Source organism: Streptomyces sp. yr375 (assembly GCF_900110755.1).
Lineage (GTDB): Bacteria > Actinomycetota > Actinomycetes > Streptomycetales > Streptomycetaceae > Streptomyces.
The window spans coordinates 1-55,949 of sequence record NZ_FOFF01000002.1; the positions used below are offsets into that span (position 1 = coordinate 1).

Annotated in this window: 56 protein-coding genes, 2 rRNA genes and 1 riboswitch (1 of these 59 running past the window's edge); of the genes, 41 read left to right on the plus strand and 17 right to left on the minus strand. The window is 70.8% G+C overall.

The window, feature by feature from the left end:
* From BMZ82_RS02425 to BMZ82_RS02485, 13 genes are all read left to right on the plus strand, one after another.
* A 23S ribosomal RNA gene (locus BMZ82_RS02425) occupies positions 1–137 on the plus strand; the annotation flags it as partial.
* A gap of 92 nt (positions 138–229) precedes the next feature.
* Positions 230–346, plus strand: a 5S ribosomal RNA gene (gene rrf, locus BMZ82_RS02430).
* A 109-nt stretch (positions 347–455) separates the two neighbouring features.
* Positions 456–1,064, plus strand: a complete 609-nt coding sequence (locus BMZ82_RS02435; protein WP_093771161.1) for a cardiolipin synthase ClsA — start codon at positions 456–458, stop codon at positions 1,062–1,064.
* Between the two features lie 115 nt (positions 1,065–1,179).
* Positions 1,180–3,675 carry a mannose-1-phosphate guanyltransferase gene (locus BMZ82_RS02440; RefSeq protein ID WP_093771163.1) on the plus strand — a complete coding sequence of 832 codons (2,496 nt, stop codon included), beginning with the start codon at positions 1,180–1,182 and terminating at the stop codon, positions 3,673–3,675.
* Between the two features lie 106 nt (positions 3,676–3,781).
* Positions 3,782–4,678, plus strand: a complete 897-nt coding sequence (locus BMZ82_RS02445) for a DUF881 domain-containing protein (RefSeq protein WP_371270945.1) — start codon at positions 3,782–3,784, stop codon at positions 4,676–4,678.
* Positions 4,675–5,007, plus strand: coding sequence for a small basic family protein (locus BMZ82_RS02450; protein ID WP_030798533.1), 333 nt, complete (start codon positions 4,675–4,677; stop codon positions 5,005–5,007). Before BMZ82_RS02445 ends, BMZ82_RS02450 begins: the two co-directional genes overlap by 4 nt.
* A 5-nt stretch (positions 5,008–5,012) precedes the next feature.
* Positions 5,013–5,846, plus strand: a complete 834-nt coding sequence (locus BMZ82_RS02455) for a DUF881 domain-containing protein (protein WP_093771167.1) — start codon at positions 5,013–5,015, stop codon at positions 5,844–5,846.
* Positions 5,847–5,928: 82 nt separating this feature from the next.
* Entirely contained in the window at positions 5,929–6,813 is an 885-nt protein-coding gene (locus BMZ82_RS02460; protein WP_093771169.1) for an FHA domain-containing protein, read from the plus strand.
* A 43-nt stretch (positions 6,814–6,856) separates the two neighbouring features.
* Complete coding sequence (locus BMZ82_RS02465; RefSeq protein WP_093771171.1) at positions 6,857–7,594, plus strand: transcriptional regulator FtsR; 738 nt, start codon at positions 6,857–6,859, stop codon at positions 7,592–7,594.
* An 84-nt stretch (positions 7,595–7,678) separates the two neighbouring features.
* Positions 7,679–8,152: a bifunctional nuclease family protein gene (locus BMZ82_RS02470; RefSeq protein ID WP_093771173.1), complete on the plus strand. Its 474-nt coding sequence runs from the start codon at positions 7,679–7,681 to the stop codon at positions 8,150–8,152.
* Positions 8,153–8,412: 260 nt separating this feature from the next.
* Positions 8,413–9,096 carry a MerR family transcriptional regulator gene (locus tag BMZ82_RS02475; RefSeq protein WP_177244349.1) on the plus strand — a complete coding sequence of 228 codons (684 nt, stop codon included), beginning with the start codon at positions 8,413–8,415 and terminating at the stop codon, positions 9,094–9,096.
* Between the two features lie 67 nt (positions 9,097–9,163).
* Positions 9,164–10,579, plus strand: a complete 1,416-nt coding sequence (locus tag BMZ82_RS02480; RefSeq protein ID WP_177244350.1) for a DNA polymerase IV — start codon at positions 9,164–9,166, stop codon at positions 10,577–10,579.
* Positions 10,580–10,679: 100 nt separating this feature from the next.
* Positions 10,680–11,141: a nucleotidyltransferase domain-containing protein gene (locus tag BMZ82_RS02485; protein ID WP_093771177.1), complete on the plus strand. Its 462-nt coding sequence runs from the start codon at positions 10,680–10,682 to the stop codon at positions 11,139–11,141.
* A gap of 24 nt (positions 11,142–11,165) precedes the next feature.
* Here the strand turns inward: BMZ82_RS02485 and BMZ82_RS02490 are convergent, their stop codons facing one another.
* Positions 11,166–11,537, minus strand: coding sequence for a PRC-barrel domain-containing protein (locus tag BMZ82_RS02490; protein ID WP_093771179.1), 372 nt, complete (start codon positions 11,535–11,537; stop codon positions 11,166–11,168).
* Positions 11,538–11,650: 113 nt separating this feature from the next.
* A riboswitch (glycine riboswitch) is annotated at positions 11,651–11,746 on the plus strand.
* Between the two features lie 185 nt (positions 11,747–11,931).
* Between BMZ82_RS02490 and gcvP the strand changes: the two genes are divergently transcribed.
* Positions 11,932–14,820: an aminomethyl-transferring glycine dehydrogenase gene (gene gcvP / locus BMZ82_RS02495; protein ID WP_093771181.1), complete on the plus strand. Its 2,889-nt coding sequence runs from the start codon at positions 11,932–11,934 to the stop codon at positions 14,818–14,820.
* Positions 14,821–14,876: 56 nt separating this feature from the next.
* Here the strand turns inward: gcvP and BMZ82_RS02500 are convergent, their stop codons facing one another.
* The 3 genes from BMZ82_RS02500 to BMZ82_RS02510 all read right to left on the minus strand — a co-directional run bounded on the left by BMZ82_RS02500 (position 14,877) and on the right by BMZ82_RS02510 (position 18,019).
* A complete protein-coding gene (locus tag BMZ82_RS02500) occupies positions 14,877–15,296 on the minus strand; it encodes a TOBE domain-containing protein (protein ID WP_093771183.1) in 420 nt (139 codons plus the stop codon).
* A gap of 77 nt (positions 15,297–15,373) precedes the next feature.
* Positions 15,374–15,934, minus strand: coding sequence for a hypothetical protein (locus BMZ82_RS02505; protein WP_093771185.1), 561 nt, complete (start codon positions 15,932–15,934; stop codon positions 15,374–15,376).
* A 120-nt stretch (positions 15,935–16,054) separates the two neighbouring features.
* Positions 16,055–18,019, minus strand: coding sequence for an APC family permease (locus tag BMZ82_RS02510; protein WP_093771187.1), 1,965 nt, complete (start codon positions 18,017–18,019; stop codon positions 16,055–16,057).
* A 478-nt stretch (positions 18,020–18,497) separates the two neighbouring features.
* On the opposite strand from BMZ82_RS02510, the gene BMZ82_RS02515 reads away from it, so the two are divergent.
* The 4 genes from BMZ82_RS02515 to BMZ82_RS02530 all read left to right on the plus strand — a co-directional run bounded on the left by BMZ82_RS02515 (position 18,498) and on the right by BMZ82_RS02530 (position 22,826).
* Positions 18,498–19,790: an extracellular solute-binding protein gene (locus BMZ82_RS02515; protein WP_093771812.1), complete on the plus strand. Its 1,293-nt coding sequence runs from the start codon at positions 18,498–18,500 to the stop codon at positions 19,788–19,790.
* Positions 19,791–19,796: 6 nt separating this feature from the next.
* Complete coding sequence (locus BMZ82_RS02520) at positions 19,797–20,798, plus strand: carbohydrate ABC transporter permease (RefSeq protein ID WP_093771189.1); 1,002 nt, start codon at positions 19,797–19,799, stop codon at positions 20,796–20,798.
* Between the two features lie 155 nt (positions 20,799–20,953).
* Positions 20,954–21,718 carry a carbohydrate ABC transporter permease gene (locus tag BMZ82_RS02525; RefSeq protein ID WP_256251754.1) on the plus strand — a complete coding sequence of 255 codons (765 nt, stop codon included), beginning with the start codon at positions 20,954–20,956 and terminating at the stop codon, positions 21,716–21,718.
* 55 nt (positions 21,719–21,773) lie between these two features.
* Positions 21,774–22,826: an endo-1,4-beta-xylanase gene (locus BMZ82_RS02530; RefSeq protein WP_093771191.1), complete on the plus strand. Its 1,053-nt coding sequence runs from the start codon at positions 21,774–21,776 to the stop codon at positions 22,824–22,826.
* Positions 22,827–22,866: 40 nt separating this feature from the next.
* On the opposite strand, the gene BMZ82_RS02535 is transcribed toward BMZ82_RS02530, so the two are convergent.
* The 3 genes from BMZ82_RS02535 to BMZ82_RS02545 all read right to left on the minus strand — a co-directional run bounded on the left by BMZ82_RS02535 (position 22,867) and on the right by BMZ82_RS02545 (position 25,361).
* Positions 22,867–23,919, minus strand: a complete 1,053-nt coding sequence (locus BMZ82_RS02535; protein ID WP_093771193.1) for a LacI family DNA-binding transcriptional regulator — start codon at positions 23,917–23,919, stop codon at positions 22,867–22,869.
* Between the two features lie 284 nt (positions 23,920–24,203).
* Positions 24,204–24,392 (minus strand): DUF5999 family protein, encoded by a 189-nt coding sequence (locus BMZ82_RS02540; RefSeq protein WP_093771195.1) that lies wholly within the window; start codon positions 24,390–24,392, stop codon positions 24,204–24,206.
* Between the two features lie 375 nt (positions 24,393–24,767).
* Complete coding sequence (locus BMZ82_RS02545; RefSeq protein WP_093771197.1) at positions 24,768–25,361, minus strand: hypothetical protein; 594 nt, start codon at positions 25,359–25,361, stop codon at positions 24,768–24,770.
* A gap of 633 nt (positions 25,362–25,994) precedes the next feature.
* Here BMZ82_RS02545 and BMZ82_RS02550 point away from each other — a divergent pair.
* Together BMZ82_RS02550 and BMZ82_RS02555 are read left to right on the plus strand one after the other, a co-directional pair.
* The gene (locus tag BMZ82_RS02550) at positions 25,995–27,512 is read left to right on the plus strand and encodes a glutamate-cysteine ligase family protein (protein ID WP_093771199.1); all 1,518 of its coding nucleotides are present in this window, start codon (positions 25,995–25,997) and stop codon (positions 27,510–27,512) included.
* Positions 27,513–27,826: 314 nt separating this feature from the next.
* Complete coding sequence (locus tag BMZ82_RS02555; RefSeq protein ID WP_093771816.1) at positions 27,827–28,627, plus strand: CPBP family intramembrane glutamic endopeptidase; 801 nt, start codon at positions 27,827–27,829, stop codon at positions 28,625–28,627.
* 28 nt (positions 28,628–28,655) lie between these two features.
* Here BMZ82_RS02555 and BMZ82_RS02560 read toward each other — a convergent pair whose 3' ends face one another.
* Positions 28,656–29,465, minus strand: coding sequence for a PhzF family phenazine biosynthesis protein (locus BMZ82_RS02560; protein WP_093771201.1), 810 nt, complete (start codon positions 29,463–29,465; stop codon positions 28,656–28,658).
* 899 nt (positions 29,466–30,364) lie between these two features.
* Between BMZ82_RS02560 and BMZ82_RS02565 the strand changes: the two genes are divergently transcribed.
* The 7 genes from BMZ82_RS02565 to BMZ82_RS02595 all read left to right on the plus strand — a co-directional run bounded on the left by BMZ82_RS02565 (position 30,365) and on the right by BMZ82_RS02595 (position 36,938).
* Complete coding sequence (locus BMZ82_RS02565) at positions 30,365–33,121, plus strand: winged helix-turn-helix domain-containing protein (protein ID WP_093771203.1); 2,757 nt, start codon at positions 30,365–30,367, stop codon at positions 33,119–33,121.
* Positions 33,118–33,642 carry a hypothetical protein gene (locus BMZ82_RS02570; RefSeq protein WP_093771205.1) on the plus strand — a complete coding sequence of 175 codons (525 nt, stop codon included), beginning with the start codon at positions 33,118–33,120 and terminating at the stop codon, positions 33,640–33,642. Before BMZ82_RS02565 ends, BMZ82_RS02570 begins: the two co-directional genes overlap by 4 nt.
* Positions 33,643–33,817: 175 nt before the next feature.
* On the plus strand, positions 33,818–34,015 hold the full coding sequence (locus BMZ82_RS02575) for a hypothetical protein (RefSeq protein ID WP_093771207.1): 198 nt from the start codon (positions 33,818–33,820) through the stop codon (positions 34,013–34,015).
* A gap of 67 nt (positions 34,016–34,082) precedes the next feature.
* On the plus strand, positions 34,083–34,805 hold the full coding sequence (locus BMZ82_RS02580) for an HdeD family acid-resistance protein (RefSeq protein WP_256251721.1): 723 nt from the start codon (positions 34,083–34,085) through the stop codon (positions 34,803–34,805).
* 284 nt (positions 34,806–35,089) lie between these two features.
* The gene (locus tag BMZ82_RS02585) at positions 35,090–35,530 is read left to right on the plus strand and encodes an SHOCT domain-containing protein (RefSeq protein WP_093771209.1); all 441 of its coding nucleotides are present in this window, start codon (positions 35,090–35,092) and stop codon (positions 35,528–35,530) included.
* A gap of 52 nt (positions 35,531–35,582) precedes the next feature.
* On the plus strand, positions 35,583–36,017 hold the full coding sequence (locus BMZ82_RS02590) for a DUF7144 family membrane protein (RefSeq protein WP_093771211.1): 435 nt from the start codon (positions 35,583–35,585) through the stop codon (positions 36,015–36,017).
* 87 nt (positions 36,018–36,104) lie between these two features.
* Positions 36,105–36,938, plus strand: coding sequence for a class II glutamine amidotransferase (locus BMZ82_RS02595; protein WP_093771213.1), 834 nt, complete (start codon positions 36,105–36,107; stop codon positions 36,936–36,938).
* Positions 36,939–36,962: 24 nt separating this feature from the next.
* Here BMZ82_RS02595 and BMZ82_RS02600 read toward each other — a convergent pair whose 3' ends face one another.
* Positions 36,963–37,754 (minus strand): SDR family NAD(P)-dependent oxidoreductase, encoded by a 792-nt coding sequence (locus tag BMZ82_RS02600; protein ID WP_093771214.1) that lies wholly within the window; start codon positions 37,752–37,754, stop codon positions 36,963–36,965.
* A gap of 103 nt (positions 37,755–37,857) precedes the next feature.
* Here BMZ82_RS02600 and BMZ82_RS02605 point away from each other — a divergent pair, with 103 nt between their 5' ends.
* Positions 37,858–38,478 (plus strand): PadR family transcriptional regulator, encoded by a 621-nt coding sequence (locus BMZ82_RS02605; RefSeq protein WP_093771818.1) that lies wholly within the window; start codon positions 37,858–37,860, stop codon positions 38,476–38,478.
* A gap of 55 nt (positions 38,479–38,533) precedes the next feature.
* On the opposite strand, the gene BMZ82_RS02610 is transcribed toward BMZ82_RS02605, so the two are convergent.
* The gene (locus BMZ82_RS02610; protein ID WP_093771216.1) at positions 38,534–38,962 is read right to left on the minus strand and encodes a type II toxin-antitoxin system Rv0910 family toxin; all 429 of its coding nucleotides are present in this window, start codon (positions 38,960–38,962) and stop codon (positions 38,534–38,536) included.
* Between the two features lie 146 nt (positions 38,963–39,108).
* A complete protein-coding gene (locus BMZ82_RS02615; protein ID WP_177244352.1) occupies positions 39,109–39,297 on the minus strand; it encodes a hypothetical protein in 189 nt (62 codons plus the stop codon).
* Positions 39,298–39,496: 199 nt separating this feature from the next.
* Between BMZ82_RS02615 and BMZ82_RS02620 the strand changes: the two genes are divergently transcribed.
* The 3 genes from BMZ82_RS02620 (at position 39,497) to BMZ82_RS02630 (ending at position 42,491) form a co-directional block, all read left to right on the plus strand.
* Positions 39,497–40,108, plus strand: coding sequence for a Clp protease N-terminal domain-containing protein (locus BMZ82_RS02620; RefSeq protein ID WP_256251722.1), 612 nt, complete (start codon positions 39,497–39,499; stop codon positions 40,106–40,108).
* A gap of 151 nt (positions 40,109–40,259) precedes the next feature.
* Positions 40,260–41,264 carry an EamA family transporter gene (locus BMZ82_RS02625; protein WP_093771220.1) on the plus strand — a complete coding sequence of 335 codons (1,005 nt, stop codon included), beginning with the start codon at positions 40,260–40,262 and terminating at the stop codon, positions 41,262–41,264.
* Positions 41,265–41,495: 231 nt separating this feature from the next.
* Positions 41,496–42,491, plus strand: a complete 996-nt coding sequence (locus BMZ82_RS02630; RefSeq protein ID WP_093771822.1) for a DMT family transporter — start codon at positions 41,496–41,498, stop codon at positions 42,489–42,491.
* Positions 42,492–42,519: 28 nt separating this feature from the next.
* Here BMZ82_RS02630 and BMZ82_RS02635 read toward each other — a convergent pair whose 3' ends face one another.
* Complete coding sequence (locus BMZ82_RS02635; protein ID WP_093771222.1) at positions 42,520–43,164, minus strand: FMN-binding negative transcriptional regulator; 645 nt, start codon at positions 43,162–43,164, stop codon at positions 42,520–42,522.
* Entirely contained in the window at positions 43,164–43,847 is a 684-nt protein-coding gene (locus BMZ82_RS02640; protein WP_093771224.1) for a pyridoxamine 5'-phosphate oxidase family protein, read from the minus strand. The genes BMZ82_RS02635 and BMZ82_RS02640 overlap by 1 nt, the downstream gene beginning before the upstream one ends.
* 35 nt (positions 43,848–43,882) lie before the next feature.
* Here BMZ82_RS02640 and BMZ82_RS02645 point away from each other — a divergent pair, with 35 nt between their 5' ends.
* Positions 43,883–45,214 (plus strand): aminotransferase class I/II-fold pyridoxal phosphate-dependent enzyme, encoded by a 1,332-nt coding sequence (locus tag BMZ82_RS02645; RefSeq protein ID WP_093771226.1) that lies wholly within the window; start codon positions 43,883–43,885, stop codon positions 45,212–45,214.
* Between the two features lie 29 nt (positions 45,215–45,243).
* Here BMZ82_RS02645 and BMZ82_RS02650 read toward each other — a convergent pair whose 3' ends face one another.
* Entirely contained in the window at positions 45,244–45,711 is a 468-nt protein-coding gene (locus BMZ82_RS02650; protein ID WP_093771228.1) for a pyridoxamine 5'-phosphate oxidase family protein, read from the minus strand.
* A 146-nt stretch (positions 45,712–45,857) separates the two neighbouring features.
* On the opposite strand from BMZ82_RS02650, the gene BMZ82_RS02655 reads away from it, so the two are divergent.
* Positions 45,858–46,523, plus strand: coding sequence for a cysteine hydrolase family protein (locus BMZ82_RS02655; RefSeq protein WP_093771230.1), 666 nt, complete (start codon positions 45,858–45,860; stop codon positions 46,521–46,523).
* On the opposite strand, the gene BMZ82_RS02660 is transcribed toward BMZ82_RS02655, so the two are convergent.
* Positions 46,510–47,025, minus strand: a complete 516-nt coding sequence (locus BMZ82_RS02660; protein WP_093771232.1) for a Rieske (2Fe-2S) protein — start codon at positions 47,023–47,025, stop codon at positions 46,510–46,512. The two genes, BMZ82_RS02655 and BMZ82_RS02660, sit on opposite strands and share 14 nt — an antisense overlap.
* 193 nt (positions 47,026–47,218) lie before the next feature.
* Here BMZ82_RS02660 and BMZ82_RS02665 point away from each other — a divergent pair, with 193 nt between their 5' ends.
* The 7 genes from BMZ82_RS02665 (at position 47,219) to BMZ82_RS02695 (ending at position 53,365) form a co-directional block, all read left to right on the plus strand.
* The gene (locus BMZ82_RS02665) at positions 47,219–47,989 is read left to right on the plus strand and encodes a HipA family kinase (protein WP_093771234.1); all 771 of its coding nucleotides are present in this window, start codon (positions 47,219–47,221) and stop codon (positions 47,987–47,989) included.
* On the plus strand, positions 47,986–48,402 hold the full coding sequence (locus tag BMZ82_RS02670) for a DUF3037 domain-containing protein (RefSeq protein ID WP_093771236.1): 417 nt from the start codon (positions 47,986–47,988) through the stop codon (positions 48,400–48,402). Before BMZ82_RS02665 ends, BMZ82_RS02670 begins: the two co-directional genes overlap by 4 nt.
* A gap of 155 nt (positions 48,403–48,557) precedes the next feature.
* Entirely contained in the window at positions 48,558–49,319 is a 762-nt protein-coding gene (gene fabG, locus BMZ82_RS02675; RefSeq protein WP_093771238.1) for a 3-oxoacyl-ACP reductase FabG, read from the plus strand.
* 81 nt (positions 49,320–49,400) lie between these two features.
* Positions 49,401–50,162, plus strand: a complete 762-nt coding sequence (locus BMZ82_RS02680; protein ID WP_093771240.1) for an SDR family oxidoreductase — start codon at positions 49,401–49,403, stop codon at positions 50,160–50,162.
* 224 nt (positions 50,163–50,386) lie between these two features.
* Entirely contained in the window at positions 50,387–51,967 is a 1,581-nt protein-coding gene (locus tag BMZ82_RS02685; RefSeq protein WP_093771242.1) for an ABC transporter substrate-binding protein, read from the plus strand.
* Between the two features lie 79 nt (positions 51,968–52,046).
* Positions 52,047–52,730, plus strand: coding sequence for a uracil-DNA glycosylase (gene ung / locus BMZ82_RS02690; protein WP_093771244.1), 684 nt, complete (start codon positions 52,047–52,049; stop codon positions 52,728–52,730).
* A 155-nt stretch (positions 52,731–52,885) separates the two neighbouring features.
* Entirely contained in the window at positions 52,886–53,365 is a 480-nt protein-coding gene (locus BMZ82_RS02695; RefSeq protein ID WP_093771246.1) for a hypothetical protein, read from the plus strand.
* An 89-nt stretch (positions 53,366–53,454) separates the two neighbouring features.
* Here BMZ82_RS02695 and BMZ82_RS02700 read toward each other — a convergent pair whose 3' ends face one another.
* The gene (locus tag BMZ82_RS02700; protein WP_177244353.1) at positions 53,455–53,931 is read right to left on the minus strand and encodes a hypothetical protein; all 477 of its coding nucleotides are present in this window, start codon (positions 53,929–53,931) and stop codon (positions 53,455–53,457) included.
* A gap of 285 nt (positions 53,932–54,216) precedes the next feature.
* Here BMZ82_RS02700 and BMZ82_RS02705 point away from each other — a divergent pair, with 285 nt between their 5' ends.
* Positions 54,217–55,128: a Gfo/Idh/MocA family protein gene (locus BMZ82_RS02705; protein ID WP_093771824.1), complete on the plus strand. Its 912-nt coding sequence runs from the start codon at positions 54,217–54,219 to the stop codon at positions 55,126–55,128.
* Here the strand turns inward: BMZ82_RS02705 and lnt are convergent.
* Positions 55,046–55,949: the 3' portion of an apolipoprotein N-acyltransferase gene (lnt, locus tag BMZ82_RS02710; RefSeq protein WP_093771250.1), read on the minus strand. It continues 695 nt past the right edge of the window; the window shows 904 of its 1,599 coding nt (coding positions 696–1,599); the start codon falls outside the window, past its right edge; it ends in the stop codon at positions 55,046–55,048. The two genes, BMZ82_RS02705 and lnt, sit on opposite strands and share 83 nt — an antisense overlap.

Here is a 55,949-nt window from a genome sequence, read left to right on the forward strand (position 1 = left end):
AGCCTGCTTCGAGATGAGTATTCCCACCCCCTTTGAGGGGTTAAGGCTCCCAGTAGACGACTGGGTTGATAGGCCGGATGTGGAAGCCCAGTAATGGGTGAAGCTGACTGGTACTAATAGGCCGAGGGCTTGTCCTCAGTTGCTCGCGTCCACTGTGTTGGTTCTGAAACCACGAACGGCCCCACACCTATTGGTCACGGTGTGGTGCGGCTGGACAGTTTCATAGTGTTTCGGTGGTCATAGCGTGAGGGAAACGCCCGGTTACATTCCGAACCCGGAAGCTAAGCCTTACAGCGCCGATGGTACTGCAGGGGGGACCCTGTGGGAGAGTAGGACACCGCCGAACTCCTTTTAGAGCTCTGGCTCTTGGGCATACAGCCCGAGAGCCAGAGCTTTTTTGCGTTGGGGTATGGTCAGGGGGCATCGTTGGCTCATTTCCTACTGGAGGCCCCCGGGTGGAGGTCCAAGAGACCCGTGTCCAGACAAACCGGGTCCTCACCATCCCGAACATCCTCAGCATGGCGCGTCTCGTCGGCGTGCCCCTGTTCCTGTGGCTGATTCTCCGGCCCGAGTTCGGAGGCCCGCAGAGTGACGGCTGGGCTCTTCTCGTGCTGGCTTTCAGCGGGGTCAGTGACTATCTGGACGGCATGCTCGCGCGGCGCTGGAACCAGATCAGCAGCCTCGGCCGGCTCCTCGACCCGGCTGCCGACCGGCTCTACATTCTCTCGACATTGGTCGGTCTCACCTGGCGGGAGATTCTGCCTATCTGGTTGACCGCTGTACTTCTTGCGCGTGAGCTGGTTCTGCTGGTGATGGTGGGCATCCTCAGGCGACACGGCTATCCGCCGCCGCAGGTGAACTTCCTGGGGAAGGCGGCCACCTTCAACCTCATGTACGCCTTCCCGCTGCTTCTGCTCAGTGACGGGAGTGGCTGGCTGGCGTCACTCGCTGCGATTTTCGGATGGGCGTTCGCCGGATGGGGTACAACGCTCTACTGGTGGGCAGGAGTCCTCTACGTGGTACAGGTCCGCCGTATCGTTCGTGCGGACGCCATGGCCGACTGAGCTCGCCGATTGGCAGTAGTAGCAGTGGCTCGATGGCCCGCGGCAGAAAAGTGCGGGACAATCTGGACGGGTGAAGTCGGCTAGACCGTCGTCTCTTTAGGAGGACGCTTCCGACATGAAGGCCGTCGTGATGGCCGGAGGCGAAGGCACACGCCTTCGCCCCATGACCTCAAGTATGCCCAAGCCGCTCCTGCCGGTGGTCAACCGGCCGATCATGGAGCACGTGCTGAGGCTGCTCAAAAGGCATGGGCTCAACGAGACCGTCGTAACTGTCCAGTTCCTGGCGTCGTTGGTCAAGAACTACTTTGGCGACGGCGAAGAGCTCGGAATGGAGCTCAGCTATGCCAATGAGGAGAAGCCGCTAGGTACCGCCGGGAGTGTGAAGAACGCTGAGGAGGCGTTGAAGGACGACACCTTCCTCGTCATCTCCGGTGATGCCCTCACCGACTTCGACCTCACCGAGCTGATCAGCTTCCACAAGGAAAAAGGCGCGCTGGTCACCGTCTGCTTGACGCGGGTGCCCAATCCCTTGGAATTCGGCATCACCATCGTCGACGAAGAGGGCAAGGTCGAGCGTTTCCTGGAGAAACCCACCTGGGGCCAGGTGTTCTCCGACACCGTGAACACGGGCATCTACGTCATGGAGCCCGAGGTCTTCGACTACGTCGAGGCCGATGTGTCCGTCGACTGGTCGGGCGATGTCTTCCCGCAGTTGATGAAGGAAGGCAAGCCGATCTACGGGTTCATCGCCGAGGGCTACTGGGAGGACGTCGGCACGCACGAGAGCTACGTGAAGGCCCAGGCCGACGTGCTGGAGGGCAAGGTCGACGTCGAGATCGACGGCTTCGAGATCTCCCCGGGCGTCTGGGTGGCCGAAGGCGCCGAAGTGCATCCCGATGCCGTACTGCGCGGGCCCCTGTACATCGGGGACTACGCGAAGGTCGAGGCCGGCGCCGAAATCCGCGAGCACACCGTCGTCGGATCCAACGTCGTCGTGAAGAGCGGGGCCTTTCTGCACAAGGCCGTCGTGCACGACAACGTGTACGTCGGGCAGCACAGCAATCTGCGGGGCTGTGTCGTCGGAAAGAACACCGACATCATGCGGGCTGCCCGGATCGAGGACGGCGCCGTCATCGGGGACGAATGCCTGATCGGTGAAGAATCGATCGTGCAGGGGAATGTGCGGGTCTATCCCTTCAAGACCATCGAAGCCGGCGCGTTCGTCAATACGTCGGTGATCTGGGAGTCGAGGGGACAGGCGCACCTCTTCGGCGCTCGCGGGGTGTCCGGAATCCTGAACGTCGAGATCACGCCCGAGCTGGCCGTGCGTCTCGCCGGGGCCTACGCCACGACGCTCAAGAAGGGGGCCACCGTCACCACGGCCCGGGACCACTCCCGTGGCGCCCGTGCGCTGAAGCGGGCCGTCATCTCCGCGCTCCAGGCCAGTGCGATCGACGTACGCGACCTGGAGAACGTACCGCTGCCCGTGGCGCGGCAGCAGACCGCGCGGGGGAGTGCCGGCGGGATCATGATCCGGACCTCGCCCGGGGTGCCGGACTCCGTGGACATCATGTTCTTCGACGGGCAGGGCGCGGACCTGTCGCAGGGCAGTCAGCGCAAGCTGGACCGGGTGTTCGCGCGGCAGGAGTACCGGCGGGCGTTCCCGGGAGAGATCGGGGACCTGCATTTCCCGGCCAGCGTCTTCGACTCGTACACCGGGTCGCTGCTGCGGAACGTGGACACGACCGGGATCTCCGAGTCCGGGCTCAAGGTCGTGGTGGACGCCTCGAACGGCAGCGCCGGACTGGTGTTGCCGAGTCTCCTCGGGAAGCTCGGGGTGGACTCGCTGACCATCAACCCCGGTCTGAACGAGGCCAGACCCACGGAGACGGGTGATCAGCGGCGCTCCGGGCTCGTACGGCTCGGGGAGATCGTGGCCTCGTCGCGGGCCGCGTTCGGTGTGCGGTTCGACCCGGTGGGTGAACGGCTCTCCCTCGTTGACGAGAAGGGCCGGATCATCGAGGACGACCGGGCGCTCCTCGTGCTGCTCGACCTGGTGGCCGCCGAGCGGCGCAGCGGGCGGGTGGCGCTGCCGGTGACCACGACGAGGATCGCCGAGCAGGTGGCGGCGTATCACGGGACGCAGGTCGAGTGGACGACGACCTCGCCCGACGACCTCACGCGGGTCGGGCGGGACGAGACGACCATCTTCGGCGGCGACGGCAAGGGCGGGTTCATCGTCCCGGAGTTCAGCAGTGTCTTCGACGGTACGGCGGCCTTCGTGCGGCTGATCGGGCTGGTGGCGCGGACGCAGCTCACCCTCAGCCAGATCGACGCGCGGATTCCGCGGGCGCACGTCCTGAAGCGGGATCTGGCGACCCCGTGGGCCGTCAAGGGACTCGTGATGCGGCGGGTCGTCGAGGCGGCCGGAGACCGCTTCGTGGACACCACCGACGGTGTTCGGGTGGTGGAGACGGATGGGCGTTGGGTGATGGTGCTGCCCGACCCGGCCGAGGCCGTCACCCATCTGTGGGCGGAGGGGCCGGACGACGCGTCCGCGCAGGCTCTGCTCGACGAGTGGTCGTCGGTCGTGGACAGCGCCGGACGCTGAACCACGCGCACGCGCGCGTGCCGGACAGGTGTCCCCCAGGGGGCCTGTCCGGCACGCCGGTGGGGCCATTCGGAGGTACTGGGCGCGACGTGCGACGATGAGCGGCATGCCGCAGCCGCCCCCCGTTCGGAGCACACCCGCGCGCGCGTCGCGCCCGGACGCGTCCATGTCGCTGCTCACCAACGTCATGGACCACAGCCTCGACGACGGGTATGCCGAGGCCGCCGCCCGTAAGCGGGCCGAAGGCGCGGGCGGGCTGCCCAGGACGGTGCGGGCGAAGCTCGGTCTCGCCGGCGGGCTGGTGCTCGCGGCCCTCGTGGTCACCGTGGGTGCGGCGCAGGCGCGGGTGGCGGCTCCGGTCGTCGCCAAGGAGCGTGAGGAGCTGATCGACCGCATCGACAGCGAGACCAAGGCGGCCGACGCGCTCGAGAGCACCGTCGACAAGCTGCGCGACGACGTGAGCGCCCGGCAGCAGCAGGCGCTCAAGCAGAGCGGCGGCAGCGACCAGGCGGACCTGGTGGGCATCCTGTCGGGTGCCGTCGAGGTGCACGGCCCAGGCGTCAAACTGGTGGTGGACGACGCCAAGGAGGCCACCACGGGCGGTGACGGCGACCCGCGTGAGACCTCCGGTTTCTCCGACACCGGGCGGGTCCGGGACCGTGACATGCAGCGCGTGGTCAACGGACTGTGGGCGTCGGGTGCCGAGGCCGTCTCGATCAACGGACAGCGGCTGACGGCGCTGTCGGCGATCAGGGCCGCGGGGGACGCGATACTGGTCGACAACAAGCCGCTGGTGCCGCCGTACACGGTGCTCGCGGTGGGGGACGGGAAAAACCTCAGCACCCGGTTCCAGAACAGTGCCGACGGGCTGTATCTCAACGCCCTACAGGAGAACTACGGCATCCGGACGGCCATCTCCGTGGTGGACGACGTCCGGCTGCCCGCCGCACCGAGTGTGATCGTACGTACAGCACAGCCGAGAACTGAGAAGGACGCATCGTGATCGCCGTACTGGGCCTCGTCGTGGGAGTCGTGGCGGGCCTGTTGGTCCAGCCGGAGATTCCGGCAGCCGTCGTGCCTTATCTGCCGATCGCCGTGGTGGCGGCGCTGGACGCCGTGTTCGGCGGGCTGCGGGCCATGCTCGACGGGATCTTCGACGACAAGGTGTTCGTGGTGTCGTTCCTGTCGAACGTGGTCGTGGCCGCCCTGATCGTGTTCCTGGGCGACGAGTTGGGCGTGGGGTCGCAACTGTCCACGGGTGTGGTGGTCGTCCTCGGTATCCGGATCTTCTCCAACGCCGCGGCGATCCGTCGGCACGTCTTCCGGGCGTGAGGCCGATGAGCAATCAGGATGAGGCGCCCGAGAACAGGCTGCGCAAGGAGCTGCCCGAGGAGGTGCCCGTGACGCCGTCCGTGGGCGACGGGGCCGAGGAGTCGGCCGCGCCCGTGCTGACCGGTCGGCAGCGGCTGGTGCAGGGGCTCTGGCCGCCGCGCGTGTCGCGGGCCCAACTCATCGTGGCCCTGCTGCTGTTCGGTCTCGGCTTCGGCCTGGCCGTCCAGGTCGCCTCCAACAGCGACAGCGGAAACGCCCTGCGCGGCGCACGTCAGGAGGATCTTGTGCGCATCCTCGATGAACTGGACGACCGCAGTCAGCGTCTTGAGGACGAGAAGCAGGGCCTCGAGAAGCAGCAGCAGGAGCTGGAGAACAGCTCCGACCAGGCCGAGGAGGCCCGTAAGCAGACGGTCGAGAAGGAGAAGCAACTCGGCATTCTGGCGGGCACGGTGGCCGCGCAGGGGCCCGGCATCACGATGACCATCGAGGACACGAAGGGGACGGTCAAGGCGGACATGCTGCTCGACGCCATCCAGGAGCTGCGCGCGGCCGGGGCCGAGGCGATCCAGGTGAACGGTGTGCGGGTGGTCGCCGGCACGTACCTGACGGATTCCGGCAAGAGCGTGAGCGTCGACGGGAACAAGATCAACGCGCCCTTTCGTTTCAAGGTCATCGGTAACCCGCAGGACCTCGAGCCGGCTCTGAACATCCCTGGAGGCGTGGTGCAGAATCTCGAGAAGGAGCAGGCCACCGTGACCGTCGAGCGGTCGGACAAGATCGTTGTGGACGCCTTGCGAGCGGCGAAGCAGCCTGACTACGCTCGGTCGTCGGCGCAGTGAACCGGGGGTGCATGGGGGGCGTCAGGCAGGGGCATGAGGTTGCGGGGGGTCGACGCACCGATCGGGTGGTGCGTGGTGGAAACTGTCTGGTGGACATGGACGTTGTGAAGGTGTCCGGGTCGGCCGGTGTAATCAGTCAGGGTTCGTCCTGCCCCACGGGCGGGTCTGTTTCGGTCAAGGGGAATCGCCCGTGAAGTTGTTTGCGAAGTTGTTCGGCAAGAGCGCGCGAGAGGGCAGCGACAACGCGACCGCTCGTCATCGCGCACAGCCCGACGCAGAGGGTCAGCGGCCGCTGTTCAGGGACCAGGTGGACGGTCCGGGCGGCGATGTCTCCGGAGGTCAGGGTGGAGCGTCGGTTGACCCTGCGCAGTCCGGCGGCATAGGTTTCGGCCAACCGTCAACCTCAAGTACGGGTGGAGGGTTTTCCCCTATGTCGGCCCTGGTGTGCACGAGGTGCGGCAACCGCAATGCGGAGAACAGCCGCTTCTGCTCCAACTGCGGCGCGCCGCTGCGTCCCGGGCTGACGCCCGAGCGGGCGTCGGAGACGACCTCCACGATCTCCATCTCCGGTCTCGAGGCGTACGACGCCGAGGTCACCGGCCAGACGCAGTTGCCCGCGCTCTCGCCCGAGGCGCAGGCCGCGGTCGACGCGCTGCCGCTGGGTTCGGCGCTGCTGGTCGTGCGCCGCGGTCCGAACTCGGGCAGCCGCTTCCTGCTGGACGGCGACCTGACCACGGCCGGCCGGCACCCGCAGAGCGACATCTTCCTCGACGACGTGACGGTCTCGCGTCGCCATGTGGAGTTCCGGCGCAACCCGGACGGCACGTTCAGGGTGGCGGACGTCGGCAGTCTGAACGGCACGTACGTCAACCGGGAGCGGATCGACGAGGTCGCTCTGTCGAACGGTGACGAGGTGCAGATCGGCAAGTACCGGCTGGTTTTCTACGCGAGCCAGCGGGGCTACTGACCCTCCCCCGGGCGCCGTCCGGGGGGACCCCCAGGGAAGGTCCATGCTTCGAACACCGAGGGGCGGTGCCGGACAGGGCACCGCCGCCGCGGACGGTGGTCCGATGAGCATCGGCACCGTGCTGAACGCGCTGCGTGACGAGTTCCCCGAAGTCACCATCTCCAAGATCCGTTTCCTGGAGTCGGAGGGGCTCATCGAGCCGCAGCGGACCCCTTCGGGGTACCGCAAGTTCAGCGCGGAGGACGTCGAGCGCCTCGGTCACGTACTGAGGATGCAGCGGGACCACTACCTGCCGCTCAAGGTCATCCGCGAGCACTTGGACGCCATGGAGCGCGGCGAGGCCGCGCCGTTGCCGACCGTGGGCCGACAGCGGGACGGTGAGGCGGTGCTGGAGGTCTCGGACACGCCCACCGTCGCCCGGATCGGCCGGTCCGAGCTGCTGGCGGCCGCGGGGATCGGTGAGCCCGAGCTCGTGGAGTGGGAGTCGTACGGGCTCGTCGTGCCGCTGGAGGACGGGGTCTATGACGCCGAGGCGGCCACGGTGGCCGCCCTGGTGGCCGAGCTGGGCAGGTTCGGGATCGAGCCCCGGCATCTGCGGGTGATGAAGGCCGCGGCCGACCGTGAGGCCGGGCTCGTGGACCAGGTGGTGGCCCCGCTCAGGCGGCACCGCAATCCGCAGACCAGGGCCCATGCGGAGGCCCGTACGAAGGAGCTCGCGGGGCTCACGGTCGCGCTGCACGCGGCCTTGGTGCAGACGGCGCTCGGGGTACGGCTGCCCTGAGCGGGGTGGTTCGCCCTTGGCGGATCGGTCGCCCGTTCCCGGCCCGACTACCCAAACGTCCCGGGCACGGCCTAGGGTTGCTGTGTGAACGAGCTCGATGTCGTAGGTGTCCGGGTCGAGATGCCCTCCAACCAACCGATCGTGCTGCTGCGCGAGGTGGGAGGCGACCGTTACCTCCCCATCTGGATCGGACCGGGGGAGGCGACGGCGATCGCCTTCGCCCAGCAGGGCATGGCCCCCGCGCGGCCGCTGACTCACGACCTGTTCAAGGACGTGCTGGAGGCCGTCGGCCAGGAGCTCAGCGAGGTGCGCATCACGGATCTGCGGGAGGGCGTCTTCTACGCGGAGCTGGTCTTCGCCAGCGGGGTCGAGGTGAGCGCGCGGCCGTCCGACGCCATAGCGCTGGCGCTGCGCACGGGGACGCCGATCTACGGCAGTGACACGGTGCTCGACGACGCGGGGATCGCCATCCCGGACGAGCAGGAGGACGAGGTGGAGAAGTTCCGCGAGTTCCTCGACCAGATCTCGCCCGAGGACTTCGGCACCAGCAACCAGTAGCCGGCACAGTCGCGTGCTGTGGGCGCGTGACGTGGGCGTCCTGTCGGCGGGGGCGCCCGCCCAGGTCACGGCAAATGCCAGCGGCGAGTGAGAGCGTCCTACGGCTACTTCTCAGCGCATTCGGCTAGCCTTTCCCCGCGGTGGGGTGCGGGAAACCACTCCTAGGGTGATTATCACTCGGCGTGCCGAGTGTGGCGATCGTTGACGCACCCCTGGTGACTGCCTACCGTCGAGAAGGCAGGTCAAGGACGGAGGTCGGCGTGAGAACCAGCGGCGACGGTACGGCTGGGGGTGCCCCCGGATTCGGTGTCGGGGGGAGCGGTCCGTACCCTCCCTCAAGCTCTCAGCTCCGGTCGGGCCGGGGGTGTTCCCCGCAGGGCGGCGCGGCCGATCAGGCTCCGCATCGACCGGCGGCCGTGCCGAGCAGCGGAGGGGCGACGTCCATGGCGTCCGAGCAGATCGGCTATCGCGGCCCGACGGCCTGTGCGGCCGCGGGCATCACCTATCGGCAACTGGACTACTGGGCGCGCACCGGGCTCGTCGAGCCGAGCGTGCGGCCCGCCCACGGGTCGGGTACGCAGCGGCTGTACAGCTTCCGGGACGTCGTCGTACTGAAGATCGTCAAGCGGTTCCTCGACACTGGGGTGTCGCTGCAGAACATCCGCACCGCCGTGCAGCATCTGCGGGAGCGCGGGTTCAGCGACCTGGAGCGCATGACGCTGATGAGCGACGGCGCCACGGTCTACGAGTGCAGCTCGCCGGACGAGGTCCACGCGCTGCTCCAGGGTGGTCAGGGCATCTTCGGGATCGCCGTGGGCGTGGTGTGGCGGGACGTCGAGAGCGCGCTGTCGCAACTGCACGGGGAGCGGGTCGACACCGGGGAGACGCTCGTCGGGCACAACCCGGCGGACGAGCTGGCGCGGCGGCGCAACCGGGCGGTCTGAGGCTCCTCGCCGGGCGCGAGGGGTGGCGCGGGCCTCGTTGTCAGTGGTGTGGTGCAGCATCGGACATGTGAGAAACGCGCCCACGATCCTGCATCTCGACATGGATGCCTTCTTCGCGCAGGCGGAGCAGGCGTCGAAGCCGAGTCTGCGCGGGAAGGCCGTGGTCGTGGGCGGTCTGGGGCCCCGTGGAGTGGTCGCGACCGCCTCCTACGAGGCGCGGGCCTTCGGGGTGCACTCGGCGATGCCCATGGCGCAGGCGCGCAGGCTGGCTCCGAACGCCGCCTATCTCGTCCCGCGCTTCGCGTTCTACCGGTCGATCAGCGAACAGGTCATGGGGTTGCTGGGGGCGCTGTCGCCGCTGGTGGAGCCGCTGAGTCTGGACGAGGCCTTCGTGGACCTGGAGGCCGGGGAGGCGGCGTGGGACGGCGAGTCGGCGCGGCTGGCCGGCGTCGGACTGCGCGCGGAGATACGGGCCGTCACCGGGCTCACGGGTTCGGTGGGCCTGGCCTCGTGCAAGATGCTCGCGAAGATCGCTTCGGAGCAGGCGAAGCCCGACGGTCTGGTGCTCATCGAGCCGGGGACCGAGCGGGCGCTGCTCGGCCCCATGCCGGTGCGGACCCTGCCGGGGGTCGGCCCGGCGACCGGGGACCATCTGAGGCGGGCCGGGATCCTCACGGTCGAAGAGATCGCCGAGGCCGGTGAGGACGAGTTGGTGCGGCTCCTGGGCAAGGCCCATGGGCACGCCCTGTACGCGATGGCGCTGGCCCGTGACGACCGGCCCGTGGTGGCTGAGAGGGAGACCAAGTCGGTGTCCGTCGAGGACACGTACGACGTGGACATCCACGACCGGGTCCGGGTCGAGCTGGAGGTGCAGCGGCTGGCGGACCGGTGTGTGCGGAGGCTGCGGGGGGCTGGTCTTTCGGGGCGGACCATCGTGCTGAAGGTGCGGCGGTACGACTTCTCCACGCTCACCCGGTCCGAGACCCTGCGCGGGCCCACGGACGATCCGTCGGTGATCCGGGAGGCGGCGGCCCGGTTGCTGGACTCCGTGGACACGACGGGTGGGGTGCGGCTCCTGGGGGTGGGCGTCAGCGGTCTGGCGGACTTCACGCAGGAGGACCTGTTCGCGCAGGCGGCGGAGGTGCGGGTGGCCGGGCCCGAGGAGGAGATCGCGGACGAGCCCGTCGGTGAGGAGGCGGCACCGGTGGAGCACGAGTGGCGCCCGGGACACGACGTGCGGCATGCCGTGCTCGGCCACGGGTGGGTGCAGGGCAGCGGGCTGGGCCGGGTCACGGTGCGGTTCGAGACGCCCGAGTCGGAGCCGGGCCGCGTGCGGACCTTCCGGACCGAGGACCCGGAGCTGGCGCCGGCGGATCCGCTGCCGCTGGTGCGCCGAAGGCCTGAGGAGGGCGGCGGGGCGGCGGTCGGAGCGCATGATGAGGATTCCGGGTCGCCGGTGGCGGGATCCGGGAACTCTCGGTGAGGCGGATCAGTTACACAGAGTGAAGCGGCTCGAAGTGTGGGGTGAGTCGGAGTGGCGGCGGTGTCCCGCGAGGTGACGCCGGTGAGGGAAGGGGGGCCGTATGAAACTGCACGGAGGCCGGTTCGCGGATCAGGCCGGGGTGTCGCCGGAGCGTGAGGCCGAGATGCTGCAGGTGGTGGACCGGGTCACTCGGTGGTCCGGGAATCGGAGCGACGTGGTCGGGCTGCTCCTGGTCGGGTCCTGGGCGCGTGGGGTCGCGCGTCCCGACTCGGACGTCGATCTCGTGCTGCTGTCGACGGCCGCTGCCCGGTACGGCGACGACGACGCCTGGAGGCGCGAGTTGTCCCTGGGGGAGCTGGTCCGCGTCCAGGAGTGGGGGGCCGTCACCGAATGGCGGTATGTCACCGGATCCGGTCTGGAGGTCGAGGTGGGCGTCGGTTCTCCCGACTGGGCGCGGACCGATCCGCTCGACGCCGGCACACGGAAAGTCGTCACGGACGGCGCACGACCGCTCTACGACCCTGCCGGGATACTCGGGGCGCTCATACGGGCCTGCGGCTGAGGGGAAGAGGGGATCAGGGGGCCTTCAGCCCTCGTCGGTGCCCGCCAGTCGGCCGAAGTCGTGGTCGGGGAGCGGGGGCGGGGCGGCCACGTCGAGGCTGTAGTGGTGGTAGAGCTGGAGTTCCTGCTCCGGCGAGAGGTGGCGGCCCACGCCGAAGTCCGGGGCGTCCTTGATCAGGGCCCGGTCGAAGGGGATGTGCAGGGTGCCCTCGACCAGCTCGCTGGGCTCCAGGGGCACGAAGGCGTCGCGGGAGAACAGGCCGGTGCGTATGGCCGCCCACTCGGGCACGCCGGTGGCGTCGTCGAGGTAGACCTCGTCGACGGTGCCGATCTTGGTGCCGTTGCGGTCGAACGCCTTGCGGCCGATCAGGTTGCGCGGATCGATGTCGGTCTGCACGGGCCCTCCACTTGGTCGCAAACTCATCCGTAAGCACTACAAAAGAGCACATTGGGACGGGCGGCCACTCGAGAGGGTGATGTTGACCTCGCTGGTAGTCTGACAACGGCTGCTGACCCCGTGCGGGAGAGTCCTCCAGACATCATCGGAGGCGCCGAAGGAGCAAATCCTCCCCGGAATCTCTCAGGCACACGTACCGCACGGACGAGGTCACTCTGGAAAGCAGGGCGGGTTGCCGACGGCGTCGACGGCTCCCGCTCTCACCGACGGTGAAAGCCGGCTGCCCTCGGGCGGCCGGTGAAGCTCTCAGGTTGAGATGACAGAGGGGGAGGCCGTCCGGGTACCCGCGCCGTGGTGACCCTCGAAGGTCGTGTCAGACCAGGAGGCCTCCGTAATGACCGCCCATCGCATTCCACTCTCCGAGCTCGAACAGGGAATCCCCTTCGAGCAGCGCCACATCGGGCCCGATAACGAGGCGCGGGCCAAGCTGCTCGCGCAGGTCGGCTACGGCTCGCTCGACGAGCTGACCGCCGCCGCCGTCCCGGATGTGATCAAGAACGCGGACGCGCTGGACCTGCCGGGTGCGCGCACCGAGGCCGAGGTGCTGGCCGAGCTGCGCTCGCTGGCCGACCGCAACCAGGTCCTCGACCCGATGATCGGGCTCGGGTACTACGGGACGTTCACGCCGCCCGTCATCCTGCGCAACGTCATGGAGAACCCGGCCTGGTACACGGCCTACACGCCGTACCAGCCGGAGATCTCGCAGGGCCGGCTCGAGGCGCTGCTGAACTTCCAGACCATGGTCGCCGACCTGACCGGGCTGCCGACCTCGGGCGCGTCGCTGCTCGACGAGGGCACCGCCGCCGCCGAGGCGATGGCGCTGTCGCGGCGGATGGGGAAGAACAAGAAGGGCCTCTTCCTCGTCGACGCGGACGCGCTGCCGCAGACCATCGCCGTGATCCAGACCCGCGCCGAGCCGACCGGCGTGGAGGTCGTCGTCGCCGACCTGAGCGGCGGGATTCCGGCGGAGCTCGCCGCGCGCGAGATCAACGGTGTGCTCGTGCAGTACCCCGGCGCCTCCGGTGCCGTACGCGACCTCGAGCCGCTGATCAGCCAGGCGCACGGGCTCGGCGCGCTCGTCACGGTCGCCGCGGACCTGCTCGCGCTGACGCTGCTGAAGTCGCCCGGTGAGCTGGGGGCGGACATCGCGGTCGGTACGACGCAGCGGTTCGGGGTGCCGATGGGCTTCGGCGGGCCGCACGCGGGCTACATGGCGGTGCACGAGAAGTTCGCGCGCAGCCTGCCCGGGCGGCTCGTGGGGGTGTCCGTCGACGCGGACGGGCACAAGGCCTACCGGCTCGCGCTGCAGACGCGTGAGCAGCACATCCGGCGGGAGAAGGCCACCAGCAACATCTGCACGGCGCAGGTGCTGCTGGCGGTGATGGCGGGCATGTACGCCGTCTATCACGGGCCCGACGGGCTGCGGGGGATCGCCCTGCGCACGCACCGGTACGCGGCGATCCTCGCCGCCGGGCTCGCGGCAGGCGGCGTCGAGGTCGTGCACGGGGCGTACTTCGACACGCTGACCGTGCGGGTGCCGGCGAAGGCCGCCGAGATCGTCGCCGCGGCGCGGGAGGAGCACGGTGTCAACCTGCACCTCGTCGACGCCGACCAGGTGTCGATCGCCTGTGACGAGACGACCGCGCGGGCGCAGGTGGCCGCCGTCTGGGCCGCCTTCGGCGTGGACGGCGACATCGAGTCGCTCGACGCGGCGACCGGCGACGCCCTGCCCGCCGGGCTGCGCCGGTCGGACACGATCCTGACGCACCCCGTCTTCCACCGGCACCGCTCCGAGACCGCGATGCTGCGCTACCTGCGCCGCCTCGCCGACCGGGACTACGCGCTGGACCGGGGCATGATCCCGCTGGGCTCCTGCACCATGAAGCTCAACGCGACCACCGAGATGGAGCCGGTCACCTGGCCAGAGTTCGGGCAGATGCACCCCTTCGCGCCGGCGGAGCAGGCGGAGGGCTACCTCACGCTCATCCGTGAGCTGGAGGAGCGGCTCGCTGAGGTCACCGGGTACGACAAGGTGTCGTTGCAGCCGAACGCCGGGTCGCAGGGGGAGCTGGCCGGGCTGCTCGCCGTCCGCGGGTACCACCGGGGCAACGGGGACGAGCAGCGGACCGTGTGCCTCATCCCGTCCTCGGCGCACGGCACCAACGCGGCCAGTGCCGTCATGGCGGGCATGAAGGTCGTCGTCGTGAAGACCGCCGAGGACGGCGAGATCGACGTCGAGGACCTGCGGGCCAAGATCGAGCGGCACCGGGACGAGCTGTCGGTGCTGATGATCACCTACCCGTCCACGCACGGGGTGTTCGAGGAGCACGTCGCCGACATCTGCGCCCAGGTGCACGAGGCGGGCGGGCAGGTGTACGTCGACGGCGCGAACCTCAACGCGCTCGTCGGGCTCGCCAAGCCGGGGCACTTCGGCGGGGACGTCTCGCACCTGAACCTGCACAAGACGTTCTGCATCCCGCACGGTGGCGGCGGCCCGGGCGTCGGGCCGGTGGCCGTACGGTCGCACCTCGCGCCGTATCTGCCGAACCACCCGTTGCAGCCCGCCGCCGGGCCCGAGACGGGTGTCGGGCCGATCTCGGCCGCGCCCTGGGGGTCCGCGGGGATCCTGCCGATCTCCTGGGCGTATGTGCGGCTCATGGGCGGCGAGGGGCTCAAGCGGGCCACGCAGGTGGCGGTGCTCAGCGCCAACTACGTCGCCAAGCGGCTGGAGCCGCACTACCCGGTGCTCTACAACGGGCCGGGCGGGCTGGTCGCGCACGAGTGCATCATCGACCTGCGGCCGCTGACCAAGGCGACCGGGGTGAGCGTCGACGACGTCGCCAAGCGGCTCATCGACTACGGGTTCCACGCGCCGACGATGTCGTTCCCGGTGGCCGGGACGCTGATGATCGAGCCGACCGAGTCCGAGGACCTCATCGAGCTGGACCGTTTCTGCGAGGCGATGATCGCCATCCGCGCGGAGATCGAGAAGGTCGGGTCGGGGGAGTGGCCGGCCGAGGACAACCCGCTCCGGGGCGCGCCGCACACCGCGGCCGCGCTCGGCGGGGAGTGGGAGCACGCGTACACGCGCGAGGAGGCCGTCTTCCCGGCCGGTGTGACCGCTGCCGAGAAGTACTGGCCGCCGGTGCGCCGTATCGACCAGGCCTTCGGTGACCGCAACCTGGTCTGCTCGTGCCCGCCGCTGGACGCGTACGAGGACTGAGCGAGTGCATGCGGGGCCCTGCCCGGAACGGTTCCGGGCGGGGCCCCACACGCGTGCTATGCCGTCGCCAGGGACACTTCGGTGGCCTTGATCAGTGCGATGACGTCGGAGCCGACGAAGAGGCCGAGGTCGGTGGCCGCGTCCGTGGTGATCACCGCGGTGAGTTCGCCGCCCGGCACGGAGACCTTCACGGAGGCCATGGCCGCGCCGGTGGTGAGTCCGGTGATGGTGCCGGGGAGCCGGTTGCGGATCGAGAGGCCGGCGACCTGGCCGGTGGACAGGGCGACCTCCGTCGACTTCACCAGGGCGTGGACGGCGGTGCCGGCGGTGAGGCCGAGTTGGTCCACGGCCTCCAGGGTGATGGCCGCCATGAGGTCCTGGCCGCCGTCCAGGTGGATCCTGACGGTGGCCATGACCTCGCCGGGGTGGACGGCGGTGACGGTGCCGGGGAGCTGATTGCGGATGCTCAGGGTCATGGGCCCCAACGGTAGGCGGCCGGGGCGTATATGCCGGGTATGTGTGGTTGTGCGTCGTCTGGGTGCGGAGGTGTCTCTCAGGACAGGTCCGAGGCCTCGAGGACGGCCAGGGTGATCGTGTCGTCGATCTCGTGGCGCAGGTGTTCCAGCACGTCGGCGCCTTCGCGCAGGGTGCCCTGTGCCAGGGAGTGGCGGGCGCCCGTGTCCAGGTCGTGCCAGAGCAGCGGGTTGCCCGTGAGGACGCGGGGGTCGAGCTCGAGCCGTTGTCCGTAGGCGTCGTGCAGGACCAGGTGGGCGGAGGCGCCGGCGTACTGGCGGACGGCGACCAGCGCGTCGGTGCGCACCCGGCGCCGGTGGAACGGGCCGCTGACCGCCAGCCAGCCGGGGCCCGCGCTGACCTTCGCGGGGAGGAGCACGGCGAGGACGCCGGCGGACAGGGTCGGCCACAGCAGGGCGCGCGGGAGGGTGAGGGTCTCGGCGTCCCAGTCGACCAGGAACGTCAGCGCGCAGAAGCCCAGCGCGCAGCCCACGGCGAGCCGGACGCCGGCGCGCCGGTGGCGGTCGACCATCGGGTACGGCGGTCCGCTGCCGATGCCGCCGCCGCGGCCCTGTCCCCGTCTTCGTTCCAGCCCTTGCATGGGGCCGACGCTAGGCGGCCCGGCGGGGTGCGGGGAGGGGCGCTGACGGTCTTCTGACGTCGTGGGGGCCGATCCTTACGGGTTTCTGACGGTGCACCGGCCGGTCCGCGTCCTCACGGGTCAGCCGGTGTGGACGCGGGGGCGGCGGGCGCGGTCGGGTTCCGCCTCGCGCAGGACCTCTCGGGTGACCGGGGCGACCTCGCCCTGGCCGAAGAGGAAGAAGCGCAGGAAGTTGGCGAAGGGGTTGCCCTCGGTCCACTCGAAGTAGATGTGCGGGATGCGGCCGGTGGAGTCGCGGGTGTGCAGGAGCAACGCGGCCAGGGCGTTGGAGATGGAGGAGGACTCCAGGGTCAGGACGCGATAGCGGTTGTGCAGGACCTCGCCGCGTACGGTCAGGCCGGACTCGAACTCGGAGGGGTCGAGGACCGTGACCTCGACGAAGACGAAGTCCTCCTGCTCGGGCATGTCGTTGTCCTGGCGGATCTGCTCGATCTTGTCGCGGTACTCGGCCTTGTCGCGCCGGTCGGGCTCGTTGGCGATGAACCGGATCTTGCGGCTGGCCATGTCCCGGATGAAACGTTCCGCCATGTCGTCGAGCGTCACGCTCGTCACGCGGAGCTCGAAGGCGCGGGCCAGCCGGGAGAGGAGGGAGACCAGGACGATGCCGGCGATGAAGCAGGCGCCGATCTTGACGCCGTCGGGGCGTTCGAAGACGTTCGCGACGGTGACGTAGAGGAAGACCGCGGAGATGACGGCGAAGCCGATCGTCCAGCCGCGCTGGCCGGCCTTGCGGGCGGCGATGGTGACGGCGATCGCGGCGGAGCTGATGAGGACGAGGACGCCGGTGGCGTAGGCGCCGCCCTGGGCGTCGACGTCGGCGTCGAAGATCCAGGTGACCAGGAAGGCGATGAGGGTGAAGACGATGACCATGGGGCGCACGGCGCGGGCCCAGTGCGGGGCCATGCCGTAGCGGGGGAGGTAGCGGGGCATCAGGTTGAGCAGTCCGGCCATGGCGGAGGCGCCGGCGAACCAGAGGATGGCGATGGTCGAGACGTCGTAGACCGTGCCGAAGGCGTTGCCCAGGTACTCGTGGGCCAGGTAGGCGAGGGCGCGGCCGTTGGCCTTGCCGCCGTCCTCGAACTCCTTCTCCGGGATCAGCCAGGTGGTGATGAAGCTGGTGGCGATCAGGAAGACGCTCATGATCAGGGCGGCGGTCGTCAGCAGCTTCTTTGTGTCGCGGATGCGGCCCATGGGCTGCTCCTCGGTGTCCCCGTCGTCGCCCTGGACGTGGGGCATGACCGCGACGCCGGTCTCGAAGCCGGACAGGCCGAGGGCCAGTTTGGGGAAGACCAGCAGGGAGACGCCGATCATCGCGAACACGTTGCCGTGCTCGGCGGTCAGGGCGCTGGACCAGTCGGTGACCACATGGCCCTCGGTGAACACGTGCCACAGGCCGACGATCACGACGACGACGTTCAGCCCGAGGTAGACGATCACCAGGGCGACGGCGACGCCGATGGCCTCCAGGAAGCCCTTGAGGAACACCGCGCCGAGCAGGGCGACCAGGATGAGCGTGATGAGCATCTGCTGCCCGTGCAGGGTGCTGGTGAGGTGCGGGTTCTCGACGAGGTGGGTCGAGGCGTCCGCCGCGGACAGGGTGATGGTGATCAGGAAGTCGGTGGCGGCGAACCCGAGCAGGGTCAGGACGAAGAGCTTGCCCTGCCAGAAGGAGAGCAGCCGTTCCAGCATCGAGATCGAGCCCTCGCCGTGCGGGCTCTCCTCGGCCACCCGCCGGTAGACCGGCAGGGCGCCGGCCAGCGTGACGATGACGAGCACGATGGTCGCGATGGGGGAGAGCAGGCCGGCCGCGAGGGCGGCGATGCCCGGCTGGTAGCCGAGGGTAGAGAAGTAGTCGACACCGGTCAGGCACATCACCCGGTACCAGCGCTGCCCCTTGTGCTCGGGCTGGGACACCGCCTTGGTGCCCGGGGCGGGCTGCGGGGCGTGGCCCTTGCCCATGTCGGACAGGCCCTCCAGCATCCAGGTGCGCAGGCGACCCGGGGGAGGGTGTTCGGTGGTGGCCATCGGCGTGCTCCTGATGTGCGGCTCAGAGACTCAGTGGCAGAGACACCCAGTGGCTCACTGGTTCGGAGACTCGGCGGCTCGGCGTGTGGTTTCGGCCATCACGCGGACGGCGGGATCAGCGTAAGCGGAGAGTGACGCCGGGGCCCACGGATCTTGGGCCGGATGGGCGTCAAGCTTCCGTTAAGACTGGTCGCGGGGGTGCACGGCGCCCGTGTCGTGGCCGGTGTCGCGCGCGGACGGGTCTGCTTCCGGCCGCCGGACGCGTCGGCGCGCACCCGCACCCCGCTTCGTAATGTTCGCCGACTGATCCGAATGTTTCGGTGTTGGTCGAGGCTCCTTCGGGCGCTGTTCCGTGAACGGGCCCCCGGATTCCCTGTGTTCAAGGGGTTGCCACCCCTTGGAGGGTGTCTCTAGGGTGCGGCAGCAGCGAAGCTTTCTGGATCTGGTTCGAAACTTTCGATCTACCAAGGAGCGCATGATGGGCGACCCGGCATTCTCCCGCCGCGGTTTTCTGGCGGCCTCCGCCGCGGCCGGTCTGAGCATGACGGCACTGAGCGCCTGCGGCGGCGACTCGGACGGGGGGTCGTCGGGGACGACCACGATCGAGTGGTGGAACATCTCCACCACCCAGCCGGCCAAGGGTGTCTGGGCCGCTCTGGCCAAGCAGTTCGAGGCCCGGAACCCCGATGTGAAGATCAAGATCGTGCAGTTGGAGAACGACGCCTACAAGTCGAAGATGACGGCGCAGACCGCCTCGGGCAAGCTCCCGGACATCTTCCACACCTGGGGCGGCGGTGTCCTGAAGCAGCAGGTGGACGCCGGGCTCGTCGAGGACCTCACGGACCGCACGAAGGGCTGGGGGGACAGCCTGCTGTCGGTCGCCCGCGAGCCGTATCTGCTGGACGACAAGGTGTACGGCGTCCCGTTCGACATCGGCATGATCGGGTTCTGGTACAACAAGGCCCTCTTCAAGCAGGCCGGTGTCAGCGCGCCGCCCACCACCTGGAGCGGCTTCCTCGACGCCGTGCGCAAGCTGAAGGCCGCCAAGATCACCCCGCTCGCCCTGGCCGGCAAGGAGAAGTGGCCCGGCATGTACTACTGGGCGTACCTCGCGATGCGCACCGCCGGCATCGACGCCCTGCGGAAGGCCGACGACGCCAAGGACTTCACCGGGGACGGGTTCGTGCAGGCCGGGCAGCACCTCCAGGACCTCGTCGACCTTCAGCCGTTCCAGAAGGGCTTCCTCGGGGCCGCCTACTCCAGCCCCACCGGCCAGGCGGCCGCCGTCGGCAACGGCAAGGCGGCGATGGAGCTCATGGGCCAGTGGGCGCCGGCGGTGGAGGCCGACGCGGGCAAGGGGATCGGCGCGGACCTCGGTTTCTTCCCCTTCCCGGCGGTCGACGGCGGCAAGGGAGTGATCACCGAGGTGTTCGGCGGCGGCGGCGGGCACGCCCTGCGCAAGGGGGCCCCGCAGGCGGCCGCCGACTTCCTGAAGTTCTTCGCCTCGGCCGCCACGGACACCGAACTGGTCAAGAAGACCGGGGTGCTGCCCGTCGTGCCGGGTGCAGAGAGCGCCATCACCGACCCCAACATCCAGGCCGTACAAGCCCAGTTGAAGGCCGCCACCGGTTTCCAGCTCTACCTCGACCAGGCGTACGCGCCCGCCCTCGGCCAGGAGGTCAACGACAGCGTCGCCGCCCTCATCGCCGGGTCCAAGTCGGCCCAGCAGGTCACCGAGTCGATCACCAAGGTCGCCAAGGAAGAGCAGTAGCAGGCGATGACCTCCACCTTCCTCCCGGACAAGCGCAGCGGCCCGGACGTCGGCCTCCCGCCCCCTGCCGCAGCCGAGGGCCGGGGCCGGGCGCGGCGGCGGGCGCTGCACTGGCTCACCGCCGTCGGCTTTCAGGTGCCCGCGCTGGTGCTGTTCGGCACGCTCGTGCTGCTGCCGATGCTGTTCGCGCTGTACGCCTCGGTGTTCCGCTGGGGCGGCTTCGGCATGCCCGAGGACTACATCGGCGGCGACAACTTCACCCGGCTCTTCCAGGACCCGGTGTTCCTGGGCGACCTGTGGCGCTGCCTGCTCTTGGTCGGCCTCTCGCTCGTCCTGCAACTGCCGTTCGCGCTCGCCCTCGCGGTCGCGCTCAACCAGCGGATCCGCGGCCGGGCCGTGTACCGGATGCTGTTCTTCGCGCCGTACATCCTCTCCGAGGCGATCACCGGCGTCCTGTTCAGCATGATCTTCGCCCCGGACGACGGTCTCGCCGACCATGTCCTGGGCGCGATCGGGCTGGACGGCGTGGGCGGCGAGTGGTTCGCCGACCCGTCCACCGTCATGGCCACCCTGTTCCTGGTCATGACGTGGAAGTACTTCGGCTTCCACATGATGCTGTACCTGGCCGGACTCCAGTCCATCCCGGCCGAGTTGACCGAGGCGGCCCTGATCGACGGCGCCGGACCGTGGCAGCGGTTTCGCCACATCACCCTGCCGCTGCTCGCGCCGACCCTGCGGGTCAGCGTCTTCCTGTCGGTCATCGGCTCGATCCAGCTCTTCGACCTGGTGTGGGTGGTCACCGCGGGCGGTCCCGACCACCACTCCGAGACGATGGCCGTGACCATGTTCCAGTACGGCTTCAAGCGGTACCAGGTCGGCTACGCGAGCGCGATCAGCGTGGCCATGTTCGGCATCAGCCTCGTCTTCGCCCTCGCCTACCAGCGGTTCGTGCTCCGCCGCGACCTCCAGGGCGCCACCACGACCATGCGAGGAGGCGGCGGTTCGTGAGCGTCGTCAAGACGGGCCGAAGCGTCCGCAAGGCAGGTACGAGAGGTACGAGCGGTACAGCAGGTACGAGAGCTACGAGGGGTACGACGGGCAGGTCGGGGCGGGGCGGGCGTCATCTTCCGCTGCATCTCGTCCTCGGCGCCGTCGGCGCGCTGATGGCCGTACCCCTGCTCTACGCCGTGCTGTCCGGTTTCAAGTCCACCGACCAGCTCTCCCGCAACCCGATCGGGCTGCCCGACCCCTGGGTCGTCTCCAACTACACGGACATCCTCGGCTCCGGTTCGTTCTGGCAGCTCCTCGGCAGCAGCACGCTCATCGCGGTGGGGACGACCGTGGTGGTCGTCGCGGCGTCCGCGCTGGCCGCGTTCTCCTTCGCCCGGTTCGCCTTCCGTGGGCGGGAGCTGCTGTTCACGCTGTTCACGATGGGGCTGATGTTCCCCTTCGCGGTGGCGGCGCTGCCGCTGTTCCTGCTGCTGCGCTCGATGAACCTGTTGGACAACCCGCTCGGCGTGATCCTGCCGCAGGCCGCGTTCGGGCTGCCGATGACCATCGTCATCCTGCGCGGCTTCTTCCGGGAGATCCCGGCCGAGCTGGAGGAGGCGGCCACTCTCGACGGCTGCGGGCCGCTCGGCTTCTTCTGGCGGATCCTGCTGCCGATGGCCCGGCCCGCCCTCGGCACGGTGTCCGTCCTCGCCGTCGTCGGGAGCTGGAACAACTTCTTCCTGCCGCTGCTGGTCTTCAACGAGCCGACCTGGTGGACCATCCCGATCGGCGTCCAGCAGTTCCAGGGCCAGTACTCCGCCGAGTACGCGCGCGTCTTCGCCTATCTCGTCCTCGCCATGGTTCCCGCCCTGGCCTTCTACTCCGTCGCCGAGCGCCAGCTCGTCGGCGGTCTCACCGCCGGCGCCACGAAGGGATGACGCGCGCCCGCGGCCGTACGGCTCGCCACCCCCACCGACCGTGAGGAGTCGCACCATGTCCCGCACCTCCCGCACCCGGCTCAGACTCGTCGGCGCCCTGACCGGGGCGCTGTTGGCGGTCGTCGCCGCCGGCCCGGCCGCCCAGGCCCACTGCGACGACCCGCCCACCCTCGCCGACCTCGCGCAGCGCCACGGCCGTTACTTCGGCAGCGCCACCGACAACCCCGAACTCACCGACGCCGCCTACACGAAGATCCTCGGCAGCGAGTTCGACATGATCACACCGGGCAACGGCATGAAGTGGTACGCCACCGAGCCGCAGCAGGGCGTCTTCGACTGGACGGCCGGCGACCAGATCGTGAACCTCGCACGCGCCCACCACCAGAGGGTCCGCGCCCACACGCTCGTCTGGCACAGCCAACTGCCCGGCTGGCTGACCGGCAAGGAGTGGACGGCCGACGCGCTGCGCGCCGTCCTGAAGAAGCACATCCAGACCGAGGTGCGCCACTACCGGGGCAAGGTCTACTCGTGGGACGTCGTGAACGAGGCGTTCAACGAGGACGGCACCTACCGCGAGACGGTCTTCTACAAGACGCTCGGCCCCGGTTACATCGCCGACGCCCTGCGCTGGGCCCACCAGGCCGACCCGAAGGCGAAGCTCTACCTCAACGACTACAACGTCGAGGCCGTCGGCCCGAAGAGCGACGCCTATTACACCCTGGCCAAGGAACTGAAGGCGCAGGGCGTCCCGCTCGACGGCATCGGCCTTCAGGCCCATCTCGCCCTGCAGTACGGCTATCCGACGACCCTGGAGGACAACCTCCGCCGCTTCGCCCGGCTCGGCCTGGACACCGCGCTCACCGAGGTCGACGTACGGATGCTGCTGCCCGCAACCGACGAGAAACTGGCCCAACAGGCCGACTGGTACCGGGACTTGACCGAGGCGTGCCTCGCGGTGCGGCGGTGCGTAGGCGTCACGATCTGGGATTACACGGATAAATATTCGTGGATTCCGGCCGTCTTCACCGGGCAGGGCGCGGCACTGCCCTGGGACGAGCAGCTCGCGCCGAAGCCGGCGTACCAAGCGCTCCGGGAGGCCTTGAGCTGACCGACTGACCGACTGATCGGCTGGCTGGCCGACCGGCTGGCTAGTCGGCTGTTCTGGGCGCGGCCGTGCTGGAGCGCACGACCAGTTCCGTGCCCAGTTCCACCCGCGGCGAGTCGGGGCGCTCGCCGCGGGCCAGGCTGAGGACCGTGCGGGCGGCGAGTTTGCCCATGTCGGCGAGGGGCTGGCGGACGGTGGTCAACGGCGGGGCCGACCAGCGGACTTCGGGAAGGTCGTCGAATCCGACGACGCTCATGTCCTCCGGCGCCCGCAGGCCACGTCGGCGCAGCGCCTCGATCGCGCCGAGCGCCATCTGGTCGCTGGCCGCGAACACGGCGGTCGGCGGTCGCGGCAGGTCGAGGAGGGCGGTGCAGCCGGTGAAGCCCGACTCGGGGCGGAAGTCGCCCGGGACGACGAGGGCGTCGTCGACGGTGAGACCGGCCGCCTCCAGGGCGGCCCGGTAGCCGTCGTAGCGGGCACGGGAGCACAGCAGCCGGGGCGGGCCCGCGATCAGGCCGATCCTGCGGTGGCCCAGCGACAGCAGGTGCTCGGTGGCCGCCAGGCCGCCGGACCAGTTGGCGGCGCCGATGGTCGGGGTGTCGACGGCCGGCGAGCCCATCGGGTCGACGACCACCAGCGGGACGCCCAGGATGCGCAACTGCTCGTGCAGGGTGGGTTCCAGGGCCGACGTGACGAGGATGACGCCGTCGGAGGCGCGGGCGCGCAGGTTGCGCATCCACTCGCGGGCGTCGCCCGAGCGGCCGTGGATCGCCGACACCACCGTGCCCGCCCCGGCCGCGTGGGCGACCTCCTCGACGCCTCGGATGATCTCCACCGCCCAGGGGCTGTCGAGGTCGTTGAAGACCAGGTCGAGCAGGGCGGCGCGGGTGGGGGAGGCGGCGGAGGCGGTCGAACGGCGCTTGCGGTAGCCGTGCAGCCGCAGCAGGTCCTCGACCCGGGCCCGGGTCGACGGCGAGACGTCGGAGCGGCCGTTGACCACCCGGGACACGGTCGGCACCGAGACGCCGGCCTGGCGGGCGATCTCCGTGATCGTGACCCTGCCCCGGGACGCCGGCACCGTATCCTCCGCTGTCACTTGCCCACCTCCGTCGCGTCGCTTCGGGCGCTGCGCCGAAACTTCCAGAAGTCTTCCGGAAGGCGCGGGGCCGTGGGAAGACGTATCGGAGGACGTAAGGGATGACCTAAGGGATGCGGTAGGGGATGACGTCGGGGATGGCGTACGGGGCGATGCGACGGGCGGGAGCCGGGGGGCTACGGGGAGTGATCGTCCCTGGACGTGCGTCGGGGCCGGTTCGCGGGGTGTCCGCGGGCCGGCCCCTCATGTCTCCGGACGGCGGTCCCGCGCCGTCCGGGTCGAGCTCAGGCGGCGGTCACGACCCGGTGGGGGGCGATGACCTGGCCGTCCGGCAGGAGCTCGCCGGTGTCCTCGAAGAGCAGGACGCCGTTGCACAGCAGGCTCCAGCCCTGTTCCGGGTGGTGTGCCACGAGGCGGGCTGACTCCCGGTCGGGCGACGTCGCTGTCGGGCACGCTGGCTGGTGCTGGCACATGGATGGGAACTTCCGCTCTGGCGTGATGAGTGAGATGGCTGTGGTGGCTGTGGTGTCTGTCCCGCGGCTTGAAGCGTCGTTCATGGCCGCCCCCCGTTGTGATAAGTCGGTCGGACCCAGTGTTGCCCTACGGAGGTCGATCCGCAGGTATTTCGCGGCACCGCTTCTTACAGGTTGATGACGCATCACCCGCGCGGGCGGTTCACCTCAACCGCACTGTCACTTCGGGTGGTTCCTGGTGGCCGGATGGGGCTAGTCCGGACGGGACGGCCCGCCCGGGACGCGGCCGGTTGCGGGCCGTGGGAGAGCACCGTACCCCGCCACCGGGGCCGCGGTGACGGGGTACGAGGGTGTGGGGCCGGCCGGTCGGGTCGGTCAGGCCGGTGAGCCGAGCAGCGGGGGCGGCGCCGGTGACACCCGGAGGGTCAGCACCGGGAGCAACTCGGCGACGCGGTGCGGGCGGTGGGCCGCGATGCCGGGTGGCGCCGGGGCCAGCGGCACCAGCAGGTCGGCGGGGTCGGGCACGCCGCTGGTGCCGTCCGAGGCGCTGTCGCCGTGCAGCCAGAGGGTGAGCATGTAGAGCCCGGGGACCGACAGCAGGCGCGCCTGGTAGGGCTGGGTGGTCGTCGACTCGGCCTGGCGCAGGGCGAGTTCGGTGGAGGCGATGTAGGGGCCTTCGAAGAAGTGCGAGAACGCCCAGCCGTCCGGGGTGAGCCGGGTCTCGGCCGCGGCGACGGCGCGGTCTCCGCAGCGGATCAGGAAGCGCCAGCCGGCCAGCCGGGTCGTGGCCACGCCTTCGGGGCTGATGTGGTCCAGGACGTGCAGCGGCAGCGGCAGTTCGGGGGTGGCGTCGCCCTGCGCGGTGCGCAGGGAGGGGGTACGAGCCTCGCGGACCGCGGTGGGGGAACCGAGTGCCGTGAGGACGGAGCGCAGGGCGGGCGCGGGAGCCGGGGGGACATGCAAAGGCATGGTGGGTCGCCTCTCATTCGACAGGCACGGTGGCGCGAGGGCATGGGCGGACGGCGCTGTCAGCTAGCTCTCGGAGGTCGGAGAGGCGGGGGCCGGGGTCTGGGGACAACGGGTCGCGGGGTGCGCGAGCGGCCTGCCGTCACTTCGACGACAGGCTTCCTTCGACCGTGGGCGCCAACCTTCTCTGCCTTGTTCGCGGAGTTTATACGAGACGTGTTCGGACTGTGTTTCGTCTAGTCGATTCCGGGTCACTCGGCAAGGGTTCATTCAGACGGTGAAACGTGTGAATCATCCCGATTCAGAGCGGGTCGCACCGCGATGACCTCGGGTTGTTCGCGCGGAGTGGTCGGCCCATTGTCGTCGGCGTTTTTCACGAGTTCCGAGTTCGCGAGCGACTTCTTGGATCGCGGAACGAGATGGTGGAACGTTCATCTAAGGAGTTCGTGAAAGGTGCCCGGTCGCATGCCCGGTGAATGTGCCAAGGGTCACCATCCGGTGGCTTTCGGTCAGCGTAGCGGGTGCACGTCCGACGGGTGACGTTATCGATCGGCCCGGCTGGGCATCATCCCCACCTGACCCGGGACACCCGGCGGCCGGAATCGCCGGCCCGCCCATGCGAGGAGGGACGCTTCCATGGGGGAGAAGGTCGTGGCGGGCGCGTTCGACCTGTCCGATCGTCAGCACTACCGCGACAAGCTGCGGCGGTGCCTGACGGGGCTTGAGCGGCTCCTGGACCAGAAGCGCTTCGACCGCCCCAAGAACCTCATGGGGCTCGAGATCGAGCTGAATCTCGCGGGCGCCGACGGTCTGCCGAAAATGCTGAATGGGCAAGTGCTGGAGCGGATCGCGAGCCGTGATTTCCAAACAGAACTCGCCATGTTCAACCTGGAAGTCAACATAGCTCCACACCGATTGGGCGGCCGGGTATTCGACCGGCTCGCCGAGGAACTCCGTACCTCACTGGCATATGCCCACCGAAAGGCGGGCGAGGTCGATGCGGGAATCGTGATGATCGGTATTCTGCCGACTCTCGGCCGGGACGACCTGGTGTCGTCCAATCTTTCCGACGTCGACCGCTACACCCTCCTCAACGACCAGATCGTGGCCGCCCGGGGAGAGGACTTCGCGCTCGAGATCGACGGGGTGGAGCGGCTGTCGGTCACCTCGAAGTCGATCGTGCCCGAGGCGGCCTGCACCTCCGTGCAACTGCATCTCCAGGTCACGCCGGGCCGTTTCCCCGCGGTGTGGAACGCGGCGCAGGCCGTCACCGCGGCGCAGATCGCCGTCGGCGCCAACTCGCCGTTCCTGTTCGGTCACGAGCTGTGGCGGGAGTCGCGGCCGCCGCTGTTCCAGCAGGCCACCGACACCCGGCCGCCGGAACTGCAGGCGCAGGGCGTACGGCCGCGGACGTGGTTCGGGGAGCGGTGGATCAGCTCGGCGTACGAGCTGTTCGAGGAGAACCTGCGCTACTTTCCGCCGCTGCTGCCGATCTGCGACGAGGAGGACCCGTTGGAGGTCCTGGACGCGGGCGGGGTGCCCTCGCTCGCCGAGCTCGTCCTGCACAACGGCACGGTGTACCGCTGGAACCGGCCCGTCTACGGCATCGCCGACGGTGTTCCGCACCTGCGGGTGGAGAACCGTGTGCTGCCCGCCGGGCCGACGGTGACGGACGTGATCGCCAACGCGGCGTTCTACTACGGCGTCGTGCGCGCCCTGGCCGACGAGTCGCGGCCGGTGTGGACGCGGCTGCCGTTCGAGGCGGCCGCCGCGAACTTCGACGCGGCGTGCAGGTACGGGATCGACGCGCGGCTCCTGTGGCCGCGGCGGGGGCGGCTCGGGGGCCTGGTCGAGGTGGACGCGGTGAGTCTCGTACGGGACGAGCTGTTGCCGCTGGCCGCGGCGGGGCTGGACGGGTGGGGGGTGGAGCCGGCCGACCGTGATCTGTATCTCGGGGTCATCGAGGAGCGGTGCCGGCGGCGGGTCAACGGGGCGACGTGGCAGGTGGCGACGTTTCACCGGGCGGTGGAGGCGGGGTTGTCGCGAGAGGCGGCGCTGGCCGCTACGACTCGGCGGTATGCGGAGCTGATGCATGAGGGGGCTGCTGTGCATACGTGGCCGGTGGGGGTGGGGGAGGTTGCGCGGTTGGGGTGAGGGGTGGGGGGTGGGGGGTGCCTTGGGTTGTGGGGTGGGTGCGGGTGGGTGGGGGCTGGTCGCGCAGTTCCCCGCGCCCCTGGGTGGGGTGGGGTGGGGGGCGGAATCTAGGTGGGGTTGCTTTCCGGGTTCCTGTGTGGGGTGGGGTGGAGGTTGGAGTCGAGTCGGGGTTGCTTTCTGTGTTCTGGGTGGGGGCGCTGCCGTCTGCCGCGTGGTGATCGGGCAAGCTGTGTCGTCCCATGGCGGTGGTGTCCTGCCTGTTGTCCTGCGAGGCAGGGGTGGGGATGCGGTGGGTCATGCAACTGGAGGCACGTGTGCAGGTGGAGGCGGGGTTGGTGGCTGACTCATTTCCGCGGGAACGGCTCTCGCGACGGATTTTCCGCGACGAGACACTGCTCGTTCTGGGGCTTTCGCTCGGTGCGAGCGGTGTGTCCGCGCTGATCAGTTTTGTCGGGTCGGTCACCAAGCCGGGAGGCCTGAAGGACCAGGCGGCGACCCTCAACGCCTCGGCCGCGCCCGGCCGTCCGTGGCTCGACCTCGCCTGGCAGCTCTTCGGGATCGCCACGGCGCTCATTCCGGTCGCCCTCGTCGCGCACTTCCTGCTGCGCGAGGGGCAGGGACTGCGGACGCTCGGCTTCGACCGCACCCGGCCCTGGCCGGACCTCGGCCGGGGCGCGGCGATCGCGGCGGTGATCGGCAGCACCGGCATCGCCTTCTACCTGGCGGCGCGCGGCCTCGGCTTCAACCTCACGGTGGTGCCGGAGGCGCTGCCCGACGTGTGGTGGAAGTACCCGGTACTGATCCTGTCCGCGCTCCAGAACGCGATCCTCGAAGAAGTCATCGTCGTCGGCTACCTGCTGCGCCGACTGGGCCAGTTGGGCTGGACGCCGGGCACCGCGCTGGTCGCCAGTTCGGTGCTGCGCGGCTCGTACCACCTCTACCAGGGCGTCGGCGGGTTCATCGGCAACATGGTGATGGGCGTGGTGTTCGTCTACCTCTACCGGCGCTGGGGCCGGGTCGGGCCCCTGGTGGTGGCCCACTCTCTGCTCGACATCGGGGCCTTCGTGGGATACGCGCTGCTGGCGGGGAAGGTGGGGTGGCTGCCGACGGCGTGAACCACCTTCCCGGCGCCTCTCTGTGTGGCTAGGCGAGCAGTTCGCCCTCGATGACGGTGACCGCGTGGCCGGTCAGCAGGGTGCGGTCGCCGCGCAGTTCCGTGCGGACGCGGCCGGCGCGCGGTGAGGCCTGTAGGCCGGTCAGGACGGTACGGCCGAGACGCTCGGACCAGTGGGGCGCCAGGGCGGTGTGGGCGCTGCCCGTCACCGGGTCCTCGTCGATGCCGACGTTCGGGAAGAAGCATCGGGAGACGAAGTCGTAGCCCAGGTCCGGGTTCTCGGCGCGGGCGGTGGCGATGACGCCGCGGCGGGAGTAGGCGGCCAGCGCCCTGTGGTCCGGTCGCAGGGCGTGGACGGTCCGCTCGTCGGCGAGTTCGATCAGCAGGTCGCCGACGTGCGGGCCGGTGTCGAAGCAGCCGAGCGGCTCGGCGCCCAGGGCCTCGGCGACCCCGGCCGGGATCTCGACCCTGGTCAGCGGGGCGGTCGGGAAGTCCAGGGTGATCGAGCCGTCCTCGGCGGGCGTCGCGACGAGGACACCGCTGCGGGTGGCGAAACGCACCGGGCCCTTGTGAGCGCCCGTGGTGTGCAGGACGTGGGCCGTGGCGAGCGTGGCGTGGCCGCACATGTCGACCTCGGCGACCGGCGTGAACCAGCGCAGCGCCCAGTCCGCCGCGCCGCCCTCGGGAAGCGGGTGGGCGAACGCCGTCTCGGCGTGGTTGACCTCCAGGGCCACGTTCTGAAGCCGACCGTCGTCCGGGAAGGCGTCCAGAAGCAGGACCCCGGCCGGGTTGCCGGCGAAGGGGCGGTCGGTGAAGGCGTCGACGATTCGAATACGCATACCGGTGACGCTAGGGGCTGACCAAAGCCATCGGCCAAGGCCAATCCAGGAATCCTGGCCCGTTTCCGCCAGGTCGCGGCGAGCCGCCTGCGGGCTACGGTGAGCCGCCTACGGGCTACGGCGAGCAGGTTGGGCTGTGGCGAGTAGGTCGTGGGTGGGGCGGAGCGTGGCGCGGGGGCCGAACCATGGAGGGCAAGCGAGGTCGTGGCGTGCGGGCCGGATCTTGGTGGGCGGGCCGGGTTGGTGTGAGCAGGGTGGGCCGTGGTGGGTAGGGCCGACCTGTGGGGTCGGGGGCCGGACCGTGGCGGGCAAGCCCGGTCGTGGCATGCGGGCCGGACGTTGGCGTGCGGGCCGGGCTGGTGCGGGCAGGCCGAACCGCGGTCGGCTGGCCGAACCGTGGTGGGCGGGGCCGACCGTGGGTAGGTGGACCGGACCGTGCCGGGCAAGCAGGTCGTGGCGCGCGGGCCGGACGTTGGCGCGCGGGCCGGGTCGTGGTGGGCGGGGCGGGTTGGTGTGAGCAGGGTGGGCCGTGGGCGGCGGGCCGAACCGTGGTGGGCGGGGCCGACCGTGGGTAGGCGGACCGGACCGTGGCGGGTAAGCCAGGTCATGGCGTGCGGGCCGAAACCGCTGTGAGCGGGGCAGACGGTTGTGAGCAGGCCGGGGTCGTGGTGGGCGGGCCTGTGGGTGGCCGGGCCTGTGTGAGCGGGCCGGGCCTGTGTGGCCGGGACGGGTCAGACCCTTGTGAGCAGGCCGGGCCGTCGTGGGCGGGCTGGGACCGTGTGCGTGTGTTGGACCGTGATCGGTGGGGTGCTCGTGGGGCGGGTGGGGCGTAAGGCTGGGATCATGGGTGGGAGGAGGGAGCGCTGCCCATGTCCTGACGATCAGGGGCGGTGAGGGTTATGCCCGACCTTGAGGAGAACGGTTCGCAGGCGGCGGCGTACGCCGATCCGCAGGGGGATCCGTTTCTGCGCACCCGGTTCGTCGTACCGGCCCTGCCGGTGACGTTTCTGCGCCGCGAGCGGCTGGTCAGGCACCTCGACCAGGCTCTGCGCACGCCGCTGACCATGGTCAACGGCTCGGCGGGCGCCGGCAAGACGCTGCTGGTCGCCGACTGGGCCGCAGGGCGCGAGGGACCCGTCGCCTGGCTCACCACCGACGCCGCCGGTCAGGGCCCCGGCATGCTGTGGGCGTACTTGCTCCAGGCCCTGCGCGCCGCCGGTGTGTCCCTGCCCGCCGAGATCGGCTGCCCCGCGGACGCGAGCCGCGTGCCTCCGACGCTGCTCGCGCGGCTCGCCGCCGCGCTGTGCGCCCGGGACCGGCCCGTGACCGTGGTGCTCGACGAGTACGACCGGGTGACCGACCCGGCGATCGCGGAGCAACTGGAGTTCGTACTGCACCACGCCGGTGCCGGGCTGCGCCTGATCCTCGTCAGCCGTACCGAACCGCTGCTGCCGCTGCACCGCTACCGGGCGGCCGGCGACCTCACGGAGATCCGGGCCGCGGAACTGGCCTTCACCTGCGAGGAAGCGGCCGAGCTGCTGGACCTGCACGGCCTGCGGCTGCCGCCGCACGCGACGCGGGCGCTCGTGGAACGCACCCGGGGCTGGGCCGCCGGCCTGCGGCTGTGCGCCCTCGCCGCGCGGGAGAGCCCGGATCCGGAGACGTACCTGAAGGAGTTCGAGGCCGACCGCACCACGGTCGCCGACTTCCTGCTGGCGGAGGTGCTCAGGCGGCAGCCGCCCGAGACGCAGGACGTCCTGCTGCGGGTCAGCGTCCTCGACCGGTTCTGTCCCGACCTGGTGGACGCGCTGACCGGGCGCGCCGACGCCGGGCCCATCCTGGCAGGACTGCACCGCGACAACGCGTTCGTCGAACACCTCGAACAGGACTGGTACCGCCTCCACCCGCTGTTCGGCGAGATCCTCCGCGCCCTGCTGCGCGTACGTACGCCGGGCCTGGAACCCGAACTGCACCGGCGGGCCGCGCAGTGGCTGCGCGGCTCGGGATCCCTCGCGGAGACGCTGGGGCACGGGGCCGCCGCCGGTGACTGGGACTTCACCGCCGGAGCCCTGGTCGACGACCTCGCCATCGGCTGTCTCTTCAGCGGCCTGCGCTCCGACGAACTCGTCGACCTGTTCTCCCGGATGGGGCCGGAGGCCGTGAGCCCCGCCACGGACCTCGTCCGCGCGGCCCGCGAGCTGTCCCGGCACGACCTCGACCTCGGCCTGACCCATCTGCGCCACGCGGAACAGAGCCTCACCGCGGAACTGGGCCTGACGGCAGAAGTGGGGCTGACGGCAGAAGTGGGGCTGACTGTTGAGCTGGGGCTGACCGCCGAGTTGGGTTTGACGGATGGCGAAGTGGCCTTCACCTCAAGGGAGTTGACTTCGGAGGGCGTCGCGGCGCGGTTGAGCTGTGCGCTGCTGGAGGCGCTGGCCGGGCGGCTGACCGGTGCGCCCGGCCGGGCGGAACTGGCAGCGGCGGCGGCCGAGACGCTGTACGGACAGGTCCCCGCCGGGCTGCTGGAGCGGCATCCCGAACTCACCGCCCTCCTGCTGGCCCACCTCGGCTCGGCGCGGCTGTGGGCCGGGCGGTTCGACGAGGCGAGTGCCGCCCTGTCGCGGGTGGCGAAGGCCCCGGCGGGGGCGTCGACGGCGCTCGCCCGCGAGGACTCGCTCGGCAGGCTGGCGCTCATCGACCATCTGGACGGCTGGCCCGGCCGCGCGGAGCGCAAGGCGCGGGCCGCGCTGACCGAAACCGAGCGCTACGGCCTGGCCCAGCCCTCCGGTTCCGGCATGGCACGGCTGGTCCTGGCCGCCGTCGCCGTGGACCGCGACGAGCTCGTCCGGGCGCAGGCACTCCTCGACGAGGCGGTCAGGTCGCACCCCGCGCTGCGGGACCCGGTCATGGAGGCGGGCCGCGCCCTCGCCACCGCCCGCCTGCATCTGGCCCGCGGCGACCCGCGCGCCGCGCTCGCCGCGGCCGAACGGGCCGTCCGCGCCACCGTGGTCTCCCCCTGGGCGGAGGCGCAGACGGCGCTCGTCGTCTCCGCCGCGCATCTCGCCGAGGGCCGACCGGAGCGCGCCGTCGAGGCGCTCCGCGCGGTGCCCGACGAACAGCACGAGCAGCCGGTGTACGCGGTGGGGGCCGCGCGGGCCCAACTCGCCGCGGGCAGGCCCGGGGCGGCCGTCGACCTGCTCGACGGCGTGCGCGCCGGGGGCCGCGCCGGACCCGCCGTGACCGTCCGGGCCACGCTGGTGCGCGCGCAGGCGGCGGCCGAGGCGGGGGACACGGCCGGCTCGCGTCGACTCGTCGCCCTGGCGCTGCGCGAGGCACGGCGCGACGGGCTGCGCCGCCCCTTCCTCGAAGCCGGACCCTGGATCCGCCCGTTCCTGGACACGGCGTCGCCCCGGCTCACCCCTGGTGCGCCGCCGCCGTCCGACGGCCCGCCGCCCCCGCTCGTCGAGGAGCTGAGCGGACGCGAACGCGACGTCGTACGCAGGCTGGCCCTGATGATGTCGACGGAGGAGATCGCCGCCGATCTGTTTCTGTCGGTGAACACGGTCAAGACCCACCTCAAGGGCGCCTACCGGAAACTGGCCGTCAACCGCCGCAACGACGCGGTGCGCCGCGCCCGCGAGCTGAACCTGCTGTGACCGGCCGCGGACGTCGGCGCTTTCCGGCTCGCCCGTCGTGGGCGCGGCGCCGGAGCAGCGCCGACTACACCGGCGGCGTCTACGGGTCCATGCTCGCCGCCTCGGTGGTCGTCGGCGTGGGCACGCTGGGCTCGTTCCCGCGCGTGGAACTCGTGGTGCTGCTGTTGCTCACCAGCGTCGTGTTCTGGATCGCGCATGTGCACGCCCAGTTGTTCGGGGCGCGCATGGCACAGCGGGGCCTGGACCGGCGGGTGGTGCTGGCGGTGTGCCGCGACGAGTGGCCGATCGTCAACGCCGCGGTGCCGCCGGCCGTCGCCGTGGCCGTCAGCCCCCTGCTCGGGCTCGACCTCCAGGGCACGCTCTGGTTGGCGCTCGCGGTCGCCGTCGCGGGTCAGGTGGGCTGGTCGGCGGCAGCGGCACGACGGGCCGGGGCCTCGTGGCGCATGGTCGCCGTCAGCGCCTCGGTGAACCTCGTACTCGGTCTGCTGATCATCTTCTTCAAGCTCTTCGTGACCCACTGACGGGGAGGGGAGGGGAGAGGAGAGGGCAGAGGGGAGAAGGGAGAAGGGGGGAGGGGGTACGGGGGTGTCGTGCGGGCTATCACCTTCGCGGGGTGAGGCCGTCCGTCCTTCCGGGGCGGAGGATCGAAGGGAAAGGGCGCAGTCCGCCTGTCCCAGGCCATCCCGGGAGCAGCTCATGCGCTACGAGATCCGCGTCGACGGACAGATGTCGGAGGCGCTGACCAGGGCTTTCCCGGAGCTGGACCATGTGGTCATGTCCGGTCAGACGGTCCTGTTCGGACACGTCGTCGACGAGGCGCATCTGTTCGGGTTGCTGGCCCGCTGCCAGTCCCTGGGGCTGCGGGTCCTGGAGATGCGCCAACTGCCGGAGTGACGGGCGGGTGCCCGAGCCGTGGCTCGAGCCGGGGTCCGGCGTTTCCGGTCGGGCGTGAGGAGGAGTCATGAGCGTGTCGTCTGGTTCCGCACCACACCCAGGGCCGGTGGGCCCGGCGGGCGGTGATCCCGCCGAGGTTCTGGGCATGCTCGGGCGCTCCTGGACGTGGATCCTCGGCTCGGCGGTCGCCACGTTCGTGCCGGGCATCCTCATCCTGGTCTGGCCGGACGGGACCCTGCACGTGCTTGCGGTCCTGGTCGGCCTGTATCTGCTGGTCACCGGCGTGTTCCGGTTCGTCGCGGCCTTCGCCCGGGAGGAACCCGGCGAACGGCTGCCCGGGCTCCTCCTGGCGGTGCTGTACGTGGTGGCCGGCGTGCTGTGCCTGAGGAACCCGCTGCAGACCATCGCGGCGCTGTCGCTGATCGTCGGTGTCCTCTGGCTGGTGTCCGGCATGCTCACCCTCTACACCGCCCTCGCCACCAAGGACCTGCCGCACCGGGGCGTCGTCCTCGGCGCGGCGGTGCTCGCCGTCGTGGCGGGGATCGTGGTGCTGGCGCTGCCCACCGAGTCGGCCCGGGCGCTGACCCGGCTGCTCGGCCTGTGGCTCGTCCTGCTCGGGCTGGTCGAGGCGGCGGTCGCCTTCGCGTGGCGCGCCGCGGTCCGCAGGACGCTACCGGCGGGGCAGACGGGACCCACGGGGCCGGAGGGACCTGTCGGGCCTGCGGGGCCTGGGGGGTCTGCGGGGCCGGTAGGGCCGCCGGGGCCGAGGACTCCCGCCGGGACGGACTGAGCACGGATGTTCCGGGCCGGTCCGCGCCCCCTCACTCACCCGTCTCGGGTGAGGCCGTCGGGTACTTGCCGTGGGCACGCTGAGAACGGCACGCGACGAGCAAACGGCACGCGACGAGCAAACGGCACGCGACGAGCAATCGGAAGCAGCCGCAGGCAACCGCAAGCATCCGCATGCGGGAGCAGGTCGGGATGCCGGGAGGCAGGCACAGCGGGAGACAGTGCGCAGGGACAGACGGGGGACCGCGGGGGACGGCGGGCGAAGGCCCGGGACGGAGGAGAGACATGAGTGGTGACACGTACCTCGCGTACGACTATCCGCTGCTGAGCGCCTTCTGGACCATGCTGGTGTTCTTCCTGTGGATCATGTGGTTCGTCCTGCTGTTCCGGGTCGTCCTCGACATCTTCCGCGACGACGACCTCAGCGGCTGGGCCAAGACCGGCTGGCTGGTGTTCTGCATCGTCCTGCCCTTCCTGGGCGTATTCGTCTACGTGATCGCCCGCGGCAAGAACATGGGGCGCAGGGAGACCGCGCAGGCGCGTGACCAGCAGAAGGCCTTCGACAGCTACATCCGCGAGACCGCCAGGGGCGGCGACACCCCCACCAGCAGCGTCGACGAACTGGCCCGGCTCTCCGAGATCCGCGCCCGCGGCGACATCACGGACGAGGAGTTCGCGAAGGCCAAGCAACTGGTCCTGAGCGGCGGCAGCGGCGGCAGCCACTGAGCACACCGGCGCAGGACAAGACCAAGCCAACAAACCGAATCGAGGCATCGGGATGACGACACACTCCAGCCACACGCCGTCGGTCAAGCGGCACGCGGCCCAGCAGCACTGGGCCGGGGGCCTGATGATCTTCGCCGCCGTCACGCTCATGCTCTCCGGAGTGCTCGACATCTTCCGGGGCATCATGGGCATCGCCGAGGACGACATCTTCGTCACGACCCGGAACTACGTCTTCCAGTACGACCTCACCGGCTGGGGCTGGATCCACCTCGCCCTGGGCGCGGTCGCCGTGATCGTCAGCCTGGGACTGTTCCAGGGGGCGATGTGGGCGCGGGTCGCGGGCGTGGCCATCGCCGGGCTGATCGTCATCGCCAACTTCCTCTCCCTGCCGCAGTACCCGGTCTGGTCCATCGTGATGATCGCGTTCTCCGCGTTCGTCATCTGGGCGCTGTGCGTGGTGCGGCCGGACCGCCCCGCAGACTTCTGACCGCAAAACTGCAAAAACCGCAGACCGCAGACCGCAGACCGCGGACCGCGGACCGATCGCCGATGACAGACAGGAAGGCGTTGCACCATGTGCCGTTGGCTCGCCTACTCGGGCACTCCCGTACTGCTCGAAACGATTCTCTACCGGCCAGAACACTCGCTGATCGACCAGAGCCTGCACTCGAAGATGGGTGTGGAGACGACCAACGGTGACGGCTTCGGCGTCGGCTGGTACGGGCCGGGCGTGGACACCCCCGCGGTCGTCCGGGAGATCGGCCCGGCCTGGAGCAACCGCAATCTGCAGGAGATCGCCGGGCACGTCCGCTCACCGCTGTTCTTCGCCCACATCCGGGCCTCGACCGGTACGGCGGTGCAGCAGACCAACTCGCACCCCTTCCGGCACGGCCGCTGGATGTGGATGCACAACGGCGCGATCACCGACTTCCACCTGATCCGCCGCGACCTCGCCCTCGCCGTCGACCCGGAACTCTTCCCCGACATCGAGGGGTCGACGGACTCCGAGATGATGTTCTTCCTGGCGCTCACCCTGGGCCTCGAGGAGGATCCGCCGGGCGCGGTCGCACGCATGGCGGGTCTGGTGGAACGTACCGGTCACAGCCACGGGGTGGAGTTCCCGCTCCAGATGACGATCGCCGTGACCGACGGGGAACGGCTGTGGGCCTTCCGCTACTCCAGCCAGGGAACGTCACGCTCGCTCTTCTACAGCACCCGCGTGGACACGCTCCGCTCGCTCCACCCCGACTTGGAGTTCCTCCGCGAAGTCTCCGACGAGACCCGACTCATCGTCTCCGAGCCCCTGGGCGACCTGCCCGGCGCCTGGAACAAGGTCCCCGAGAGCACCTACGGCGTGGTCCAGCCCGGATCGGACGAGATCGTCCACTTCGCTCCGCAGGCCGCGTAAGGCGTACGAGTAGTCGCAAGTGGTTCAGTGCACGGAGAACCCGCCGTCGACGAAGATCGCCTGTCCGGTGACGTAACCGGAGGCGCGACCGGCGAGGAACACGGCGGCTCCGGCGAAGTCCTCGGCGAGGCCGTTGCGCCCGACCATCGTGCGCGCGGCCAGCGCCGCCACCCGCTCCGGGTCGGACGACAGGCGGGCGTTGAGCGGTGTCATGACGAAGCCGGGCACCAGCGTGTTGCAGGTGACGCCGTACGGGGACCACGCCTCGGCCTGTGAGCGGGCCAGCGACTCCAGCGCCCCCTTGGACACCCCGTAGGCGCCGCTCCGGACGAACGCCCGGTGCGCCTGCTGGGAGCTGATGTGGATGATCCGTCCGAAGCCCCGCTCGGCCATCCCGGGCCCGAACCGCCGGCCCAGCAGGTAGGGCGCCTCCAGGTTCACCGCCATCGTGGCGTCCCACACCTCCTCGTCCAGCTCGCCCATCGGCGGCCGCAGGTTGATCCCGGCGCTGTTGACGAGGATGTCGGGCTCGCCGAACGCCTCGACCGCCCGCTCCGCCGCCGCGCGCACCCCGTCACGGACGCTCAGGTCGCCGCTCACCCAGGCCGCCCGGCAGCCGTCCGCCGCCAGTTCGTCGACCGTGGCGGACAGCTCCGCCTCCCGGCGCGCCACGACGACCACGCTCGCCCCCGCCTGCGCGAGAGCCCCGGCGACGGCCCGCCCGATACCGGAACTGCCACCGGTCACCACGGCGACCCGGCCGTCCAGCGAGAACAGTTCGGAGAGGTAGCGCTGCGAAGTGGCGTCACGTGTCATGTCCGCACCCTAGAGGGCAGGGTCTTGTCCAGCGAACTGTTCCGATATATCGTTGACGCATCGCGACAGATCAACGATGAAATGCTGGAACGGAGTGATGGACATGCACAACCACGGATTCGGCGGTGGACATCGGCGGCGCGGCGAAGGGCGGCGCGCGGCCTTCGGGCCCTTTGGGCCGGGTGGTCCGGGGTTCGGGCCCGGCGGCCCTGGCGGTCCCGGTTTCGGGCCGGGGTTCGGTCCCGGTCCCTGGGGCGGGCGAGGGCGTGGCGGACCGAGGGGGCGGGCGCGGCGCGGTGACGTGCGGGCCTCGATCCTGGCCCTGCTGAAGGACCGGCCCATGCACGGCTACGAGATGATCCAGGAGATCGCCGAGCGCAGCGGCGGGGCGTGGAAGCCCAGCCCGGGTTCGGTGTACCCGACCCTCCAACTCCTGGAGGACGAGGGCCTGATCGCCAGCGCGAGCGACGGCGGCAAGAAGCTGTTCTCGCTCACCGACGAGGGGCGTACGGCGTCCGAGGAGGGCCCGGAGGCCCCCTGGGAGGAGGCCGGACGCGGGGTCGACTGGGAGGCTCTCGGTGAGATCCGCCAGGCCGGCTTCGGTCTGATGGAGGCCTTCGGGCAGGTCTGGAAGACCGGCAGCAAGGAGCAGCGTCAGAAGGCCCTCACGGTCATCAACGACGCCCGCAAGAAGCTGTATCTGATCCTCGCCGACGAGGACTGACGGTCGACGGTCGGTGGGTTTCGGGGGATGGTGAGCCCGTGCCGGGACTCGGGGGTCAGGACAGCAGGCCGCCCAGCTTGCGCAGCGACTCGTTGAGCGCGGCCGTCCCCGAGTCCTTCAGCTTGCCCGCCATCAGCGACACGGCCGCGCCCGTGAACTCGCCGTCGATACGGACCGTCGTGGCGTCGCCGTCGGGGGTGAGGGTGTAGCGCGTGGCGACGGACACCGCCATCGGGCCCTTGCCGCGGATGACCAGCATCCGGGCCGGTTCCAGTTCGGAGACCGTCCACTCGACCTCGGCCGGGAAGCCCATCAGCTTCATGTTCTCCGCGAACGTCGCGCCCACCTCGAGGGTCTCGGGGCCGCCCTGGGGGAAGTTGGTGTGCGTCGCGTTCCACTCCCCGTACGTCGGCCAGTCGGTGAGCTGGGTCCACACCTTCTCGGCCGGCGCCTCGATGCGTGCCTCCGCGCTGACTTCGGCCATGCGACCACCTCTTCGTGTCGGGCGACTCGGGTAATCCGGGTACTTGGGCGACTCGGGTATTCGGCGGCTCGCGCCGCGGTGTCGGGGAACGTAACCCGCGGACCTCGAACATTCAATACTGACGGACCGTCAGGAATGGTTCGCGCTCATCCCACCCGGCGTATCAGCGCCGCGTCGAACACGTCCCACGCGCGCGGGAACGGCCCCTCGTCGTGGCAGTGCCACGCCTGCCAGAACAGGTCGGCGGGCAGCGCGTCCGCCGGGGCGTACACCCGGTAGACGTACTGTCGGCCGTCGATACCGCCCAGCGCCACCAGCCAGCACCCGTCCTCCATGCCCGTGGGGGACGTGCCGACGGAGCTCGACGGTTGCGTGAGGGGCGTGCGGCAAGGCGACGCGCGCCCTTGCGGGGGAATCGGCCTGATCTCATCCGTAGGGAGGAGATTGCAGGGGGCGTGGTCCACTCTCCGTGGGACGCCAAGATGGTTCCCGCCGGGGATGACGGCACCTGGCCGGGGCTGATGGAGTGGGGATGTGCAACACCGTATGCCCCGGCAGTCGCCCCGTGACCAGGCGGCGCAGGCCACGCACGACGATCCCCGGCTCGGCACCGAGGCCGCGGCGGCGCTCGCCGCCGCCCGTCGGCGTGCCGTCCGGGACGGAGACCGGCAGATCGACACCGCCCACCTGCTGCACTCGCTCCTGGAAAACGACCCCGAGGTCCGCGCCGTCTTCGACGGCGGACCCCAGCTCGCCCGGCTGCTCGGCTACCTCGTCCAACGCAGCATCGGCTACGGCCTGCGCTGGCAGAGCGGCGTCGAGGACTCCGGCGCGCTGCCCGTCGTGACGGTCGTCGAGGGTTTCTCGCCACTGGCCACGACCGCGCTGGAGCAGGCGTGCGCGCGGGCCGCCCGGCGCGAGGGCGCACCGGCCCGCGGCGTCGACCTGCTCATGGCGATCGTCGCCGACCCGCAGGCGCGGGCCGTCGAGGTCCTGGCCCACGCCGGCGTCGACGTGCACGGGCTGCGCGCCCGCATCGAGGCGGGCGACGAGGGCGGCCCGGACGGGTGCGGAGACGGCGGGTGCGCAGGCGACGGCCTGGGCGGGTACGAGGCGTGCGTCGGGGGCGGCGAAACCGCCTCCTGAGCCGGCCCCCCACTTCCCAGCCGCACCCCGTCCTAGTCCCAGCCGCCCCCGCCCTGCTTCCCGCCGCCCCCGCCCTGCTCCCCGCCGCGCCCGTCCAGCCGATGAGACAGGTGTCAACGGGGATGACGCTCATGTCATCGCCTGTCATCATGTGCCGGTGCATACGTCTGTGAGCAGTCAGGGCAACCGCGCCAAGGGCATCGGGCTCGGCCTGGCGGTCGGGTCGGCCTTCGCCTTCGGCGGATCCGGGGTCGCGGCCAAGCCGTTGATCGAGGCGGGCCTCGACCCGCTGCACGTGGTGTGGCTGCGGGTGACCGGCGCGGCCCTCGTCATGCTGCCGCTCGCCGTGCGCCATCGCGCGCTGCTGCGCACCCGGCCCGCGCTGCTCGCCGGGTTCGGTCTGCTCGGCGTGGCCGGCGTGCAGGCGTTCTACTTCGCCTCGATCTCCCGCATCCCCGTCGGTGTCGCACTGCTCGTCGAGTACTTCGCGCCCGCCCTCGTACTGGGCTGGGTGCGGTTCGTGCAGGGGCGGCCGGTGACGCGTGCCGCCGCGCTCGGCGTGGTCCTCGCGGTGGGCGGGCTGGCCTGTGTCGTCGAGGTCTGGTCGGGGCTGAGCTTCGACGCCGTAGGCCTGCTGCTCGCGCTGGGGGCCGCCTGCTGCCAGGTCGGCTACTTCGTCCTGTCCGACCAGGGCAGCGACTCCGGCGACGACGTCCCCGACCCGCTCGGCGTGATCGCGTACGGCCTCCTCGTGGGCTCCGTCGTGCTGACCGTCGTCGCCCGCCCGTGGGGCATGGACTGGTCCGTGCTCGCGCACACCGCCGGCATGAACGGCGCCGAGGTGCCCGCCTGGCTGCTGCTCGCCTGGATCGTGCTGATCGCGACGGTCGTCGCGTACGTCACCGGCGTGGTGTCCGTGCGCCGGCTCTCTCCGCAGGTGGCGGGCGTGGTGGCCTGTCTGGAGGCGGTCATCGCGACGGTCCTCGCGTGGGTGCTGCTCGGCGAGCATCTGTCGGCGCCGCAGATCGTCGGTGGGGCGGTGGTGCTGCTCGGCGCGTTCATCGCGCAGTCGTCCGCTCCCGCCAAGGGCTCCCCGGAGCCGGTCGCCGCCAGCGGTCCCGAACGGGAGTTGTCGACCCGCGGCACGTCCGCCTAGGGTGACGATCATGCCTTCCGACGCACTCGTTCTTCCGCCTCCGGCCGCCTGAGGCGGGCCCTCCGGTGACGTACGCCCGGCACGCGCTGCTGGGCGAAACGGTGCTGCCCGCAGAAGAAGTCCGTGACCGCTGCCGACGCGGCGGTCCCTTCCCGACCTTCTGTGCGGAGAGAACGCGTGTCCTTTCTGTCTTCCCACACCGATGTCAACACCGATGCCACCACTGACTCCATCACCGGCTCCGCTGTTGATTCCCTGCCCGTCCGACGGGCCCTGCTCTATCTGATCGTCGCGGGGGCCGCCTGGGGTACGGCCGGTGCCGCCGCCTCGCTCGTCTACCGGGCCAGCGATCTGGGCGCCGTCGCGCTGTCCTTCTGGCGTTGCGCGGCCGGGCTGGTCCTGCTGCTGGCCGCCCGCCCACTGCTGCGCCCGCGCACCCGGACCACGCCCGTCGGCACGACTGCCGCCATGCCTGTCGCCATGCCTGTCGCCATGCCTGTCGCCACGCCCGAGCCGCTGCGCCGCAGGGTTCTGCGGACCGTGGTCACCGGGCTCGGGCTCGCGGTCTTCCAGACGGCGTACTTCGCGGCCGTGGCCGCCACCGGACTCGCCGTGGCCACCGTGGTCACCCTCGGCGCGGGGCCCGTCCTCATCGCGCTCGGCGCGCGGCTGACCCTGGGGGAGCGGCTCGGGCGCGGCGGAGCGCTCGCCGTCGCCGGGGCGCTCGCCGGGCTGGGGGTGCTCTTCGCCGGCGGCGGAGGCTCGGCCGTGCAGCCCCGGGGTGTGCTGCTCGCGCTGCTGTCGGCGGCCGGGTACTGCGCGATGACCCTGCTCACCCGGCGCTGGGGCCGGGGCGGCGGCGCGGACGCCTCCGCCACGACCGTGGGCGCGTTCGCCGTCACCGCCCTGTGCCTGCTGCCGTTCGCCGTGGCCGAGGGGCTGCTGCCGCACAGCGCCGAACCCCTCCGGGTGCTGGCGCTGCTGGCGTACATCGCCGCCGTGCCGACGGCCCTCGCGTACGCGCTCTACTTCGCGGGCGCGGCCGTCGTGCGCTCCGCGACCGTCTCCGTGATCATGCTCCTCGAACCGGTCAGCGCGGCGGTGCTGGCCGTCGCCCTCCTCGGCGAACACCTCACGACCACGACCCTCACCGGCACCCTGCTCATGCTGGCCTCGGTCACCGGCCTGGCCCTCGCGGAGGCCCGGGGCGGCCCGACACCGGTGTGACGGGGAACGGGCGGAGCGCGCCCCGCCGTCAGGCCTGGCGTCGGCGCGTGAGGTGTTCGAGGGCTGCCGCGTCGCGCGGGCCGCCGCGTGCGGTGAGGTTGGCGGCGATGCGGGTCCGGGTTTCGAGTGGGCGGTGGGCCGCGTACTTGAACTTGGCCCGTACGGCGGTCACTTCGAGGCGGATGCCTCGGATGCCGGGGAGCATGCGGCCGTACGGCTCCTCGCCGACCGTGGGGCGGGCGGAGCCGCCTTCCGGCTGGAAATGGCCCAGTTGGCGATGGAGGAGGTCGGCCTTGGCGGCCGGATCGTCCACGATGTGTGCCGTGCAGCGGAGTTGGACCGCCGCGTAGAAACTCGTCGGCGTGCCGTGCTCGGCCGGGGCGCCCGGCGGGGCGCCCGGCGGGGCCTGCCACGGGCCGGGTACGTACACATAGTCGTCGACGACGCTCAGCGTCACCGTCGGACTCGCCTCCAGGGCGGACCACAGCGGGTTGGGCCGGGCCAGGTGGGTGACGGCGTCGCCCTCGCCGGGGTCGTAGGCGAAGTGCAGGGGCTGGACGAACGGGGGCTCGCCCGGCGGCCCGTTGACGGCGAGCTGGCCGAAGTCGTGGACGGACAGCCACTGTTGCCACTCGGTGTCCTCGTGCGGCGCGTCCCAGGGGTGGATGAGCATCACAACACCGCGAGGTAGCCGGGGAGTTCGGTGCCGGGCGCGAGGTCGGCCTCCGGGACCGGCGGGCCGTAGCCCTTGCGCAGCGGGAGGACGCCGGCCCAGTGGGGGAGGGCGAGATCCTCCGGCTCGTCGTTGACGCCGCCGGTGCGGGTCTTGGCCGAGACCTCGTTCAGGTCGAGGCGGATCACCGCGGTCGCCGCCAGTTCCTTCCGGTTGGCGGGCCGCGAGTCGGCGGAGCGCCCCGGGACGACGTGGTCGACGAGGGCGTCGAGCGCGGTGAGCTTCTCCTGCGGGTCCGTCACGTCGTGGGCGATGCCGTGCACCACGACCGAGCGGTAGTTGATCGAGTGGTGGAACGCCGAGCGGGCCAGGACCAGGCCGTCGACATGCGTCACCGTCAGACACACCGCCAGCCCCGGGTCCGCCCGCCCCGTCATCCGCAGCGGGCGCGAACCCGTCGAACCGTGCACATAGAGCGTCTCGCCGACCCGGCCGTACAGCGTCGGCAGGACGACCGGCGCGCCGTCCCGGACGAAGCCGAGGTGGCAGACGTACCCCTCGTCGAGTATCGCGTGCACCAACTCCTTGTCGTAGGAGGCCTTGTGCGCTGACCGGGTCGGGATCGTGCGGTCGGTCGGAGGGTAGGCGGCGGCCCGTGGCGTCGTCTCCGGGGTCCCCTGCATGGCGTTCTCCATTGCACTAGTGCATACTGTGGTTTGTGCTAGGAGAGTATCCGATCCAAGGTCGGCGTGCGGCGGAGATTTCCGCGAGCATCGAGGCGGCGGTGGCCGCCGGCGAGCTGAAGCCGGGGCAACTGCTGCCTCCCATGAGGGAGTTGGCCACCGCGCTCGACGTGAACCCGAACACCGTCGCGGCCGCCTACCGCACCCTGCGCGAGCGCGGGGTGATCGAGACCGACGGCCGCCGGGGCAGCCGGGTGCGGGCGAAGCCGGCCACGACCGGGCGCGAGTTCATCCGGGTGGAGGCGCCGGAGGGCGTGCGGGACGTGGCGACCGGCAACCCCGACACGGCGCTGCTGCCACCGCTCGCGCCGGCGTTCGCGTGGGCCGCCGCGCAGGGCGACCGGGAGCCGGTCCTGTACGGGCACGCGCCGGTGGACCCCGAACTGGCCCGCCTGGCCCGGGCCGAACTGGACGCGGACGGCGTGCCCGCCGGGCCGGTGGCCGTCGCCTCCGGGTCCCTGGACGCGATCGAGCGCGTCCTCGCGGCCCATCTGCGGCCGGGCGACACCGTCGCCGTCGAGGACCCCGGATGGGGCTCCCTGCTCGACCTCGTGCCGGCCCTGGGGCTGCGCACGGTCCCGGTCGGCCTCGACGACGAGGGGCCGCTGCCCGAGGACGTGCGCCGGGCGCTGGATTCCGGGGCGCGCGCCCTGATGGTCACCGCCCGGGCGCAGAACCCGACCGGCGCGGCGGTGAGCGCCCGGCGCGCGCGTGCCCTGCGCGCCGTGCTGCGCGCCCACCCGCACACCCTGCTCGTCGAGGACGACCACGGGCATCGGATCGTCGACCTCCCCCCGCACCCCCTCGCGGGCGTCACCCGGCACTGGGCCTTCGTGCGCTCGGTCGCCAAGGCGTACGGGCCCGACCTGCGCTTCGCCGCCTTCACCGGGGACGCCGTCACCCTCGACCGGGTCCGTGGCCGGCAGCGGCTGGGGCCCGGCTGGGTCAGCCGGATCACCCAGCGGGCGGTGCTGCGGCTGATCGCCGACGGGGCGGTGGACGGGCCGACGGTGGCGGCGGCCTACGGCAGGCGGCGAGGCGCGCTGATCGCCGCGCTGACCGGGCGGGGGGTCGAGGCGCGGGGCCGCAGCGGGATGAACGTGTGGGTTCCGGTGCCGGACGAGACGGGGGCCGTCACCCGGCTGCTGCACGCGGGGTGGGCGGTCGCGCCCGGGGCCCGGTTCCGCATCGGATCGCCGCCCGGGATCCGGATCACCGTGTCGACGCTGGCGCAGGACGAGATCGAGGCGTTGGCGGACGCGGTCGCCTCGGCGGTGGGGCCGTCACCGACGCGGAACTACATCTAGGGGCCTCGCCGACACGGCCGGGGTTGGCGCTACGCGCCGCCCAGTTTGCGGAAGTCCCAGGACACGATCTTCTCCGGCGTCAGGCGCACCCACGCGTGCCGGCCGTCGTGCGGCATCGCGTCCAGGCCGAAGTTCTTGCGCGCGAACAGCGTTTCCACGGCGTCGAGTTCGGCGCACAGGTCGCCGGTGCGCGGGATCTCGCCCACGAACTCCACGGCGCCGGACAGCTCCACGCCCCGCAGCGCGTCGTACTCCTCGCCGGTGTCGATCACGATCGCGACCCGCGGATCGCGGCGCAGATCCGTCCACCGCTTGCTGCGCACGACCGAGTACAGCCACAGCGCGGTGCCGTCCCAGAGGAACCACAGGGCGCTGACGTGCGGGGCGCCGTCGGTGGACACCGTCGCGACCCGGCAGGTGCGCTGGACGGTGAGGAACGCGTCCAGCTCGCCCGGCGTCATCATGATCTTCCGGCCCCGACGCTGTGTGACAGTCATGCGGCCCCCCATTTCTTGTTCTGCTTCTTGTCCTGCATCGTGTCCTGCGTTGAAATATGACGTTGCGTCAGAAAAGGATGGGCCTCCTTCCCTCCCCACGCAACGGTGACCACGCTCGCCCGCCCACAGCGATGTCAGGAGCCGCCGTGCCCTCGTACGAAGCGCTCAGCGAACTCCTCCGGCCCGCGAGTACCGTCCTGCTCACGGTGGAGTGCCAGCAGGGAGTCGTCGGACCGGACGCCGCGCTGCCCGAACTCGCCCGCGAGGCACGGGAGTCGGGCGTCCTCACCCGGGTCGCCGAGCTGGTGGACGCCGCGCACGGGAGCGGGATCCAGGTGATCCACGCCGTCGCCGAACGCCGCCCCGACGGCCGTGGCGCGAGCCGCAACGCCCGTCTGTTCCGCGCCGCCGAGCGGCTGCCCGTCCAGCAGCTCACCGGCTCCGCCGCGGTCCGCGTCGCGCCCCCGATCGAGGTCGCCGAGCACGACCTCGTCGTACGGCGGCTGCACGGGCTGTCCCCGATCCAGGGCACCGACGTGGACTGCCTGCTGCGCAACCTGGGCTGCCGCACGCTCGTCGTCGCCGGGGTCTCGGCCAACGTGGCGATCCCCAACACCGTCTTCGACGCCGTCAACCGCGGCTACACCGCCGTCGTGCCGTCGGACGCCATCGCGGGGGTGCCCGCCGACTACACCCCCGCGATGATCCGCCACACCCTCGCATTGGTCGCCACGGTCGCGACCACGGACGAGGTGCTGGCCTGCCTCCGACGAACAGCCCGAAACGACGGGCCGGGCGTCAGGCCAGGGTGATCGAGTCGCCGCTGACGGCGATCTTCACCTCGGGCAGCGGCTTCTGCGCGGGACCGCTCTTCACACTGCCGTCCGTGATCGAGAAGTTGCTGTTGTGACAGGGGCAGTTGATCACGCCGTCGGCGATCGACTTCACCGCGCAGCCCTGGTGGGTGCACACGGCGGAGAACGCCTTGTACGTGCCCGCCGTCGGCTGCGTGACGACGACCTTCTCGGAATCGAAGACCTTGCCGCCGCCCTCGGGTATGTCGGCCGTCTTGGCGAGCGCGGCGCCGGCCGCGGCGGACTCCCCGCCGCTCGTGCCGCCGGTGCTCGCGGCCTCCGTGCTGCCGGTGGAACCGGTGGAACCCGACGTGCCGGCCGACGATGACGACGAACTCGACGAGTCGTCGTCGGATCCTCCGCACGCGGTCAGCGCGACGGAGAGCCCCGCGGCTCCGGCGGCTGCCACGACGGCACGGCGGGCGGGCCCTGACGCGGACTTGATCGATGCGCTGGTCATGCTGGGGGATTCCCTTCCAGGGGGGTCGCGTGGATCTGCCGAGAGGTACGAGCCGCGGGCACCGCGTGTTCAGCGCCCCCGCCCGGTCCGGACAGTCCCGAGATAGTGACCCGTCCGAGATGAGGGCGGCGTAAGCAGGACCTGTCACCGAGCTGTCGGCCGGGCGTCCTGCCGGGCCCAGTAACCTGGGGCGATGCTCAAGGAAGTCACCGCGACCCGCTATGTCACGCCCCTGCGTGAGGGCGGCTCCCTGCCGGGACTCGTCGAGGCCGACGATCTCGGTCTGTACGTCCTGAAGTTCACCGGCGCCGGACAGGGCCGCAAGACGCTCGTCGCGGAGGTCGTCTGCGGCGAGCTCGCCCGCCGGCTCGGCTTCCGGATGCCCCGGCTGGTGACCGTCGAACTGGACGTCCTGCTCGGCCTCGGCGAACCCGACCAGCAGGTGCAGGGGCTGCTGAAGTCCAGCGGCGGCACCAACCTCGGCATGGACTTCCTCTCCGGTGCCCTCGGCTTCGACCCGCTCGCCTTCCCGGTGAGCCCCGAGGAGGCCGGCCGGATCGTCTGGTTCGACGCGCTGGTGAACAACGTCGACCGGTCCTGGCGCAACCCCAACCTCCTGGTGCACCGCGGCGACCTGTGGCTCGTCGACCACGGCGCCACCATGATCTGGCAGCACAACTGGCCCACCGCCGACACCTCCGCGGCCCGCCCCTACGACGCCGGCGACCACGTCCTCGCCCCCTTCGGCCCGGACATCGAGGCCGCGGCGGCGGAGCTGGCCCCGCTGGTCACCGCCGACCTCCTCGCCGAGGTCACCGCCGAGATCCCCGACGTCTGGCTGGCCGACGAGCCGGGCTTCGACACCCCGGACGCGCTCCGGCGCGCCTACGCGGCACCTCTCCTCGCGCGCGCCGCCGTCATCCACGACCGCATCAAAGGGACCGCGATCAGGGGGACCGAGTGAACGAGCGCCACATCATCAGGCCGGGCCAGGGCGGCGACCGGCACGTCTTCGAGTACGCCCTGCTGCGCGTCGTACCGCGCATCGAGCGCGGCGAGTGCGTCAACGCGGGGGTGCTCGTGTACTGCCGCGGCAAGGACTACGTCGGCGCCCGCACCCACCTCGACGAGGCCAGGCTGCTCGCGCTGGACCCGGCGGCGGACGTGGCCGGCGTCCGGGCCGCCCTGCGCGCGGTCGAGGGCGTGTGCGCGGGCGGCGCGTCGGCCGGGCAGGCGGCCGGCGACGACGCCGGACGCCGCTTCCGCTGGCTGATCGCCCCCCGCTCGACGGTCGTCCAACCGGGCCCCGTGCACACCGGGCTGACGGCCGATCCGGCCGCCGAGACGGAGCGGCTGCTCGACCTGCTGGTGAGGTGATGGGTCACACCGCGCCGCATGGCGTTGACACCGAGTGCCAGGGCTTCTAGCGTCACGTCTGTCGAAGGTACTAAGCGGTCGCTCACCACTCGGGCGCATCCCGCGTCCGACACTCCGGGCGCACCAGGCTTTCTCAAGGGCGAGGAGAACCAGGAATGTCCACCACTGAGCAGCGGGTCGCCGTGGTCACGGGCGCGGCGCGCGGCATCGGAGCCGCCACCGCCGTACGGCTGGCCGCTGAGGGCCGCGCGGTCGCCGTCGTCGACCTCGACGAGGCCGCCTGCAAGGACACCGTCGAGAAGATCACCGCGGCGGGCGGCAAGGCCGTCGCGATCGGCGCGGACGTCTCCGACGAGGCCCAGGTCGAGGCGGCGATCGCCCGCGTGGTCGCGGAGCTCGGCGCGCCGACGATCCTCGTCAACAACGCGGGCGTGCTCCGCGACAACCTGCTGTTCAAGATGAGCGCCTCGGACTGGGACACCGTCCTGAACGTGCACCTGCGCGGCTCGTTCCTGATGACCAAGGCCGTCCAGAAGCACATGGTCGACGCCGGCTTCGGCCGTGTCGTCAACCTGTCGTCCTCCTCGGCGCTCGGCAACCGCGGCCAGGCCAACTACTCCGCCGCGAAGGCCGGTCTTCAGGGCTTCACCAAGACCCTCGCCATCGAGCTCGGCAAGTTCGGCATCACCGCCAACGCCGTCGCCCCCGGCTTCATCGCCACCGACATGACCGCCGCGACCGCCGCCCGGGTCGGCATGGGCTTCGAGGAGTTCAAGGCCGCGGCCGCCACCCAGATCCCCGTCGCGCGCGTCGGCGAGCCCGACGACATCGCCAACGCGATCGCCTTCTTCACGAACGAGGCCGCCGGCTTCGTCTCCGGCCAGGTGCTGTACGTGGCCGGCGGACCGCTCGACTAAAAGCGACCGACGGCGACCAGGGACCACCCGGTACCGCTGGGCACCACCAGGGACCATCCGGCATCACTGAGGATCACGAACATGACTGAACTGCCCGCACTCTCCGGCAAGGTCGCCCTCGTCACGGGCGCCAGCCGCGGCATCGGCTACGGCGTCGCCGAGGCCCTCGTCGCCCGTGGCGACCGGGTCTGCATCACCGGCCGCAACGAGGACGCCCTCAAGGAGGCCGTCGAGCAGCTCGGCGCCGACCGGGTCATCGGCGTCGTCGGCAAGGCGCACGACCTGGCGCACCAGACCGCCGCCGTCGAGCGCACCATGGAGGCCTTCGGCCGCGTCGACTTCCTGGTCAACAACGCCGGTACGAACCCGGTGTTCGGGCCGATCGCCGACCTCGACCTGGAGGTGGCCCGCAAGGTCTTCGAGACCAACGTGATCTCCGCGCTCGGCTTCGCGCAGAAGACCTGGCACGCCTGGCAGAAGGACAACGGCGGCGCGATCGTCAACATCGCCTCCGTCGCGGGCCTGACGGCCTCGCCCTTCATCGGCGCGTACGGCATCAGCAAGGCCGCGATGATCAACCTGACCCAGCAACTGGCGCACGAGTTCGCGCCGCGCGTGCGGGTCAACGCGATCGCCCCGGCCGTGGTGAAGACCAAGTTCGCCGAGGCCCTGTACGAGGGCCGCGAGGCGGAGGCGGCCGCCGCCTACCCGCTGGCCCGGCTCGGCGTGCCCTCCGACATCGGCGGCACCGCCGCGTTCCTCACCTCGGAGCAGTCGGACTGGATCACCGGTCAGACCCTCGTCGTCGACGGCGGCATCTTCCTCAACGCCGGCGTGGCCTGACCACGCCGGCACCAAAGCCGGTACCGACACCGGCACGGACAGTGACACGGGCGTCGTTTCTTGACGGAAACGGCGACCGTGTCGTCATGAGTGCGTCGCTCACGGTGATGACAACGTCGTCATACCGAGAGTGATCAAGAACGCTCCACAAGCAGCGGTTCACACGGTCGAACGCTGCGGTATGGTCGGCCGACCCTTGGCATGGCAGATCGAGGAGCGTGCACGTGTTCAACCGGAACCGATCCTTGCAGCAGGTGGCTGCGATCGTGTCCATCACCCTGGTGGCCGGGTGCAGCCTCCTGGGGGAGGAGAGCTCCGACGACGCCGGGCCGATCGTCGTGGGCACCACCAGCGCTCCCAGCACGCTGGACCCCGCGGCCTCGTGGGACAGCTCATGGGAGCTCTTCCGCAACGTCTATCAGACGCTCCTGAACTACAGCCCCGGTGGATCCACGCCCGAACCCGACGCCGCCGAGAGCTGCGAGTTCACGGACGCGACGAGCACCGTGTATAGCTGCAAGCTGCGCGAGGGCCTGAAGTTCTCCAACGGGCACACGCTGGACGCCAAGGCCGTCAAGTACTCGTTCGACCGGATCAAGAAGATCAACGTCAACGGCGGCCCCATGGGCCTGCTGGGAACACTCTCCCGGGTTCAGGTGAACGGCGACCGCGAGGTCGTCTTCCACCTCAGCCAACCCGACGCCACCTTCCCCCTGGTGCTCACCACGCCCGCCATGTCGATCGTGGACCCCGAGGAGTACCCCGAGAACGCGCTCCGCGAGGACGGGAAGATCACCGGCTCGGGACCCTACAAACTCGACTCCTACGAAGAGGGCAAGAAGGCCACGCTCGTCCGCAACGGCAACTACAAGGGCATAGCGGACCTCAAGAACGACGCCGTCACCATCCGCTACTTCCCGCAGTCGAGCGAGCTGGTCAAGGCACTCGACGACAAGGAGATCTCGGTCGTCTACCGCGGTCTCGGCGCCTCCGACACCGTGGACATCGAGACCAACCAGCAGAAGGAGGGTCTCCAACTGGTGGAGAACCCCACCACGGAGATCAGCTACCTGGTGTTCAACCCCAAGGACCCGTGGGCCGCGAAGCCCGCGGTCCGCAAGGCCGTCGCCCAGATCGTCGACCGCGCGGCACTCGTGCACAAGGTCTACAAGGACACCGTCGAGCCGCTGTACTCCATGGTCCCCGCCGGACTCGTCGGCCACACCACGGGCTTCTTCGACGACTTCGGCGACCCCAGCGTGGCCAAGGCCAAGAGCTTCCTCACGGAAGAGGGGATCACCGAACGTGTCCCGCTGACCCTCTGGTACACCAGCGACCGCTACGGCTCGACGACCAAGCCCGCCTTCGAGGAACTGAAGCGGCAGCTCGATGCCTCCGGTCTCTTCACGGTCACCCTCAAGAGCCGTCCGTGGAAGACCTACGTCAAGGGCTACCAGAACGGCGAGTACCCGGTGTTCGGGCGCGGTTGGTTCCCTGACTTCAACGACGCCGACAACTTCATCGCGCCCTTCGTGGGCAAGCAGAACGCGCTCGGGACCCCGTACGTAGCCCCCGAGATCACCAACAAGCTGCTGCCGGAGTCGCGCGCGGAGAGCGATCGCGCGGCCGTGGCGAAGCAGATCGAGGCCGCTCAGCAGATCTTCGTGGACGACGCACGGCTGCTGCCGCTGTGGCAGGGCAAGCAGTATGTGGCTGCGGACGAGGAGATCGCCGGTCTCGAGAAGGTCATCGACCCGGCGACCATGATGACGATGTGGGAGCTGTACCGGAAGACTAGCTGGTGAGAGGTCTGGCGGGGTCGTTGTCAGTGGTCGCCTGTAGGTTCTGCGGTGAGTAAGTGACCGCACAACGGAGGACGTTGACGTGACCGACATCGCCATGCTGCCCGAGTCCTGGCACGGGGTTCTGGGCGACGAGCTGCAGCAGCCCTACTTCAAGGAGCTGACGGAGTTCGTCGAGGAGGAGCGGGCCAACGGGCCTGTCTACCCTCCGCGCGCGGAGGTGTTCGCCGCGCTCGACGCGACGCCGTACGACCAGGTGAAGGTGCTCGTCCTCGGCCAGGACCCCTACCACGGCGAGGGCCAGGGGCACGGCCTGTGCTTCTCGGTGCGGCCCGGGGTGAAGATCCCGCCGTCCCTGCGCAACATCTACAAGGAGATGCACGAGGAGCTGGGCACGCCGATCCCGGACAACGGCTACCTGATGCCGTGGGCGCGGCAGGGCGTGCTGCTCCTCAACGCGGTCCTCACGGTCCGCTCCGGGGAGGCGAACTCGCACAAGGGCAAGGGCTGGGAGAAGTTCACCGACGCGGTGATCCGCGCGGTCGCCGACCGGCCCGACCCGGCCGTGTTCGTCCTGTGGGGCAACTACGCGCAGAAGAAGCTCCCGCTCATCGACGAGAGTCGGCACATCGTGGTCAAGGGCGCGCATCCGTCCCCGCTGTCGGCGAAGAAGTTCTTCGGCTCCCGTCCGTTCACGCAGATCGACGCGGCGGTCGCGCAGCAGGGCCACACCCCGATCGACTGGACGATCCCGAACCTGGCCTGAGACCCGGCGGGCCACCTGGTCCGGGCCACGGGGCCGCTGCCGCCGGGCCGGTTCCTCCGGGGGCCGGTGCGGTGCCGCCTGACCGGGATTGCCGGTGGCTGCCGTTAGCGTCGTCCCGAGGACGCGGCGTCGTCCCGGGACGCAAGGAGGACGCGGTGGCGGAGCGACAGGGGCAGACGGCACCGGACGCCCTGCTCACGCGGATCGGCCAGGTCGTGATGCTGCACCACGGCGGAGACCGCGAGGAGGCCCGGCACCGCCTCCTCGCCCTGTGGACGGAACTCGGCGAGGACGGCGACCCGCTGCACCGCTGCACCCTCGCCCACTACCTGGCCGACACCCACGACGATCCCACGGACGAGCTGGCGTGGGACCTGCGCGCGCTGACGGCGGCCGAGGAGCACGCGGGGTCGGTCGAGGTGCGGGCGCTCTACCCGTCGCTGCACCTCAACCTGGCGGCGGACTACGTGAAGCTCGGCCGCGCCGAGGCCGCCCGCACCCACGTACGCCGGGCCCGCACGGCAGCCGTGGCCCTGCGCGACGACAGCTACGGGGACGGGGTACGGGCGGCGATCAGCAGGATGGAACTGCGACTGGGGGAGGGCCGGGACGGGCAGGGCGCGGGGGAGTGGTGAGACCGGCGGGACTCAGCGGGACTCAGCGGGACTCGGCGTGACCCGTCAGGACCGTCACGACCCGTCAGGACCCGTCAGGCGCTGACCCCTCATCGGCCGTAGGCCTGCTCGCAGATCACCGCTTCCGGGCTGTCCCCCCGCCAGCCGCCGTACTTCCTGCCGAGCGCGCACACGTCGGTGTTCCTGCGCACCTCCGCCTCCACGTCCGGGATCTCCACGTGCGGCAGGGTGCGCCGCCGCGGCTCGGGGTGGGTCGGCCGGGCGTACGGACGGGACCGTGACGAGGGCGGCGGTGCTGCCGGTACCTCCGCCGCCGTGCGCCGCCGCTGCACCGCCGCTGTCGGCTGCGGCTTCGGTTTCGGGGCCGCCCCCACCATCTCCAGCGCCTCCCGGGCCGGCGCCTGCACGACCTGTGTCGCGGCCGGCCCGGCAGGCCGCGGCACGGGCGGCTGCACCGGTGCCGCAGCCGGCCCGGGCGCGAGCGGACGCGGAACGGTCACACACCCGGCGAGGGCCGAGAGGGCCACGGTGACCAGGAGCGTCGCGGTAGTCGTCGTTCGATGCACCCGCGCAACTCTGATGGTTCCGCCCGCCCGAGCAACACCGGACAACGGCAGGTTGCCCCACACGAGTGATCTCGTACCTCGTACGGAGGGAGTGGGGTGGGTGCGGCTGACGGCGGGGCGCCGAGGGTTTTCGGCCGTTCGGCGTGGTGTCCGGGCGGGGCCGTATGCTGCCGTGCAGGTGTGCCACAGGTGTTTCGCAGGTGCGCCGAAGGTGTGCCGCAGGTGGGGCAGGCCGTGGGGCGGGCAGGTGTGGCAGTAGTCGCGGCAGGCAGTGAGGGAGTGGTCGTGAAGGTTGGCTGTGTCGGGCTTGGTGATATCGCGCAGAAGGCGTATCTGCCGGTGCTCGGTGGGCTGCCCGGGATCGAGCTGCACCTCCAGACCCGCACGCCGGCCACCCTGGAGCGGGTCGCCGACACCCTTCGGGTGCCCCACGAGCAGCGGCACCGGGACCTCGACGTGCTCCTCGGCGTCGGCCTGGACGCGGCCTTCGTGCACGCGCCGACCGCCGTCCACCCCGAGATCGTCGCCCGGCTGCTGGAGGCGGGCGTCCCGACGTACGTCGACAAGCCGCTCGCCTACGAACTCGCCGAATCCGAGCGGCTCGTGACGCTCGCGGAGGCGCGCGGCACGTCCCTCGCCGTCGGCTTCAACCGTCGGCTCGCGCCCGGCTACGCGCAGTGCGCCGACCATCCGCGCGAGCTGATCCTCCTGCAGAAGAACCGGGTCGGGCTGCCCGAGGACCCCCGCACGATGATCCTGGACGACTTCATCCACGTCGTCGACACCCTGCGCTTCCTGGCGCCGGGCCCGATCGACGACGTGACCGTCCGCGCCCGCGTCAGGGACGGGCTGCTGCACCACGTCGTCCTCCAGCTCGCCGGGGACGGCTTCACCGCGCTCGGCGTGATGAACCGGCTCAGCGGTTCGAACGAGGAGATCCTGGAGGTGTCCGGGCAGGACACCAAGCGCCAGGTCGTCAACCTCGCCGAGGTGATCGACCACAAGGGCCAGCCGACCGTGCGACGGCGCGGCGACTGGGTGCCGGTGGCCCGGCAGCGCGGCATCGAACAGGCCGTCCTCGCGTTCCTGGACGCCGTCCGCGCCGGGCGGGTGCTCAGTGCCCGGGACGCGCTGGCGACTCACGAACTGTGCGAGCGGGTGGTCCGAGCGGTGCGGGAGCGGTCCGCCGCAGCCTGACCGCTCGCGCCCCCTCCGTCAGCCCCAGGGCCACGAGCACCAGCAGGGCCACCTGGACCGGCCAGTCGCCGTAGCGGACGTACGGGGTGACGCCGTCGGCGAGCGGGACGTCGTAGACGGCCGCCGTGCTCGCGTCCGGGCCCAGCCACGCACCGATGCGCCGGCCACTCGCGTCGTACACGGCGGAGTCGCCGGTGAGGGTGGCGTGCACGAACGGCCGTCCGGTCTCCGCGGCGCGCAGCGCGCCCAGCGAGGCGTGCTGCGCGGGCGCCCAGCTCTGCTGGAAGGAGGAGGTCGAGGACTGGGCGACCAGCAGGTCCGCGCCGTCCTCGGCGAGATGCCGGCTCATGTCGGGGAAGGCCGTCTCGAAGCACACCATCGGCCCCGCGCGCAGGCCGGGCCCGGCGTCCATCACGACCTGCCCGCTGCCGCGCCGCCGGTCCTCGCCGGCCGCCTTGCCGACGGAGGTGGCCCAGCCGAGCAGCGAGCGCGCCGGCACGTACTCGCCGAACGGCACCAGCCGCATCTTGTCGTACCGCTCGCCGGTCGGGCCGTCCGCACCGACGAGGATCGAGCTTTTGTAGATACCGGGCCGGTCGGAGCGGCGGGCGTCGACGTTGACGAGGATGTCGGCGCCGGTCGACCGCGCCAACACGGCTATCCGCCGGGCCAGATCCGGGCGCTCGGCGAGGTCGTACCCGACGCTGCTCTCGCCCCAGACGACCAGGTCGACGTTCTGTCCGGCCAGCCGCCGGGTCAACTGCTCCTCGCGGTCGAAGCGCGGGTCTGCGCCGTCGATCACACCCGGCTGCACGACGGCG

Coding starts and splice junctions, on each gene's coding strand:
- BMZ82_RS02440 (WP_093771163.1), top strand. CDS start 1,180: ATGAAGGCCGTCGTGATGGCCGGAGGCGAAGGCACACGCCTTCGCCCC.
- BMZ82_RS02445 (WP_371270945.1), top strand. CDS start 3,782: ATGCCGCAGCCGCCCCCCGTTCGGAGCACACCCGCGCGCGCGTCGCGC.
- BMZ82_RS02455 (WP_093771167.1), top strand. CDS start 5,013: ATGAGCAATCAGGATGAGGCGCCCGAGAACAGGCTGCGCAAGGAGCTG.
- BMZ82_RS02465 (WP_093771171.1), top strand. CDS start 6,857: ATGCTTCGAACACCGAGGGGCGGTGCCGGACAGGGCACCGCCGCCGCG.
- BMZ82_RS02485 (WP_093771177.1), top strand. CDS start 10,680: ATGAAACTGCACGGAGGCCGGTTCGCGGATCAGGCCGGGGTGTCGCCG.
- gcvP (WP_093771181.1), top strand. CDS start 11,932: ATGACCGCCCATCGCATTCCACTCTCCGAGCTCGAACAGGGAATCCCC.
- BMZ82_RS02500 (WP_093771183.1), bottom strand. CDS start 15,296: ATGACCCTGAGCATCCGCAATCAGCTCCCCGGCACCGTCACCGCCGTC.
- BMZ82_RS02505 (WP_093771185.1), bottom strand. CDS start 15,934: ATGCAAGGGCTGGAACGAAGACGGGGACAGGGCCGCGGCGGCGGCATC.
- BMZ82_RS02510 (WP_093771187.1), bottom strand. CDS start 18,019: ATGGCCACCACCGAACACCCTCCCCCGGGTCGCCTGCGCACCTGGATG.
- BMZ82_RS02515 (WP_093771812.1), top strand. CDS start 18,498: ATGGGCGACCCGGCATTCTCCCGCCGCGGTTTTCTGGCGGCCTCCGCC.
- BMZ82_RS02520 (WP_093771189.1), top strand. CDS start 19,797: ATGACCTCCACCTTCCTCCCGGACAAGCGCAGCGGCCCGGACGTCGGC.
- BMZ82_RS02525 (WP_256251754.1), top strand. CDS start 20,954: ATGGCCGTACCCCTGCTCTACGCCGTGCTGTCCGGTTTCAAGTCCACC.
- BMZ82_RS02530 (WP_093771191.1), top strand. CDS start 21,774: ATGTCCCGCACCTCCCGCACCCGGCTCAGACTCGTCGGCGCCCTGACC.
- BMZ82_RS02540 (WP_093771195.1), bottom strand. CDS start 24,392: ATGTGCCAGCACCAGCCAGCGTGCCCGACAGCGACGTCGCCCGACCGG.
- BMZ82_RS02545 (WP_093771197.1), bottom strand. CDS start 25,361: ATGCCTTTGCATGTCCCCCCGGCTCCCGCGCCCGCCCTGCGCTCCGTC.
- BMZ82_RS02550 (WP_093771199.1), top strand. CDS start 25,995: ATGGGGGAGAAGGTCGTGGCGGGCGCGTTCGACCTGTCCGATCGTCAG.
- BMZ82_RS02560 (WP_093771201.1), bottom strand. CDS start 29,465: ATGCGTATTCGAATCGTCGACGCCTTCACCGACCGCCCCTTCGCCGGC.
- BMZ82_RS02565 (WP_093771203.1), top strand. CDS start 30,365: ATGCCCGACCTTGAGGAGAACGGTTCGCAGGCGGCGGCGTACGCCGAT.
- BMZ82_RS02575 (WP_093771207.1), top strand. CDS start 33,818: ATGCGCTACGAGATCCGCGTCGACGGACAGATGTCGGAGGCGCTGACC.
- BMZ82_RS02580 (WP_256251721.1), top strand. CDS start 34,083: ATGAGCGTGTCGTCTGGTTCCGCACCACACCCAGGGCCGGTGGGCCCG.
- BMZ82_RS02585 (WP_093771209.1), top strand. CDS start 35,090: ATGAGTGGTGACACGTACCTCGCGTACGACTATCCGCTGCTGAGCGCC.
- BMZ82_RS02590 (WP_093771211.1), top strand. CDS start 35,583: ATGACGACACACTCCAGCCACACGCCGTCGGTCAAGCGGCACGCGGCC.
- BMZ82_RS02595 (WP_093771213.1), top strand. CDS start 36,105: ATGTGCCGTTGGCTCGCCTACTCGGGCACTCCCGTACTGCTCGAAACG.
- BMZ82_RS02600 (WP_093771214.1), bottom strand. CDS start 37,754: ATGACACGTGACGCCACTTCGCAGCGCTACCTCTCCGAACTGTTCTCG.
- BMZ82_RS02605 (WP_093771818.1), top strand. CDS start 37,858: ATGCACAACCACGGATTCGGCGGTGGACATCGGCGGCGCGGCGAAGGG.
- BMZ82_RS02610 (WP_093771216.1), bottom strand. CDS start 38,962: ATGGCCGAAGTCAGCGCGGAGGCACGCATCGAGGCGCCGGCCGAGAAG.
- BMZ82_RS02615 (WP_177244352.1), bottom strand. CDS start 39,297: ATGGAGGACGGGTGCTGGCTGGTGGCGCTGGGCGGTATCGACGGCCGA.
- BMZ82_RS02635 (WP_093771222.1), bottom strand. CDS start 43,164: ATGCTCATCCACCCCTGGGACGCGCCGCACGAGGACACCGAGTGGCAA.
- BMZ82_RS02640 (WP_093771224.1), bottom strand. CDS start 43,847: ATGCAGGGGACCCCGGAGACGACGCCACGGGCCGCCGCCTACCCTCCG.
- BMZ82_RS02650 (WP_093771228.1), bottom strand. CDS start 45,711: ATGACTGTCACACAGCGTCGGGGCCGGAAGATCATGATGACGCCGGGC.
- BMZ82_RS02660 (WP_093771232.1), bottom strand. CDS start 47,025: ATGACCAGCGCATCGATCAAGTCCGCGTCAGGGCCCGCCCGCCGTGCC.
- BMZ82_RS02665 (WP_093771234.1), top strand. CDS start 47,219: ATGCTCAAGGAAGTCACCGCGACCCGCTATGTCACGCCCCTGCGTGAG.
- fabG (WP_093771238.1), top strand. CDS start 48,558: ATGTCCACCACTGAGCAGCGGGTCGCCGTGGTCACGGGCGCGGCGCGC.
- BMZ82_RS02680 (WP_093771240.1), top strand. CDS start 49,401: ATGACTGAACTGCCCGCACTCTCCGGCAAGGTCGCCCTCGTCACGGGC.